Annotated in this window: 52 protein-coding genes, 3 pseudogenes and 1 other annotated feature; of the genes and pseudogenes, 27 read left to right on the plus strand and 28 right to left on the minus strand. The window is 54.7% G+C overall.

Features of this window, described 5'->3' with window-relative positions; genetic code table 11:
• Together KXR87_RS15005 and KXR87_RS15010 are read left to right on the plus strand one after the other, a co-directional pair.
• Nucleotides 1–171: pseudogene (locus KXR87_RS15005) on the plus strand (LysR family transcriptional regulator); the annotation flags it as partial.
• 817 nt (nt 172–988) lie between these two features.
• Entirely contained in the window at nt 989–2,158 is a 1,170-nt protein-coding gene (locus KXR87_RS15010) for a multidrug effflux MFS transporter (RefSeq protein WP_437433036.1), read from the plus strand.
• On the opposite strand, the gene KXR87_RS15015 is transcribed toward KXR87_RS15010, so the two are convergent.
• On the minus strand, nt 2,133–3,041 hold the full coding sequence (locus KXR87_RS15015; protein WP_437433037.1) for a LysR family transcriptional regulator: 909 nt from the start codon (nt 3,039–3,041) through the stop codon (nt 2,133–2,135). The genes KXR87_RS15010 and KXR87_RS15015 overlap by 26 nt on opposite strands.
• 150 nt (nt 3,042–3,191) lie before the next feature.
• Here KXR87_RS15015 and KXR87_RS15020 point away from each other — a divergent pair, with 150 nt between their 5' ends.
• Nucleotides 3,192–3,587 (plus strand): (R)-mandelonitrile lyase, encoded by a 396-nt coding sequence (locus KXR87_RS15020; protein ID WP_437433038.1) that lies wholly within the window; start codon nt 3,192–3,194, stop codon nt 3,585–3,587.
• 42 nt (nt 3,588–3,629) lie between these two features.
• Here the strand turns inward: KXR87_RS15020 and KXR87_RS15025 are convergent, their stop codons facing one another.
• The 8 genes from KXR87_RS15025 to KXR87_RS15060 all read right to left on the minus strand — a co-directional run bounded on the left by KXR87_RS15025 (nt 3,630) and on the right by KXR87_RS15060 (nt 16,067).
• On the minus strand, nt 3,630–4,583 hold the full coding sequence (locus KXR87_RS15025) for an aldo/keto reductase (RefSeq protein ID WP_437433039.1): 954 nt from the start codon (nt 4,581–4,583) through the stop codon (nt 3,630–3,632).
• Between the two features lie 273 nt (nt 4,584–4,856).
• Nucleotides 4,857–5,510: a MalM family protein gene (locus KXR87_RS15030; protein WP_437433040.1), complete on the minus strand. Its 654-nt coding sequence runs from the start codon at nt 5,508–5,510 to the stop codon at nt 4,857–4,859.
• A 26-nt stretch (nt 5,511–5,536) separates the two neighbouring features.
• Nucleotides 5,537–6,787, minus strand: a complete 1,251-nt coding sequence (locus tag KXR87_RS15035; RefSeq protein WP_437433041.1) for a carbohydrate porin — start codon at nt 6,785–6,787, stop codon at nt 5,537–5,539.
• A 72-nt stretch (nt 6,788–6,859) separates the two neighbouring features.
• A complete protein-coding gene (gene melB, locus KXR87_RS15040) occupies nt 6,860–8,206 on the minus strand; it encodes a melibiose:sodium transporter MelB (RefSeq protein WP_437433042.1) in 1,347 nt (448 codons plus the stop codon).
• 42 nt (nt 8,207–8,248) lie between these two features.
• Nucleotides 8,249–10,363, minus strand: a complete 2,115-nt coding sequence (locus tag KXR87_RS15045) for an alpha-galactosidase (RefSeq protein ID WP_437433043.1) — start codon at nt 10,361–10,363, stop codon at nt 8,249–8,251.
• A gap of 275 nt (nt 10,364–10,638) precedes the next feature.
• Entirely contained in the window at nt 10,639–13,710 is a 3,072-nt protein-coding gene (locus tag KXR87_RS15050; RefSeq protein WP_437433044.1) for a beta-galactosidase, read from the minus strand.
• A 145-nt stretch (nt 13,711–13,855) separates the two neighbouring features.
• A complete protein-coding gene (locus tag KXR87_RS15055) occupies nt 13,856–14,932 on the minus strand; it encodes a LacI family DNA-binding transcriptional regulator (protein ID WP_437433045.1) in 1,077 nt (358 codons plus the stop codon).
• A 199-nt stretch (nt 14,933–15,131) separates the two neighbouring features.
• Nucleotides 15,132–16,067, minus strand: a complete 936-nt coding sequence (locus KXR87_RS15060; RefSeq protein ID WP_437433046.1) for a LysR substrate-binding domain-containing protein — start codon at nt 16,065–16,067, stop codon at nt 15,132–15,134.
• Between the two features lie 207 nt (nt 16,068–16,274).
• Here KXR87_RS15060 and nfsB point away from each other — a divergent pair, with 207 nt between their 5' ends.
• The gene (nfsB, locus tag KXR87_RS15065; RefSeq protein ID WP_437433109.1) at nt 16,275–16,928 is read left to right on the plus strand and encodes an oxygen-insensitive NAD(P)H nitroreductase; all 654 of its coding nucleotides are present in this window, start codon (nt 16,275–16,277) and stop codon (nt 16,926–16,928) included.
• A gap of 67 nt (nt 16,929–16,995) precedes the next feature.
• Here nfsB and KXR87_RS15070 read toward each other — a convergent pair whose 3' ends face one another.
• Nucleotides 16,996–17,940, minus strand: a complete 945-nt coding sequence (locus tag KXR87_RS15070) for a LacI family DNA-binding transcriptional regulator (protein WP_437433047.1) — start codon at nt 17,938–17,940, stop codon at nt 16,996–16,998.
• Nucleotides 17,941–18,234: 294 nt separating this feature from the next.
• On the opposite strand from KXR87_RS15070, the gene KXR87_RS15075 reads away from it, so the two are divergent.
• The 6 genes from KXR87_RS15075 to KXR87_RS15100 all read left to right on the plus strand — a co-directional run bounded on the left by KXR87_RS15075 (nt 18,235) and on the right by KXR87_RS15100 (nt 24,518).
• A complete protein-coding gene (locus KXR87_RS15075) occupies nt 18,235–18,549 on the plus strand; it encodes a PTS sugar transporter subunit IIB (protein WP_437433048.1) in 315 nt (104 codons plus the stop codon).
• An 11-nt stretch (nt 18,550–18,560) separates the two neighbouring features.
• Nucleotides 18,561–19,889 (plus strand): PTS sugar transporter subunit IIC, encoded by a 1,329-nt coding sequence (locus KXR87_RS15080; protein WP_437433049.1) that lies wholly within the window; start codon nt 18,561–18,563, stop codon nt 19,887–19,889.
• Between the two features lie 14 nt (nt 19,890–19,903).
• Nucleotides 19,904–21,292 (plus strand): glycoside hydrolase family 1 protein, encoded by a 1,389-nt coding sequence (locus KXR87_RS15085; RefSeq protein ID WP_437433050.1) that lies wholly within the window; start codon nt 19,904–19,906, stop codon nt 21,290–21,292.
• A gap of 6 nt (nt 21,293–21,298) precedes the next feature.
• Nucleotides 21,299–21,601, plus strand: a complete 303-nt coding sequence (locus KXR87_RS15090; protein ID WP_437433110.1) for a PTS lactose/cellobiose transporter subunit IIA — start codon at nt 21,299–21,301, stop codon at nt 21,599–21,601.
• A 148-nt stretch (nt 21,602–21,749) separates the two neighbouring features.
• Entirely contained in the window at nt 21,750–23,129 is a 1,380-nt protein-coding gene (locus KXR87_RS15095; protein WP_437433051.1) for a carbohydrate porin, read from the plus strand.
• A gap of 483 nt (nt 23,130–23,612) precedes the next feature.
• Complete coding sequence (locus KXR87_RS15100) at nt 23,613–24,518, plus strand: EamA family transporter (RefSeq protein WP_437433052.1); 906 nt, start codon at nt 23,613–23,615, stop codon at nt 24,516–24,518.
• Between the two features lie 135 nt (nt 24,519–24,653).
• Here KXR87_RS15100 and nepI read toward each other — a convergent pair whose 3' ends face one another.
• The 5 genes from nepI to ivbL all read right to left on the minus strand — a co-directional run bounded on the left by nepI (nt 24,654) and on the right by ivbL (nt 28,756).
• Nucleotides 24,654–25,835, minus strand: coding sequence for a purine ribonucleoside efflux pump NepI (gene nepI, locus KXR87_RS15105; protein WP_437433053.1), 1,182 nt, complete (start codon nt 25,833–25,835; stop codon nt 24,654–24,656).
• A 109-nt stretch (nt 25,836–25,944) separates the two neighbouring features.
• Nucleotides 25,945–26,397, minus strand: a complete 453-nt coding sequence (locus KXR87_RS15110; RefSeq protein WP_437433054.1) for a DUF1198 domain-containing protein — start codon at nt 26,395–26,397, stop codon at nt 25,945–25,947.
• Nucleotides 26,398–26,573: 176 nt separating this feature from the next.
• Nucleotides 26,574–26,864, minus strand: coding sequence for an acetolactate synthase small subunit (ilvN, locus tag KXR87_RS15115; protein ID WP_437433055.1), 291 nt, complete (start codon nt 26,862–26,864; stop codon nt 26,574–26,576).
• 3 nt (nt 26,865–26,867) lie between these two features.
• Entirely contained in the window at nt 26,868–28,553 is a 1,686-nt protein-coding gene (gene ilvB / locus KXR87_RS15120; protein WP_437433056.1) for an acetolactate synthase large subunit, read from the minus strand.
• 104 nt (nt 28,554–28,657) lie between these two features.
• On the minus strand, nt 28,658–28,756 hold the full coding sequence (ivbL, locus tag KXR87_RS15125) for an ilvB operon leader peptide IvbL (protein WP_103281084.1): 99 nt from the start codon (nt 28,754–28,756) through the stop codon (nt 28,658–28,660).
• 458 nt (nt 28,757–29,214) lie between these two features.
• Between ivbL and KXR87_RS15130 the strand changes: the two are divergent.
• From KXR87_RS15130 to emrD, 4 genes and pseudogenes are all read left to right on the plus strand, one after another.
• Nucleotides 29,215–29,286 (plus strand): annotated as a pseudogene (locus KXR87_RS15130) (hypothetical protein); the annotation flags it as partial.
• Nucleotides 29,283–29,372 (plus strand): type I toxin-antitoxin system toxin TisB, encoded by a 90-nt coding sequence (tisB, locus tag KXR87_RS15135; protein ID WP_437433057.1) that lies wholly within the window; start codon nt 29,283–29,285, stop codon nt 29,370–29,372. The pseudogene KXR87_RS15130 and the gene tisB, both read left to right, overlap by 4 nt.
• A gap of 140 nt (nt 29,373–29,512) precedes the next feature.
• Entirely contained in the window at nt 29,513–30,346 is an 834-nt protein-coding gene (locus tag KXR87_RS15140; RefSeq protein WP_437433058.1) for an EamA family transporter, read from the plus strand.
• 176 nt (nt 30,347–30,522) lie between these two features.
• Complete coding sequence (gene emrD / locus KXR87_RS15145) at nt 30,523–31,707, plus strand: multidrug efflux MFS transporter EmrD (RefSeq protein WP_437433059.1); 1,185 nt, start codon at nt 30,523–30,525, stop codon at nt 31,705–31,707.
• Here the strand turns inward: emrD and KXR87_RS15150 are convergent.
• Entirely contained in the window at nt 31,610–32,698 is a 1,089-nt protein-coding gene (locus KXR87_RS15150; protein ID WP_437433060.1) for a cellulase family glycosylhydrolase, read from the minus strand. The genes emrD and KXR87_RS15150 overlap by 98 nt on opposite strands.
• 193 nt (nt 32,699–32,891) lie before the next feature.
• Here KXR87_RS15150 and dsdA point away from each other — a divergent pair, with 193 nt between their 5' ends.
• Both dsdA and KXR87_RS15160 read left to right on the plus strand, forming a co-directional pair.
• Nucleotides 32,892–34,223 (plus strand): D-serine ammonia-lyase, encoded by a 1,332-nt coding sequence (gene dsdA, locus KXR87_RS15155; RefSeq protein ID WP_437433061.1) that lies wholly within the window; start codon nt 32,892–32,894, stop codon nt 34,221–34,223.
• Between the two features lie 73 nt (nt 34,224–34,296).
• Nucleotides 34,297–34,743 (plus strand): hypothetical protein, encoded by a 447-nt coding sequence (locus KXR87_RS15160; RefSeq protein ID WP_437433111.1) that lies wholly within the window; start codon nt 34,297–34,299, stop codon nt 34,741–34,743.
• Nucleotides 34,744–34,748: 5 nt separating this feature from the next.
• Here the strand turns inward: KXR87_RS15160 and KXR87_RS15165 are convergent, their stop codons facing one another.
• The 3 genes from KXR87_RS15165 to ibpA all read right to left on the minus strand — a co-directional run bounded on the left by KXR87_RS15165 (nt 34,749) and on the right by ibpA (nt 37,479).
• Nucleotides 34,749–36,410: a putative transporter gene (locus tag KXR87_RS15165; protein WP_437433062.1), complete on the minus strand. Its 1,662-nt coding sequence runs from the start codon at nt 36,408–36,410 to the stop codon at nt 34,749–34,751.
• A gap of 125 nt (nt 36,411–36,535) precedes the next feature.
• On the minus strand, nt 36,536–36,964 hold the full coding sequence (gene ibpB / locus KXR87_RS15170; protein WP_437433063.1) for a small heat shock chaperone IbpB: 429 nt from the start codon (nt 36,962–36,964) through the stop codon (nt 36,536–36,538).
• Between the two features lie 101 nt (nt 36,965–37,065).
• Nucleotides 37,066–37,479, minus strand: coding sequence for a small heat shock chaperone IbpA (gene ibpA / locus KXR87_RS15175; RefSeq protein ID WP_437433064.1), 414 nt, complete (start codon nt 37,477–37,479; stop codon nt 37,066–37,068).
• Nucleotides 37,473–37,548, minus strand: a sequence feature (ROSE (Repression Of Heat Shock gene Expression) occurs in the 5'-region of heat shock genes and acts as an RNA thermometer to modulate expression.). (Overlaps the previous gene by 7 nt.)
• A 236-nt stretch (nt 37,549–37,784) precedes the next feature.
• Here ibpA and KXR87_RS15180 point away from each other — a divergent pair.
• Nucleotides 37,785–38,117 carry a YceK/YidQ family lipoprotein gene (locus KXR87_RS15180; protein WP_437433065.1) on the plus strand — a complete coding sequence of 111 codons (333 nt, stop codon included), beginning with the start codon at nt 37,785–37,787 and terminating at the stop codon, nt 38,115–38,117.
• Between the two features lies 1 nt (nt 38,118).
• On the opposite strand, the gene KXR87_RS15185 is transcribed toward KXR87_RS15180, so the two are convergent.
• From KXR87_RS15185 to dnaA, 7 genes and pseudogenes are all read right to left on the minus strand, one after another.
• Nucleotides 38,119–39,345 carry a DUF3748 domain-containing protein gene (locus KXR87_RS15185; RefSeq protein ID WP_437433066.1) on the minus strand — a complete coding sequence of 409 codons (1,227 nt, stop codon included), beginning with the start codon at nt 39,343–39,345 and terminating at the stop codon, nt 38,119–38,121.
• Nucleotides 39,346–39,444: 99 nt separating this feature from the next.
• A pseudogene (locus tag KXR87_RS15190) lies at nt 39,445–39,600 on the minus strand (MFS transporter); the annotation flags it as partial.
• The gene (yidA, locus tag KXR87_RS15195) at nt 39,591–40,412 is read right to left on the minus strand and encodes a sugar-phosphatase (RefSeq protein WP_437433067.1); all 822 of its coding nucleotides are present in this window, start codon (nt 40,410–40,412) and stop codon (nt 39,591–39,593) included. The gene yidA and the pseudogene KXR87_RS15190, both read right to left, overlap by 10 nt.
• A 171-nt stretch (nt 40,413–40,583) precedes the next feature.
• On the minus strand, nt 40,584–42,998 hold the full coding sequence (gene gyrB / locus KXR87_RS15200) for a DNA topoisomerase (ATP-hydrolyzing) subunit B (protein ID WP_437433068.1): 2,415 nt from the start codon (nt 42,996–42,998) through the stop codon (nt 40,584–40,586).
• Nucleotides 42,999–43,026: 28 nt separating this feature from the next.
• The gene (recF, locus tag KXR87_RS15205) at nt 43,027–44,100 is read right to left on the minus strand and encodes a DNA replication/repair protein RecF (protein ID WP_437433069.1); all 1,074 of its coding nucleotides are present in this window, start codon (nt 44,098–44,100) and stop codon (nt 43,027–43,029) included.
• Nucleotides 44,101–44,247: 147 nt separating this feature from the next.
• Complete coding sequence (gene dnaN / locus KXR87_RS15210; RefSeq protein ID WP_437433070.1) at nt 44,248–45,348, minus strand: DNA polymerase III subunit beta; 1,101 nt, start codon at nt 45,346–45,348, stop codon at nt 44,248–44,250.
• 18 nt (nt 45,349–45,366) lie between these two features.
• Nucleotides 45,367–46,767: a chromosomal replication initiator protein DnaA gene (gene dnaA / locus KXR87_RS15215; protein ID WP_437433071.1), complete on the minus strand. Its 1,401-nt coding sequence runs from the start codon at nt 46,765–46,767 to the stop codon at nt 45,367–45,369.
• A gap of 373 nt (nt 46,768–47,140) precedes the next feature.
• On the opposite strand from dnaA, the gene KXR87_RS15220 reads away from it, so the two are divergent.
• From KXR87_RS15220 to KXR87_RS15260, 9 genes are all read left to right on the plus strand, one after another.
• Complete coding sequence (locus KXR87_RS15220; RefSeq protein WP_437433112.1) at nt 47,141–47,206, plus strand: hypothetical protein; 66 nt, start codon at nt 47,141–47,143, stop codon at nt 47,204–47,206.
• Between the two features lie 229 nt (nt 47,207–47,435).
• The gene (gene rpmH / locus KXR87_RS15225) at nt 47,436–47,576 is read left to right on the plus strand and encodes a 50S ribosomal protein L34 (RefSeq protein ID WP_000831330.1); all 141 of its coding nucleotides are present in this window, start codon (nt 47,436–47,438) and stop codon (nt 47,574–47,576) included.
• 17 nt (nt 47,577–47,593) lie between these two features.
• Nucleotides 47,594–47,953: a ribonuclease P protein component gene (rnpA, locus tag KXR87_RS15230; RefSeq protein WP_088221260.1), complete on the plus strand. Its 360-nt coding sequence runs from the start codon at nt 47,594–47,596 to the stop codon at nt 47,951–47,953.
• Entirely contained in the window at nt 47,917–48,174 is a 258-nt protein-coding gene (gene yidD / locus KXR87_RS15235; RefSeq protein ID WP_437433072.1) for a membrane protein insertion efficiency factor YidD, read from the plus strand. The genes rnpA and yidD overlap by 37 nt, the downstream gene beginning before the upstream one ends.
• Before the next feature lie 2 nt (nt 48,175–48,176).
• The gene (gene yidC, locus KXR87_RS15240) at nt 48,177–49,820 is read left to right on the plus strand and encodes a membrane protein insertase YidC (protein WP_437433073.1); all 1,644 of its coding nucleotides are present in this window, start codon (nt 48,177–48,179) and stop codon (nt 49,818–49,820) included.
• 147 nt (nt 49,821–49,967) lie between these two features.
• Nucleotides 49,968–51,332: a tRNA uridine-5-carboxymethylaminomethyl(34) synthesis GTPase MnmE gene (gene mnmE / locus KXR87_RS15245; RefSeq protein WP_437433074.1), complete on the plus strand. Its 1,365-nt coding sequence runs from the start codon at nt 49,968–49,970 to the stop codon at nt 51,330–51,332.
• On the plus strand, nt 51,329–52,009 hold the full coding sequence (locus KXR87_RS15250; protein ID WP_437433075.1) for a hypothetical protein: 681 nt from the start codon (nt 51,329–51,331) through the stop codon (nt 52,007–52,009). The genes mnmE and KXR87_RS15250 overlap by 4 nt, the downstream gene beginning before the upstream one ends.
• 166 nt (nt 52,010–52,175) lie before the next feature.
• Nucleotides 52,176–52,922: a 4'-phosphopantetheinyl transferase family protein gene (locus tag KXR87_RS15255; protein WP_437433076.1), complete on the plus strand. Its 747-nt coding sequence runs from the start codon at nt 52,176–52,178 to the stop codon at nt 52,920–52,922.
• A 21-nt stretch (nt 52,923–52,943) separates the two neighbouring features.
• Complete coding sequence (locus tag KXR87_RS15260) at nt 52,944–53,510, plus strand: NADPH-dependent FMN reductase (RefSeq protein WP_437433077.1); 567 nt, start codon at nt 52,944–52,946, stop codon at nt 53,508–53,510.
• 58 nt (nt 53,511–53,568) lie between these two features.
• Here the strand turns inward: KXR87_RS15260 and KXR87_RS15265 are convergent, their stop codons facing one another.
• A complete protein-coding gene (locus tag KXR87_RS15265) occupies nt 53,569–54,903 on the minus strand; it encodes an NCS2 family permease (RefSeq protein WP_437433078.1) in 1,335 nt (444 codons plus the stop codon).
• Nucleotides 54,904–55,072: 169 nt separating this feature from the next.
• On the opposite strand from KXR87_RS15265, the gene yieH reads away from it, so the two are divergent.
• The gene (yieH, locus tag KXR87_RS15270; protein WP_437433079.1) at nt 55,073–55,738 is read left to right on the plus strand and encodes a 6-phosphogluconate phosphatase; all 666 of its coding nucleotides are present in this window, start codon (nt 55,073–55,075) and stop codon (nt 55,736–55,738) included.
• Nucleotides 55,739–56,070: 332 nt separating this feature from the next.
• Here the strand turns inward: yieH and KXR87_RS15275 are convergent, their stop codons facing one another.
• Complete coding sequence (locus tag KXR87_RS15275) at nt 56,071–57,249, minus strand: esterase (RefSeq protein ID WP_437433080.1); 1,179 nt, start codon at nt 57,247–57,249, stop codon at nt 56,071–56,073.
• Between the last annotated feature and the right edge of the window lie 196 nt (nt 57,250–57,445).

Here is a 57,445-nt window from a genome sequence, read left to right on the forward strand (position 1 = left end):
TACTGCCATCAGGCCCTTGAGAAAGGGGAGCTGGTGCAGATCTTCCCGCAATGGCGCAGCGTGCCGGGGATTGTCCACCTGGTGTTCACCACCCGCAAAGGGCTGCCGCCCGCAGTCAGGGCACTGATTGACAGTCTGGCCACGTCGTTAGCGGCGTTAAAAAGGTTGTGATTCTGCCAACGTCGCCCCTCACCCCTGCCCTCTCCCCAAAGGGGCGAGGGAGAAAACCCATCCCACTTTGCTTCTCTGGAGCGGGAGAAAACCCGTCCCTTTGCCTCTCCGAAGAGGGAGAAAACCCGTCCCTTTGTCTCTTCGGAGTAAGAGAAAACCCGCCCCTTTGTCTCTCAGGAGGGAAAAACCACGTCGCAAAAGGCCGGGAAGGCCGCGTCGTTTGCGGCGTTAAAAAGGTTGTGATTCTGCCAAYGTCGCCCCTCACCCCTGCCCTCTCCCCAAAGGGGCGAGGGAGAAAACCCATCCCACTTTGCTTCTCTGGAGCGGGAGAAAACCCGTCCCTTTGTCTCTTCGGAGTAAGAGAAAAYCCGCCCCTTTGTCTCTCAGGAGGGAAAAAACACGTCGCAAAAGGCCGGAAAGGCCGCGTCGTTTACGGCGTTAAAAAGATTGTGATCCTGCTAACGTCTCCCCTCATCCCTGCCCTCTCCCCAAAGGGGCGAGGGAGAAAACCCATCCCACTTTGCCTCTCCGGAGTGAGAGAAAACCCGCACCTTGCCGCTCTGGAGGGAAAAACCACGTTGCCAGAGTCCGGGAAATAAGCAAAAACCTGTGTGAAAGCCGCAAACCGCGCGGGCGATCCCCTCGCCCCTTTGGGGAGAGGGACAGGGTGAGGGGATTCTATTCATGAACTCACCTCATAACCACAATATGATTTCGCGGGATTATCACCGCACCGAATCTCATTAAACTTATCCTCATCACGCACCGGTGCATTTCTCCCCTGCCGGTACATTCTGACGTAATTAATTGAGATCCTATGACTAAATCCACAAACGGGCCGCTGTTTGTCGCGATCCTGAGCGCGTTAATGGCGTTCACCTCACTGTCGACCGACATCTATCTTCCCGCCATGCCGGTCATGGCCGCTCAGTTGCAGGGCAATGTTGAACTCACCGTCACCGGCTTTCTTATCGGCTTTGCCTTCGCGCAACTGGTCTGGGGCCCCATCAGCGACCATCTCGGTCGTCGGTTGCCACTCTTTATTGGCATGGTGTTGTTCGTGATTGGCTCGCTGGGCTGCGCCCACTCCACCTCCATCAACGAGATTGTCTTCTGGCGCGTCTTTCAGGCGATAGGAGCCTGCACAGGGCCTATGCTGGCACGGGCAATGATTCGCGATCTCTTTAGCCGCACCCACGCCGCCCGGATGCTCTCCACACTGATGATTGTGATGGCGATAGCTCCGATAGCAGGCCCGTTGATGGGCGGGCAGATTATCCGCGTCACCACATGGCATGCCATCTTCTGGCTGCTGGCGGCGATTGGTGTACTGATGTTTCTGTCGCTGTGGCTGTTGCCGGAAACCCTGCCCGCAGAGAAACGCACCCCGGCCTCGCTTCGCGGCGCATTTCGTAATTACGGTGTGCTGCTGAAAAACCGCCTGTTTATGCGTTACGCCCTGTGCCTGACCTTCTTTTACGTCGCAGCCTATGCGTTTATTACCGGTTCGCCACGGGTCTACATCAGCTTCTATGGCATCGATCCGCAGTATTACGGCTGGCTGTTCGCAGTGAATATTATCGGGGTCGTGGGTATGAGCATGGTGAATCGCAGGCTGGTACAGCGGTATTCACTTGATATTTTGCTGAAGGCGGCCGTGTCCGTCGCGGCCTTCGCTGTGGTGATGCTGGTTGTGGCGGTGAAGTGGCACGTCGGTGGCATCGCGGCCGTGGTCGCCTGTGTATTTATCTTTTTCTCGATGAACGGGGTCATTGCCGCCACCTCGACCGCCGCGGCGCTGGATGAGGTGCCCACTATAGCCGGTTCCGCATCGGCATTAGTCGGTTCCCTGCAGTATGGCAGCGGCATTATTTCGTCTTCGCTGCTGGCACTGTTTAACGATGGCACCCCCTGGACGATGGCGTGGATCATGGCGCTCTTTACCCTCGCCAGCGCCGCGATTATCGTTCTGCCACGTCATCCTTAAGGCGCATCGCCTCAATAAACAGTGAAAAGGCGGCCGTGTGCTGGCGTCTGCTGGGGTAATAGAGATAGTAGCCGGGGAAGGGTTCACACCAGGCTTCCAGCACCCGAACCACGTCGCCACGCTCAATTTCTCTGGCAACCGCATCTTCCGGCAGGTAAACCAGCCCCACGCCGGAGACCGCCGCCTCAATGCGATGACGTAAGGCATTGATAGTCAGCTGTCCGTCAACCCGCACTTTCAGCTCCTTACCCTCCTTTGAGAACTCCCAGGGCAGCAGGCCACCGAGCGTCGCCATTCGCATATTAATGCAACGATGATGTTGTAGATCTGCCGGGGTTTGGGGTGGCGGATTGCGACGAAAGTAGTCCGGCGATCCGATAATCGCCATGCGCATCGGCGGGCTGACGGGAATAGCAATCATATCTTTTGCCACCGACTCGCCAAGGCGAATGCCGGCATCAAAGCGCTGGGTGACGATGTCCATCAGCGCATTATCAACGGTCACCTCTACGTTGATGTCCGGCCAGCGGACGAGAAAATCTTTCAGCACCGGCCAGAGCACCGCGTCCACCGCGTGTTCGCCCGCGGTGATGCGGATATTCCCGGCGGGGACGTCACGCATCCCTTTGAGGATGTTGAGTTCGGTTTCGATGTCGCGAAAATGCGGCCCGATGCGTTCCAGCAGGGTTTCTCCGGCCTCGGTGGGCGACACACTGCGCGTGGTGCGCGTCAACAGGCGAATCCCCATCCGCTCTTCCAGCCCGCGCATGGAATGGCTCAGTGCCGACTGCGATACCCCCAGTCTGGCAGCGGCGCGGGTAAAACTGCGCTCCTGAGCAACGACGAGGAAGGCGATAAGATCGTTAAAATTTTCTTTTAGCACGAGGGAGGTCCGGGGGTACGGGAAAGTAAAAAAGTATATATAAAATATTCATGAATTTGCCTCACAGGTCCTTTCTGATTTACCTGCTAACCCATTTTCGCCACGCTGCGTAAGCTTATTATCATGATATTTCGCGTTCCGGAGAAGCAAATGAAGATTACCCGCAGTGCATCCGTGCCCTCAGCCGCTGGCCCGCAAGATTACTTCACAGGTCGCGTACGTATCGACTCCCCTTTCAGTGCGCAACCCCCTGCCCGCGTCGGCGGTGCCATTGTGACCTTTGAGCCCGGTGCGCGCACCGCATGGCACACTCATCCGCTCGGCCAGACGCTGATCATCACCCACGGCAAAGGCTGGATCCAGTGTGAAGGCGAGGAAATTGAGGAGATGAATCAGGGAGATATCGTCTGGATACCGGAGGAGGTGAAACACTGGCACGGCGCAACGCCTGATAATGCCATGACCCATATCGCTATTGCCGAGTCACAAGATGGCAGCCCCGTCTCCTGGCTTGAGCAGGTGACTGACGAACAGTACCGCCGGTAAGCGCGAAAAGCACCTGACGCAACGCCAGGTGCGTTATCCGGTTTACTTGCCTGCGTTGTTCAGCGCTGCCATTTCATCGGCGGAGAGCGTCAGGGAAAGCGCGGTGACGAAGCTGTCCACCTGGGGAATTTTGGTCGCACTGGCAATAGGCGCGGTCACGCCCGGTCGGGCAATCAGCCACGCCAGCGCCACTTCTGCCGGTTTCACATCATGTGCTGCCGCTACCTCGTCGAGCGCATCCAGAATGCGGAAGCCACGGTCATTGAGGTATTTACCGATACCCTCGCCACGCTGGCTCTGGCCCAGATCGTTTTCGCTGCGGTATTTACCGGTGAGGAATCCTGAGGCCAGACTGAAATAGGTCACAACACCAATATTTTCCCGTATCGTCAAATCCTGCAATGCGCCTTCAAAGCTTTCGCGATTGTAGAGATTGTATTCCGGTTGCAGCACCTGGTAGCGCGGCAGGGATTTTTCATCTGCCACCTTCAGGGACGCCTGCAGTTGCTCCGCATTCAGGTTGGAGGCGCCGACCGCACGAATTTTCCCGGCCTGCAGCAGTTTTTCATAGGCGCCCAGAGTCTCTTCATAGGGCGTATCGTCGTCCGGCCAGTGGGAGAAATAGAGATCGATATGGTCGGTTTGCAGACGACGCAGCGAGTCTTCCACGGCCTGCGCAATCCAGCGACCGGAGAGCCCTTTTTTACCCGGTTCGCCAAGATCGGAACCCACTTTGGTAAACAGCGTCACTTTGTCCCGTGCGCCTGGTCGGGCCGCCAGCCATTTACCGATAATGGTTTCGGACTCACCGCCTTTGTTGCCGGGTGCCCAGGCGGAGTAGACGTCAGCGGTATCAATGGCGGTTAAACCTCTTTCCAGCAACGCATCCAGCAAACTGAAACTCTGCTTCTCATCGACGGTCCAGCCAAAAACGTTACCGCCAAAAACCAGCGCGGGGATCTGTAACCCTGTGGTACCAAGCGTTCGTAAAGTCATATATGAGTAACCTCAAGATGAAGGGCGGGCTGACGTGGGCGCTCCATGCCTGTTCAGCCAGGACAACAATGAGCGGTTCATCACTGAACCGGAACCCTGATTTTTGTGTGACTTAAACAATAGTCGCCTATCGTCACACATGGGGTTAGCAAAACGTGGCTTTTAGGGCTTATTAGATGGGTTCATGAGTTTTCGGGGATCTTAAGGGCTGCGAAGTGTCCGATAACGATAAATCCGCCCCAGGGCAAGGATTTATCGTCATCGGGTGGAAGGTTAGTTTCCTGTTACCGCATCAATCAACTCATTTGCCAGTTGGGTGAAGCGACTGACATGCACATGAATCGTTCCTTCTGCGCCTGCGATGGCATATCTGGCCTTCTCAAGCGGCGGTTCGACCTGCGTTTTTTTGGAATAAATTTCTGATTCCGCCACCAGCCTCAGGCGAGCGGGTTCAGGCTGCGCCACGGTGGAGATAACCAGCCAACGTGGAGCCTTCACACCCGGCTGAATCAGCATCCGGGCAAACAGACGATGGCTTTGCAACAGGGCAGGCTGACGATACTCAAAATCCGCGTATCCCAGCTTTTGCAACGGTTTCCAGTCGGCGTCATAAACCACCGCCTGAGCAGCGAGGAAACGATCGTCGTCCAGAGGGGTGGTAAATTCAAGCGTATAGTCGCCGTTGAATGCCGGAAGAGCTACCACCTGCGCGTGCGGGTTGCCATTGCCTTCGACAACGCGCGGGGTATTCGCGTCGAACGTCAGCGTCAGTGAGTATTTGCTGTTAAGGCTCTGTGCCGGAAGCTGGTCTAAGGTGACACAGCAATTGGCCGGGGTCACCACACCGATGTCGGGGTCCGTGGTGACGAGTTGCGCGCAGCCAGTCAGCCACAGCAGGCCTAACGCCATCGGGATAATCTTTTTCATAGTTCGCTCCTGAATTCTGTTTTCCATTACCACCAAAGCTCAAAGTTAAACCCAAAGGTCACTTCTTCTACGCTTCCCCGGTCGCTCTTCACCGGTGCGGCATATTTATCGTGGTCACCGTAGCGATTGAGGCGCTCCCACTGGGTATCGGAGTCTGACCAGGTAGCAAACAGACGCAACGCCGGACGTGCCCACACGCCTTTCCCTGCCTGAATCATCTGTGCAAGTGTCACTTTATACAGGTGGTTAACGCCTGCATTATTCTGCGCGTCAACACGCTCGTAGCCGAACTCCAGGGCGGTAGACAGGTAGTCGTTCCAGCTATACTGCGGACGCAAACCGGCACTGAACCAGGTCATCCCGGTATTGTTATCAAGGTTAATATCCTGCCAGGCTACCGAGTACATGCTCTGGATATTGTCGGTGAAGTTAATCTCGCCGTAGTTAAAGACACGCCAGCTGTCGCCCCCATGATCGACACCGGTATTGTATTTCATGGCACTGGCACCTTCTGCGCTCATCAGGCCACCCGCCAGCGCATCGCGCCCGTACTGTAAGGCGAGGGTGTTACTGCCCATCGACCAGGCCTGGCGATAGACAACCGACAGCATGGAGCCGTTGGTGGTGATGTTGCTCTCGTCGTAGCTGTCGTTCTGGGCGAAAACGTAGTTCAGACCCGTCGTAACGTCCGCATTATCGTTGATTTTCATCTCGCTCAGACGAAGGTCGATATTGTGCAGCGCACGCTGATCGGCACTGGACTCCGGCGCCAGCCAGGCCACGTGGCCTTTCGCAAAACCTAAATCAACGTTCTCGAGGCCAATACCGTTGTCGGAGACATCCCAGTATTTAATGTCGATCATATGCACTTCATGGCGCTGGTAAAAACGCTTACCGACCCAGATTTTGGCATCCGGTTGTCCCGGCAAAATATTGTAGACCGAGGCCCAGGTCTGCAACGTGCCCACGTCGCCCCAGGACTCTCCGCTGCCGATATACCAGGTAAAATCAAAAATGGCGTCAGTGCTGGTGGTGATGTCGGTTTTAAATCCGCCTTCCCACCAGTTCATTTCATTACCTAAACGATAATTACCAAAACCTTCTGAGGCGCGAATAACATCATTCAGTTTTCCTTTGCCCTCATTTCTGTCTTTGTTGTCAGTGTAGATATTCCCCCATTTTACATAGCCCATTGGGGTGAAGTTCTCGAGAGCGGCAGAGGCAGAAAAAGGCAAAGCTAACGCGAGCAGAGGTAAAAAACCACGGCGTATAATCATAGTAATTTCCATATTTTTTAATATTTGATTTTATTTGCCAGCAGTTCAGCGACTGCTGACAGGTATTACCGGTCAGGCACGTTTTTGCACTAATGCTTCCATGACCTCGTCATGATATTGACCGTTGAGTTTGTAATAGCGGCGATAAATAAAGAAGCTAGCGGCAACCAGAATAAAAGGAATACCGATCATTAACACCCGCATCCCAAATATGGTGCCCGGATCCTGCACCTCATTCGGCACGTAACCGATGACCGTCAGCCCGATACCAATCAGGAAGCCCGCGAAGGCTGAAGCAGCTTTGACAAGCATAGTCTGTACCGAGAAAATCACGCTTTCACTGCGCATACCGGTTTTATACTCGCCGTAGTCAACCACGTCGGCCAGCATCACGGTCGCCATTGCCAGCGAGAAGCCAGAGCCCAGTTTGAGCAGCGCACCAGACAGACCAACCAGGATGTGGTTTTCCGGCATAAACATCCCAGATAATAGCAAGATAGCGCAGCTTAACACCGGGAACAGGCAGGCGAGACGCCATACCGTTGGCCGGGAAACACTGGCCACCACTTTCGGGAAAAGCACCAGACCGGCAATTTCCGCCGCGCCCGCCAGCATCATAAATACCGGGAATAGATCCTTATTACCGATAGCATAGGCGAAGTAGTAAATAGCAAAACCACCCGCCAGCTGCATCGCCATGTTGAAGGTCAACACTATGCCAATCAGGGCCTTCAGCTGGTCATTTTTCGTGATGATATTGACCATATCTTTCAGGCGGATTTTGGGTTTGCTGATCTTCACGTCGACCACGTCTTTGACGTTCACCACGGTGATGATGGCACTGAAAATAAAGAAGATAGCAATTGCGATGCTGACGCGAACGAAACCGACAGCACTGTCACCCTCGCCCAGCAATTCAATCGCTTTCAGGCCGAAGGCACCCATCAGCAGCCAGGCAATACTAGCGAACAGACGCGGGATTACGACAATTCTTTCGCGCTCTTTCTTTTCTTTGGTTAATGACGGAATCATCGACCAGTAAGGAATATCCATCATCGTGTAGGTCATGCCCCATAATACATAGGAGATCGAGGCGTAAATATAGAGCCAGATGCCTTCAAATTCATGGGAAATAAATACGCCAACCATCACCACGGAATTGACAATAGTGCCAATTAAAATCCACGGGCGGAATTTACCCCAACGGGTTTGGGTGTTGTCGACAATGAGACCCATGATCGGGTCGGTTATCGCATCCCAGATCCTGGCGAATAAAAATAGCGAACCCACAAAGGCGGCAGAAAGGCCCACCACGTCGGTATAATAAAACATCAGATATAAATAAATAATTGAGCAGGCAAGATCTTTGCCCAGCGCTCCAATGCCATAGGAGAGCTTACTGGTATTGCTAATACTCATACAGGTCCCTTATTTTTTTATGGTAACAGGTCAGTGGTAATATTAAGGCCGCGCGTTAAGCAGCAGCAGCACGGCAGATTCGGGATCCAGTACCGGCATGGCCAGCCCGGCATGTTGCAGCCATTCGCCTGACAGCGTCACACCCTCCTCAACCCAGGTCGGTTGGGTGCTGACGATGCCGTCACGGAAGTTTTCGGCAGCGTCAATAACGCGCGCATCATATTCGCACTGCGGATCTAGCCCCTGAAGGCGCAGCGTTCCGCTCATGGCCCAGGTCGGCATGGCAATCTGGGCAATGGCAACCAGCGCCTGACGGCGGTCGGGCGAGACGATTGAGGTCAGCATCTGCGCCTGCGGATCGTCACTGTCGAGACGGTAAAGTGTGCCTGTATGAATGAGAGAACGGTATTGCTTATACAATTCGATATAGCGGCTGAAGCCGGCTTTATCTTCGTCCGAAGCCTTTAACGGATCCAGTTCGATCCCCAGATGGCCGAAGAGGGCGGTAATACCGCGGAAATGGATATCCGAAACCCGGCGGGTCGAGTGGCTCTTTTTCGCCCCGATGTGCGCGCCCATCACTTCCGGTGGGAAGAAGTAGCTGAAGCCGCGTTGAATGGTCTGGCGTTCGAGTGCATCGTTATTGTCCGATGGCCAGAAACGCTGCACATGGCGCAGGATCTCGTAGTCAATACGCCCCCCACCAGCCGCGCAGGACTCAATATCCACAGTCGGATGCTTCGCGCGAAGTTCTGCCATCAGCGCATACAGCCGTTCAACCTGGCGGGTCTGCGCCGGGCGTGCCTGATGCCCAGGCTGAACCACTTCACGGTTCATATCCCATTTCAGGTACGAAATAGCGTAACGGCTGAGCAGGGTATCAAGACGCTCTAACAGATAGTCAAAGACCGCATCGTTGCTCAGGTCCAACACATACTGGTTACGACCGATGGGCTGCTGATAGTCACTAAGTTGCAGTAACCAGTCCGGGTGGTGGCGATAGAGGTCGGAATTTTTGCTGATCATCTCTGGCTCAACCCACAAGCCGAAGCTCATGCCCTGTTTCAGGACGTGATCGATCACCGGCCCCAGCCCTTGCGGGTACTTTTTCGCATCAACAAACCAGTCGCCCAGGGCGGCTTTGTCGTCGTTGCGACCGGTAAACCAACCGTCGTCAATGATGAAGCGTTCCACGCCCATCTTCGCGGCTTCTGTTGCCATGTCCATGATGTACTGCGGCTGGTGGTCGAAATAGATTCCTTCCCAGGTATTGAGGTGAACCTGTCGCGGCTGCGCCGGGCTGAAGCTCAGCAGCTGATGGCGAAGGTGAGCGTGGAACTGCTGGCTCATACCGTTCAGACCCCGATCGCTCCAGGTGGCATAAAGCCACGGTGTCGCGATGCTTTCCCCGCTTTGCAACACCACTTCGCCCGGGACATACAGGGCTTCCGCCTGCAATACGCGACGACCATCGGCCTTAACGTCAATACGCATACGGTGGTTACCGCTCCAGGCGAAATGCGCGCCCCACACCTCACCGTGGTTTTCACTAAAACCTTCGGTACCGGCGATCAGCGCAGGATAGTGCTGGTGCGACGTGCGCCCGCGACGGTTTTCCTGCTGATAGCCGCCGTGCAGCAGGCTATGGCGGTGCTGCTGAAATTCATAGACCCAGCGGCCATAGAACGAGAGACATTCATTAGCGCGCTCTGGCAGGGGCAGGGTGATCGCGAGACGCGAGAGTTCATAAGGGCCGTTACCGGTATTGGTTAAGGTGTGGTTGATTTTGATGACGTCACTGTCGCAGTCAAACTGCAGTTGGGTATCAACCCGTAAACCGGCGGCGCGATCTTCGCTGTGGATCTGTAAACCTTCACAGCTCTCTTCGAAGCTGACGATGCTAAACACCGGCGACCAATGCTTCCCGCTCCGATGTCCTTCGATGCCAGGGCTGCCGAACAGGCCGCGACCATTTTCAGCCATCAGCGATACTGGCGTATCCACATCCAGCCTGCCGTAGGGGACGGCGCGAGCAAGGGCTGTTTTAACGGCATTAGACGGGGCTAACTTGCGACCCCAATAGAGGATCTCGCCCCCAGAGGCGGTATCGACGCACAGCGTAGAGGTATTTCCTGAAAGAAAGCGTGTTTGTTCCATCACATTGTCCTGTCACTATTCCTTATGATCGCGAAGACAGTAACACTCATTACAAAATGTAATTGTGACCGCTCACCCATTTGCTGTTATGCCATATATTTTTAAGAAAATATCAAGGCATTAAGGTAATGTTAACCTTCAATAAAAAATAATATGCCTTTGATATTAATGGATTATTTATAATTTGTGAGCGAAGAACAATTTATTGTAGTGTTGATGTGGGTCAGCGGGGCGATGGCGGCACAAGGGCCGCCATCGACTGACGAAGGGTGAGATTAACGACGCGTCCAGCACAGGCTGTAGTGGTAGTGCGGCTGTTGCAGCAAATACTCTTCAGACACGCTCGGGCTCCAGGAGTCGTCCCCGCCGATGCCCATATGGAAACCATCAATGTTCAGCCAGCTGCCCGGCTCTTCTTCCAGCAGGTGGCGGTGCGAGGTGTCACGCAACTGGGCCTGGCTGTAACGGCTGAGGTTGAACTGAAAATCGCCGGACCAGCAGTTTTCAGCGTATTCGAGGCGCGTCGTGCCGCAGCGCAGGCCGTTTTCGCTCGGGAAAACGTACGGGGTATACATTTCCGCTAACGGGCGCTGCCAGAGATCGTAGCGCGCTGAGTGACGGCGATCCGGGTAGTTTTCATGCGGACCCAGGCCCAGCCAGCTAACCTGTGACGCCACGTCCGCCAGCTGGCATGTCAGTCCGATACGCGCCGGAGGAGGCGTCCCCTGTGCAACGTCAACCTCCACATTGATCCGCAGCTCGCCCTGGCTATCAATTTCGTACGTTTTACGGCTAATAAATAGCAGCTTTCCGTGCCCCAGCCAGTGATGCACCGAACGCAGTTGCACTGAATGGGCCAGCGCGTCGGCATGCAGGCTCACCAGATGAGAGGTCATCGCATAATGACCGGCGGCTTTCCAGCGTTCTACCCAGGCGTTCGGGTCGATACGAGTGACTTCGCTGACGCCAATGTCGTTATCAAGTGGCGCACGTGTGAACTGATCCTGAAGCGGAGCCAACAGCAGGTTATGCCCGCGGCTGATCCATTGGGTCAGCAGGCCGCTGGCCCTGTCAAACTGCCAGCGCTCGTCGCCATGCTGAACCTCATAGCCTGTATCATTGCTCCTTAACAACGGCGCGCTGCCTTCGATGGACTCAGGCTCACCGGACAGTATGCCAGGCAATTGCCACTGCTCGCTGGCACAGAGATGGTTCGCATCGCTCCAGGCCGTGGCGGCAACCTGGCGCACCTCCACATTCAGCCAAAGCTGACCGCTACGGGTGACGGTCGGCAGATCCAGAGTGAACGTCTGCTGACCCTGCGGCGGGATAGCGAGGGCCATATCACCGCTGGCGAGGGATTCGCCATCCAGCTTAAGCGACCAGAACAGCTGTTCGTTATCGGTGGAACGGAACAGATACTCGCTGGTGACCTCCAGCTGGTTACCCGCCAGCCAGCGGAACTGGAAAAACTGCTGCGCGTGACGTGCTTCATACAGCGAAGGGTGCGGCGTGCGATCGGCGAACACCAGGCCATCCATGCAGAACTGGCGATCGTTCGGCGTGTCACCAAAGTCGCCGCCGTAGGCCGAGAAGACAGTGCCATTCTCATCACGTTTGTTCAGTGACTGGTCTACCCAGTCCCAGACGAATCCGCCCTGCAGTCGCGGATACTGGCGGAAGGCCTGCCAGTACTTATGGTACCCCCCGAGGCTATTGCCCATGGCATGGGCATACTCGCAGAGGATCAGCGGGCGGGTCTCTTCGGGCATGCCAACCCACTTTTTAATTGACCATTTTGGTACCTGAGGGAAGGGCTGGTCCTGGTCGACACGAGCATACATCGGGCAAATGATGTCAGTGGCCGGGCTGTTGGCACCGCCGCCTTCGTACTGCACCGGGCGCGTCGGATCGTTGGATTTGATCCAGCGATAGAGCGCGTCATGATTGTCACCGTGACCCGACTCGTTGCCCAGCGACCAGATAATAATCGACGGATGGTTACGATCGCGCAGCACCATGCGGGTAACGCGTTCGATCATGGCCGGGAGCCAGCGCGGATCGTTGCTCAGGCGGTTCATCGGCACCATGCCGTGGGTTTCAATATTGGCTTCATCCACCACATACAAACCATATTCATCGCACAGCCGGTACCACTGCGGGTGGTTCGGGTAGTGGGAGCAGCGGACGGCGTTAAAGTTGTTCTGCTTCATCAGCAGGATATCCTGGCGCATCGTCCCGATATCCATCACTTGGCCGTTGTCCGGGTGATGCTCATGACGGTTCACGCCGCGAACCAGGATCGGCTGGCCGTTAACCTTCAGCAAACCGCCGCTGATTTCCACCTTTCTGAAGCCGGTATCGTAGGCTTCCGCCTCAATAAGCGCGCCCGCCTGCTTCAGCAGCACCACGGTGCGGTAAAGGGTGGGGACTTCCGCACTCCAGAGCGCCGGTTTTTCTACCGCCATGCACAGGGTGGTGCGATCCTCATAGCGGCCGCGTTCGTCAATAATCTCACTCTTAAGAGGCTGCTCTGCTTCGGTCACCAGCTCATCGCCGCGCCACAGCTGCACCGCCACGTGCGTGTCATCGCTAATCTCACCTTCGACCACAACCTGCGTTTCAAGGGTGGCTCGAGTGAAATCGTCGTTAAGGTGCGTGGCGATCTGTACATTCGCCAGACGCGTGTCAGGTTTATGCAACAGGGTAACGTCGCGGAAAATACCGCTCATGCGCCACATGTCCTGGTCTTCCAGGTAGGTACCATCACTCCAGCGCAGCACCATCACCGCCAGACGGTTCTCCCCGGCGACCAGCACCTGGCTAAGATCAAACTCCGAGGGCAGGCGGCTGTCCTGAGCGTAGCCAATCCACTGTCCGTTACACCACAGATGGAACGCCGAATTTACGCCATCGAGGATAATGCGGGTTTGCCCCTTCTCAAGCCAGGCAGGGTTGACATTAAATGTGAGCGAGTAACAACCGGTCGGATTTTCCTTTGGAACAAAAGGAGGATTAACCGGGATTGGGTAGGTTACGTTGGTATAAATTGGCGCGTCGTAGCCTGCCATCTGCCAGTTAGACGGGACTTCAATGCTCTGTGCGTCGGGCAGATCCTGCTCCAGCCAGCTTTCCGGTACCGCTTCAGGCTGCGTAAAATAGCTAAATTGCCAGCGTCCGTTAAGGATTTGTCTGGCGGGCGACAGGTTATTCAGGCGGCTATCCTCAGCCGTGCGCCAGCTGGAAAATGGCGGATGAGCAGCCAGGATATTAAGCTGGGTGACGGCGGGGTTTTCCCAGTCGCGGCGGGCAAGCACAGCGGCTAAAGATAGCGGATTCTGACACATAGTCTGGGTTCCTTGTTTAATTTTGTTATTCGCTCACAATTTAAATTACTATGCGAAGATACCCGAAGTTTGTAAAGCCCCATCACAGGATAAGGTGATGGGATTCACAATTAAAATGCCCCGGCGGTGGGGCTGTAAGGAGGGGTTATTTCAGGCGAGCGACCTGGCGGGCCAGACGTGCTAACTCTTCGGAAAGATGCTGCGGCGAGATGGCTTCCGATTGCGGTTTGCTCGTGGTTTTACGCTCAATCAGGCTCACCGGCAGCAGCTCCGAGGCGGTCTCTTTCCCTTCAATTAAGGCCAGCAGACGCTCGGTGCTCACCTTACCCAGCGTTTTAAAGTCCTGCTTAATGGTGGTGAGTGGTGGCGTAAAGCAGGCGCTGTCTTCAGTGTCATCGTAACCGACAACCGACACCGCACTCGGCACCGCCAGGCCAAACTCCGAAAGTGCGCGCAACGTCCCAAGGGCCATCTGATCGTTGGCCACCAGAATGGCGGTCGGGATGATCCCTTCATTCAGGAGACGGGTCACGTGCTGATAGCCAGAAAGCGAACTCCAGTCGCCGTGCATCACCGCCACGGGTTCGAGTTGATGAGCAGCCAGATATTGCAGCCAGCCTTCGTAGCGCAGGCGCGCAGAGATTGAGCTTTGCGGCCCGGCCAGCAGGGCAATCTGCTGATGCCCGAGCGCCACCAGATGCTCCACACCAAGCCTCGCCCCCATCAGCGGGTCGAAGACAATATGGTGCATCTCGCTAGAGGGAGAGGCATCGAGAAACAGCACTGGAATGGCGCCGCACAGTCGCATAATTTCCTGGGTGTGCTCGTCTTCCATAGGAATGTTGACCAGGATGCCGTCCACACGCTGAGACAGCAGCTGGTTGACGGCTGTTTTAGTGGCTTCCAGCCCCGGCTTCTCGGTCATGGATATCACCACATTGAAGTGTAACTCACTGGCACGCGATTTCACCGCTGCCACAATCTGCGACGGTGCATGCAGGGCCAAATTGCTAGTGGCAAAACCGAGCGTATGGCTCAGTTTGCCAGCAAGTTGCTGCGCCATACGGTTAGGAATGTAGTTCAGCGCATCCATCGCTGCTTCAACCTTAAGGCGTGTCTTCTGTGAGACATGGGCGGCACGGTTGATGACCCGGGAGACGGTCTGGTAAGAAACGTTGGCATTTTCGGCCACGTCGTAGAGGGTTACAGACTTCGGTTTCATGCCGGGAATCCTTGCCATTCATCGTTATGAAGATGTCCGCCTGGCGGCGAAAATAACACGGAATATCATAACATCAGTCGGCTAAGGGCAGTAGATTGACAACGTGACGCGTACCTAATTCTGGCCTGAAAATAGCGCCTGTTGTCCACAGGCAATCATCCGTTTACGCCATATCGATTCGGATATGCTGATGCGATAATTAGCGCGGTGAGCGAAAGAGAGACAGCGTTTTAAGCTGCGCGGTTATCGCACGCAGCGGCTCGCGTAGCGTGCTGTGCAGCTGACGAATCGCCAAGGAGAACTGCTTACGGTGCGGGCAAATCAGGTTCAGCGGTGCCGCCTCACCAGGCTGCTCCGGCAGGAGCACCTCAAGACGGCCAGCCTGCACATCCTCACTGATATCAATCCAGGATTTATAAACTATCCCCATGCCATCGATGGCCCACCGGCGGGCAACGTCGGCGTCATCGCACAGCATCCGGCTTTTTACAATCAGCTGGCGACGCATCCCGTCCTGCGGAAAACTCCATTTGTCATAGACGTGGCTGTTCATGGTGAACAGCAGGCAGTGATGGTTAACGATATCGTCGAGGGTCTGCGGCCTGCCATGTTTCGCCAGGTAAGCGGGGGAGGCCGCCAGTACCCGGCGGTTATCTTCCGCCAGCGGCAGTGCCACGTAGCTGCTGTTATCCAGCACGCCATAACGAATGGCGATATCCACCGGATCGCGAAAGACATCGCTGATCTGGTCCGAGAGCGATAAGCGCAGCGAAATTTTTGGATGCTGTTCGCAAAAACGGGTAATGAGCGGTAACAGCACGTTGCGGCCAATATCTGAAGGTACCGCCACGCGCAATTCCCCCTGGAGGTCATCTTCACTGCTGTGCAGGCTTTCCGCACCTGCCTGCACCACGGCGAGCATCTCCTGTGCGAAAGGCAGGTACTTTTCCCCTTCTGACGTCAGACGCAGGCTGCGGGTGGAGCGCACAAACAGGCGTTTGTCGAGCGTGCGCTCCAGCCGATGGACGGCAGCACTGACCTGCCCCGGCAGCAGGCCTGCTTCCCGCGCCGCACTGGAAAAACTGCCCAGCGCGGCAGAACGAACGAATAAGGTGACATCTTCCAGGCGGATCATGACGGCTCCCTCGCCGGATCATAAGAAGCCTCTTTTGTGCCAGAAAACGTCCGCGCCGCACAGAGGGAACGGCGTTATTTTCACTGCGGGTGTGAAAGTGCTGCTTAATCAGGGCAATTTATCTCACCGTCGTTTGCGTTTATTCTCGGCACACCAGACGGGGCGGTACGCCCCTCGATTTTTCATTTTTGCGCCAGGAGAGAGATGATGACTTTAGATGATGCAGTGGTTGCCCGTCATACCGTGAAGGCTTTTGAACCCGGGAAAACGCTACCCCAGGATCTGATTGATACCCTGCTGAACGTGCTGCATAACAGCCCTTCCTCGGTGAACTCCCAGCCGTGGCATTTTGTGGTTGCCTCCACCGTAGAAGGCCGCGCCGCCATCGCGAAATCCACCGCCGGCGCCTTTATTTATAACGAACCTAAAGTGCTGAATGCGTCCCATGTGATTGCGCTCTGCATGCGTACCGACATCACTGAGGAGCATCTGCAAAACGTGCTCGCTCAGGAGAGTGAGGATGGCCGTTTCGTGGCGGACGGTGCGCAGGCCGGTCAGGACAAGAGCCGTCGCTCCTATGTGGATATGCACCGCTATGAATCACGTGATGTGCCGCAGTGGATGGAAAAGCAGGTTTATCTGGCCCTTGGGGGCCTGCTGCTGGGTGCCGCCATGCTGGGTATTGACGCCACACCGATGGAGGGGTTTGATCAGCGCGAGCTTGACCTGTCTCTTGGCCTGCGTGAAAAAGGGCTGACCAGCGTAGTGCTGGTATCCCTGGGATATCGCAGCGAGAAAGATTTCAACGCAGCACTGCCAAAGTCCCGCCTGCCGCGTGAAGCGGTGTTTACCTTTATTTAAAGACTGTTTGTCGGGGGGCATTCTGCCCAGCAAAACAAAAGCCTCCTGATGGAGGCTTTTTTCAGGGTTAGCGCTCAGGAATAATCAGATCCCCGCGCACCACGCAGGCACCCAGCACGCTTTTGGTTTTTTCATTCAGCCATGCCACGATGCGCGCTGCCATAGCATCCATGGAGTACTCAATCGCCGGAATTTTCGGAATACCCGGCAGATGCAGCGAACCAGCCAGACTAAAGACCATGATGTCGCCCGGAACCGATTTATTAAATGCCTGCAACTGCGGGATCACGCGCTGGGCCTCTTGTTCATCGGCCACCAGCAACGCATTGAAATTCAATGTTGTCGCGTTATTGAGCAGCACCTGGAGCGCCACCGATGACGAGGTGTCATCCATAAACACGAGGTTTCGGTTAAACGGCAGGAAATTGTTTTCCAGCGCGTGCTTATAACCGAGCAGCACCTGGTCGGCAGAACCACGGGCATCGGGGTGGATCAGCGCGATTTGCCGACGTCCCTGACTAATCAGGAAATTACAGGCCGTCTCGGCGGCGAAGGCGTGATCAAACTGGATACTGTTTGGCGTGTCAGCTTCGGCACAATCCACCAGAATGACGTTTTCCTCGTTAATATCGAGCGGGAAACGCGCACCAATGATCAGGATGTCATCGCACAAACCGCAGGTGAGCTCGTCCAGGGCATTCATCACGCCCGCTTTGGTATTTGCAAAGCGCAGCAGCAGGTGTTTTTGGCTCTGACTGAGGTGTTTTTCCAGCGCGTAGAGATAGCCGGTTGTCTGGTTAATGTTTTCCTGAGCGCAAATAACGCCGATGCAGCCTGTTGACTGGCTGAGTAAGGACTGGGCAATCACATTGGGCCGGTAATTCAACTCATCAACCGCTTTCAGTACGGCGAGGCGACTGGCTTCCTTAACCCCGCGCGAACCACTCAACACCCGTGAGACTGTGGCTTTCGACACCCCAGCTAAACGTGATACATCGTTGATTGTAGACATCTTTCTCCCCTGGCAGGCGACATGCTCGCGCCTGCAAAAACCAAGTACCACAACGGCTCATAATATAACCATTCGCAGTATATCCTTTTCTTTTTTTCATGGAAACCGATTTTCCGTTTTGCCGCTTTGCTATCAAAAAGCCGCCCAATTCCGTGAGCTGAATCCAGAAAAAAGAGCTTATATGATCGAGACTTTGATGACTATCACACTTCCTTTGCGATCAAATGGAAACCGGTTTCCATATGTTATCCAATCATCTCCGCAATAACTTTTTACATTCGAGGATGGTCAACGATGTTCAGGATTATGTTGTGTTGCTCCGCAGGGATGTCCACCAGCCTGCTGGTGAGAAAAATGTTGGATGAGGCGAAGGAGCGGAATTTACCGGTCGAGATCGACGCCTTTGGCGTTGCCGAGTTTGATATGCAATTCCCGCGATACCAGGTTGTGCTTCTCGGACCGCAAGTGAAATATATGTTAAACACGCTGTCAGAAAAGGCCGCTGCCGCCGGCATCCCCGTGCAGCCCATCAATCCGATGGACTACGGAATGCAGCGTGGCGATAAAGTTCTGGACTATGCCCTGTCGCTTATTGAAGCGGCGCACTAAAAGGTGAACCCATGAGTTCGTTATATCAGTCTATGATTGGCGTTATTGAGCAGTCCATTACTCCGCTGGCGGGCAAGCTGGGACAGCAGAAATACGTTATCGCCATTCGCGACGGCTTCACGGCCGCGCTGCCGTTCATGATCATCGGCTCGTTTATGCTGGTCTTTATTTTCCCGCCGTTCTCGCCGGATACCACCAATGGTTTTGCCCGTGCCTGGCTGGATTTTTCCACGCAGTACCGTGAACAACTGATGTTGCCGTTTAACCTCAGCATGGGCGTGATGACATTCTTTATCTCGGTGGGGATTGGCGCCAGTCTGGGTCGTCAGTTCAGTCTGGATCCGGTGATGACCGGTTTGCTGGCGTTTATGGCATTTCTGCTGGTGGCTGCGCCCTATCATGAAGGGCAGATTTCAACGCAATATCTCTCCGGTCAGGGCATCTTTACTGCACTACTGACGGCAATTTACTCCGCTCGCGTTTACGCCTGGCTCAAGCAGCACAACATCACCATCAAGCTGCCAAAAGAGGTGCCAACCGGCGTTGCCCGCTCGTTTGAAATTCTTATCCCGGTGCTGGTGATTATCGGTACGCTGCACCCGCTGAACCTGTTCATTGAAGCCCAGACCGGCATGATCCTGCCGCAGGCAATTATGCACCTGCTGGAACCTCTGGTTTCTGCCTCTGACTCCCTGCCAGCGATCCTGCTCTCAGTGCTGTTGTGTCAGATTTTCTGGTTTGCTGGTATCCACGGCTCGCTGATTGTCACCGGCATCATGAACCCTTTCTGGATGGCGAACCTCTCTGCTAACCAGGCGGCCCTGGCCGCAGGTGCGGCACTCCCGCACGTCTATCTGCAGGGTTTCTGGGATCACTACCTGCTGATTGGCGGCGTAGGCTCCACGCTGCCACTGGCCTTCCTGCTGCTGCGCAGTCGCGTGCTGCACCTGCGTACTATCGGCAAGATGGGCGTAGTACCAAGCTTCTTTAACATCAACGAACCGATTCTGTTCGGCGCGCCGATCATCATGAACCCGATGCTGTTCCTGCCGTTCGTCTGCGTCCCGCTGGTGAATGCCGTTCTTGCCTACGGTGCGACCCGTATGGGCTGGCTGGCGCAGGTGGTTTCGCTGACGCCGTGGACGACACCTGCACCTATCGGCGCTTCCTGGGCGGCCAACTGGGCGTTGAGTCCGGTCGTCATGTGCCTGATTTGTATGGTGATGTCTGCCCTGATGTACCTGCCGTTCCTGCGTGCTTATGAGCGCACGCTGATGAAAACGGAAGAACAAAAAGCGCAGACCAGCGCACCGATGGCGGAAACCGTCGGCAGTAACTGAACAAGGAGAGAAGCATGAAATACGCATTTCCTGAACACTTCTGGTGGGGCAGCGCCTGTTCTGCACTCCAGACGGAAGGGGAAAGTTCGCAGGGCGGGAAAAGCGCGACAACCTGGGACGCCTGGTATGCCAGCCAGCCCTGGCGCTTCCACGGTCAGATTGGGCCGCAGGAGACCTCGACCTTCTGCCAGCACTGGCGTCAGGATATCGCTTTGTTAAAACAGCTCAACCACAACAGCTTTCGTACCTCGTTGAGCTGGGCGCGGCTGATTCCCGATGGCACGGGTGAGGTAAACCCACAGGCGGTGGCCTTTTATAACGACGTCATCAATGAGCTGCTGGCGCAGGGGATCACGCCATTTATTACCCTGTTCCACTTCGATATGCCGATGGTAATGCAGGAGAAAGGAGGCTGGGAGAGCCGTGAAGTGGTAGATGCCTTCAGCCGTTACGCGCAGATTTGCTTTGAGCTTTTCGGTGATCGGGTTAATCACTGGTTCACCTTTAACGAGCCGATTGTGCCGGTGGAAGGCGGCTATCTGTATGATTTCCATTACCCGAACGTGGTGGACTTCAAACGGGCTGCTACCGTCGCGTACAACACCGTTCTGGCACATGCCAGCGCTGTTCGGGCATTTCGCGCCGGCCACCACGGCGGTGAAATTGGCATCGTACTGAACCTGACGCCCTCCTATCCGCGCTCGCAGCATCCGGCAGATGTGAAGGCCTCGCACTATGCCGATCTGCTGTTTAACCGCAGCTTTCTCGACCCGGTTTTGCGTGGCGAGTATCCCGCGGATCTGGTGGCGCTGCTCAAAGCATACGACCAGCTTCCCGCCTGTCGGCCAGAAGATGTGGCGCTGATTGCGGAAGGGAAAATCGATCTGTTAGGCATTAACTACTATCAGCCGCGCCGCGTGAAGTGCCGGGAAAATGCGGTTAATCCGGACTCCCCGTTTATGCCCGAATGGCTGTTTGATTATTACGAAATGCCGGGGCGCAAAATGAACCCGTATCGTGGCTGGGAAATATACGAACCCGGTATTTACGATATTCTGGTTAACCTTCGTGATAATTATGGCAACCCGCGCTGCTTTATTTCTGAAAATGGCATGGGCGTCGAAAACGAACAACGCTTTATTGAAAATGGTCAAATAAACGATCAATACCGTATTGCGTTTATTTCCGATCATCTCAAATGGCTACATAAAGGGATCAGTGAGGGATGTAATTGCCTTGGTTACCATATGTGGACATTTATTGATAACTGGTCCTGGTGTAATGCATATAAAAACCGCTACGGTTTTGTGCAATTAGATCTGAAAACCCAACAACGTACCATTAAGAAAAGCGGCGAATGGTTTACTGCCACCGCAGGCAATAATGGTTTTGATGAAGAGTAAATGAAAATGGTCGCATTAGAAGAAGCGGTAATGGAAATTATCGTTAACGCCGGTCAGTCACGCAGCCTGTGCTTTGAAGCCCTGCGTGAGGCCCGTCTGGGTAACTTTACCGAAGCGAATAACTTGCTACGTGAAGCCGACGGTTATTCACGCCAGGCGCATCAGATGCAAACCAAATTGATTGAACAGGATGCCGGGGAAGGCCGGCAGCCTATGACATTAATTATGGTACATGCGCAGGATCATTTAATGACGTCATTACTGGCGCGCGAATTATCGGAGGAGATTATTCATCTTTATCAGCGTTAAGCGTGGAGAAGTGATTACGGTAAATTAGTTTAATCTGTACCCAAATTAAAAATAACAAAATCAGCTTGTTTTGATAAAGGCATGTTGTTCTGTCTCATCAGGACGGGATGGTTATTGTCTGAAAATAACAAACTATACTGAGATAATCATGAAATTAAATAAAACACTTCCAGTGGCGCTGGCGGTTGCGGCTGCACTTTGCTCTGGTTCGGTGATAGCACAAGAATTTACTCAGGAACAAATTGACGCCATCGTCGCGAAAGCGGTGGATAAGGCCCTGGCGGAACGGCAGGCCAAAATGGACGCCGCAATTAACAAAAAAGCGGATGTCATAACGGAACCAGAAACAACGGCACAAACGCCGGATCTGGCCATTCCCTACGGCGTGAAATTCAGCGGCTATGCCCGCTATGGCGCGCATTATCAGACCGGCGATCAGAAATACGTGGGGGTCGACGGCTCTTATAACGGCTCCTCCGCCATTGGTCGTCTGGGCAACGAAGGCAACGGCGGCGAATTCCAGCTGTCCAAAGCCTTCAGGAGTTCGCACGGTGCCATCTGGGACGTCAACGTCATGTTTGACCACTGGGGCGATGAAGTGAACCTGAAAAAAGCCTATGCGGGCGTCACCAACCTGCTGGAATCCAACCCTAATGCCTATTTCTGGGCAGGTCGTGACTTCCACCAGCGTCCGCAGCAGGGCATCAACGACTACTTCTGGATGAACCACGACGGCCAGGGCGCCGGGGTAAAAAACTTCGACATCGGCGGTGTTCAGTTTGACGTCGCTACCGTCGCCTCCGTCGAGTCCTGTAATCCTGAAATGATCGATGAAGGGGATAACCCGTCACGTATCTCCTGTACCGGTGGCTCCGGCACGGGCGATAAAGGTAACTATGCCGTTACCTCAAAAGTGCATGGTATGAAGGTTGGTCCACTGGATCTGGAAATCTACGCCAACTATGGCTTCGACTCCAAAGCTATCGATCGCGATGAGCGTCTCAGAGCCTGGCAGGGCGGCGTGGTCCTGAGCCACACTAACGACAGCGGCGTGAACAAGGTGATTGCCCGTTATTCTGATAACTCAGATAACAGCGTTTACAACAAAACCGACGATTTAACCGCTATTTACGCCAGCTTTGAGGGGTTGCATAAGTTCAGTCGTCAGATGCAGGTGGAGTATCTGCTCGCCTTCCACGACTACGACAACAGCGCGATTAAGACCGACAACCGTAAGAACTATAACGCCATCGTGCGCCCGATGTACTGGTGGAACGATGTTCACTCCACCTGGCTCGAACTGGGCTGGCAGAAAGTCTCTTATGACAATGGCGGCGATAACAATGGCTGGAAAGCGACCCTGTCGCAGAATATCTCTATCGATATGGGGCCGGAATTCCGTCCGATGCTGCGCTTCTACGTAACCGGTGGTGAGGTAGACAATAAGCGCACCGCGCGCGTGAACGGAACAGACGACACCACGCTGGATTCGCTCAACATCGGCGCAATGTGGGAAGCCTGGTTCTGATTGCCTGGCTTCTTTCAGCAGCGCCAGCATTGTGTCATGAAATAAATCTGTGACAGCGATGACTGGGTCCGGCTGAAAATCGACGACGCGTATCCGTAAGGCCGGGGCGCCGCGCAGGGATGCGCGGCGAGGGCGGCTTTACAGGGACGTTTCCTCCGCCCGTCCCCGATAAGCCTGGAGGATTAAGCGTTGTGGACCGCGCAGCGGCGATTTTCGTGGCCGGGAGCCCGGGTCGCCAGGGTGGTGGCGGTGAACCACCCTGGCACGTTCACGGGTTCTGGTGTGACAGAGAAGCAAAGAACATAAGGTGAACGGAATGACCATCATAGCCGCATATTCCCCTCACCCTGACCCTCTCCCCAAAGGGGCGAGGGAATTGTCCCTGCTCGCATTGTAAGCCAGCACAGATGCAACCCCGATCACAATCTGCTTATGCTATGATGCGCGGCTTAATAATAAGCAATCAGCATGGCAGGACTGAAAATGGGTTCCACAAAAAAAGGGATGCTTTACGTACTGGTAGCCGCCGTTTTATGGGGTAGTTCAGGCGTATGTGCGCAGTACATCATGGAGAGAAGTCATATTGATGCCCCCTGGCTGACGATGGTACGTCTGCTCTCTGGCGGCATGGTGCTGCTTATCCTTTCGTTCTTTAACGGCGATAAAATCTTCTCGATTGTTAAAAACCGCAAAGACACCCTGAGCCTGCTCTTTTTCTCGCTGTTTGGCGCGCTGATCGTACAGCTGACCTTCCTGGTCACTATCGAAAAATCTAACGCCGCCACCGCGACCGTGCTGCAATTTCTTTCCCCGACTATCATCGTGATGTGGTTTGCGCTGGTGCGTAAAACCCGGCCCAGCCTGCTGGTTACGGCGGCCATTGGCACCTCGCTGCTGGGTACGTTTTTACTGGTCACGCATGGTAATCCGACTACGCTTGCCGTCTCCACGCAGGCCCTTATCTGGGGTATTGCTTCGGCTTTTTCAGCCGCACTTTATACTACCTACCCCTCAGCGCTGATTGCCCGCTACGGTACGCTGCCGATTGTGGGTTGGAGTATGTTTCTGGCGGGGATGATGATGACGCCGTTCTATGCCGGACGTGGCAATGACTTTGTCATTGATGGCAATCTGGTGATGGCCTTCTTCTACCTGGTGATGATCGGCACTGCCCTGACCTTTAGCCTGTATCTGAAGGGGGCGCAGATGATAGGCGGCTCACGCGCCAGCATTCTGAGCTGTGCCGAACCGCTCAGTAGCGCCCTGCTGTCGGTGGTCCTGCTGGGTATCGCGTTCACCCTGCCGGACTGGCTGGGCACCTTGCTGATTGTTTCGTCCGTGCTGCTGATTTCACTCGATTCGAGAAAGCGCGTTCAGGTTTCTGCCTGAGTTAATCAGAGCGGCATTTTCCCCTCCCCCTGGCCCTCTCCCCAAAGGGGCGAGGGGACTTTCCGTACTCGTATTATTTTTTGGGGTTTCCTCAGCTCTCAGGGTGAGGGCGTCGTCCGTGCTCGCAGCAGAATCTCACTTCACCTTCACTTTGCTCGCCACCAGTAGCGCAGTGAGCAGCATCAGCGAACCTGCCAGCACCAGCGGTGACAGTAACCCCAGGTTATCCAGCGCATACCCACCCACAGCGGCACCACAGGTATTGGCCAGCTGAATCACCGCCACCTGAATTGACCCGGCTTTTTCAGCCTGGTCTGCGAGCGAGCGGGTGATCCACGTCGACCAGCCAACCGGAATCAGCGCAAACGCCAGCCCCCAGACAATGGCTATGCCGGATGCGACAACCTTATCGCTCCCCCACAGAATCAGCACCAGGGCGCTTATCGCCAGAACCAGAGGGGCGCAGGCCAGCGCCAGCTTCACCGAGCGCTTCAGTATATGTGACGAAAACGAGGTGCCCACAAAACTGGCGATACCAAAGCTAAGCAGCACCAGCGTCAGGCCGTCGACGTCGAAGCCAGCCATGTTCATATAAACCGGGCGAATATAGGTAAAGAAGGAGAACTGCCCGGCGAAGGCCATAAAGATGGCGATCATGCCGGCAAACACCCCAGGGCGTTTAAGCAGGCCGAACATATTCTGATGATGTTCCGTCTGCCCCGGCATCGACGGCAACGCCTTCCATACCCAGGCAATGCACAACACCCCCATCAGGGCAGCGCCATTGAACACATGACGCCAGCCGATAATGCCGCCAAGAAAGCTGCCGAGCGGCGCGGCAATCACCAGCGCTATCGATACGGCGCCAAAAATCACCGACAACGCTTTCGGGATGGTGCGCGCAGGCACCAGCCTTAACGTCAGCGAGGCGGACATCGCCCAGAAGCCCCCCAGAGCCAGCCCCAGCAGAGCACGTCCTGTCAGCATCAATGAAAAGTTACTGGCGAACGAGACCAGCAGGCAGGAGAGGGTCAGCAGAATGGAAAAGGCAATCACCACGTAGCGCCTGTCTGTTTTGCCAATAATGTTGGTGATAAACAGACTGGCAAACATAGCGACAAACGCCGTAACGCTTACCGACTGTCCGGCCACCCCTTCAGAAACCCCCAAATCCTGGGCCATTGGCGTGAGCAGGCTGACCGGAAGAAACTCCACGGTAATCAGGCAGGCGACGCAAAACGCTACGGCAAAAACCGCCGACCAGTTGGGGCGGGTGACGCCATTGCTTATGGGCTGCGTAGCGGATGTCTCAATCATTTTTTTGTTACCTGCCGTGGTTTTTGCGTGAAAGTCGCGCAGTGTAACAAACAAAGATGTGATTCATTTAACAGTTTGGCAACTTTTTTGCCGCTTTGCGCAAAAGAGATCAGTGCAGCCAGTGAACCCCTTCTTCGGTGACAAACAGGGTGTTATAGCGCATCTGAAAAGCGTTGAGCTCTGATGTATCAGGATCAAGTTCACGCAGAAAACCCAGCGCAAGTCGGATTTGCGCATCCGTAATCGGGGCGGCCAGGCGGGCTTTTTGCAATAAACGATGCCAGTACTGAAGGTGGCGTTCGCTGCCATCGACGATAAATACCTCCCAGATGAAGAGTACCTGAGCGGCATTTTGCAGATGGGCTTCGTCCGGGCGCGCCAGGTAACGAATGAACTCGCTGCCTGGCGTTTTGCCCATCTGGTCGATCATGGTTTCTACCGGCACGGGCGTGATGGAAAGCCGTTCACTCAGGCGGCGGATTGCCCTGCGCGGCTCAGAGGTTAACACTCTGAATCCAATAATAAAAACAACAATCAGGGTCGCAAGCGTCAACCAAATCATGAAAACTCCTGTGAACTTTTACGGGACATCATAAAAGTAAATCAGGCAAAAAGGACAGCCTTAACCGCAGGTCAGGGATTTTATCGTTGAATGAAAATCGGGCAGAGGAGTGAGGTGAACGGGTGCGCTCATAAAAAGGCCCGGTCAGACCGGGCCAGGGAGGTGAAGTCGGTACTTTATTCGAAGAAGACCGCCAGTTTATTGAACATGCCCGGCGAAGACTGATTGCGTACCACCTGAACCACATCTTCCAGCTTTTCAATCTGACTGATCATCTGCTGTAAGCGCTGGTCGTCATTCACCAGCAGCCAGATTCGGCTCTGTTCACTCTCTTTAATCGGTAAACAGAGAATACCTTCGACGTTGAAAGCGCGACGGGCAAACAGGCCGCACACGTGGGTCATGACACCCGGATGGTTACGCACGGTGAGTTCAAGAATGACGTTGTCAGAATTTGTCTGTTGCATGGCTTATTCCCCCACCATTTCAGTATTTGCCGCACCCGGCGGCACCATCGGATACACTTTTTCATGCGCGTCGATGCGCACATGGATGAGCGCCGGGCCGGGGCGCGAAATGATAGCCTGCAACGCCGCATGCGGGTCGGCCTCGGCGTTCAGATCACAGCTGTGCAGGCCAAAACCGGCGGCAATCTGCATAAAGTTGATCATCCCCGGATAGGTCGCCGCAAAGACGCCCTGCTTATAGAACAGACTCTGCTGCTGATGCACCAGCCCCAGCGCTTCGTTGTTCATCAGGATGATTTTCACATCCAGATTGTTCTCGGCGGCGGTCGCCATCTCCTGAATGTTCATCATCAGGCTGCCGTCCCCGGAGAAGCAGATCACTTTACGGTCCGGGTTAGCCAGCGCCGCGCCAATAGCCGCGGGCAGACCAAAGCCCATGGTGCCCAGGCCGCCGGAGGTCAGCCACTGGCGTGGGCGGTTCAGCGGATAGGCCTGCGCGGTCCACATCTGGTGCTGACCGACGTCGGTAGAAATAATGGCGCTGTCGTCAACACAGGCGGCAACAGCGTTGATCAGCCCATAGTGGCTGAGCGGATCGCCCGCCTGCGGAATGGCAGACGGGAACTCCTGCTGCAACTGGCTGACGGTATTGCGCCAGTCGTCACGCGGCTGGGCTTCAATCTGCGGCAGTAACTGCGCAACCACTTCACCGACATCCCCCTGAATGGCGATATGCGGCTGTTTGATTTTGCCGAACTCGGCGCGGTCGATGTCCACGTGAATGATTTTGGCGTTAGGGCAGAACTGTTCGGTTTTGCCAATCGCCCGGTCATCAAAACGTGCGCCCATAACAATCAGCAAATCAGACTCTTGCAGAATAAAGTTGGTACTACGTGCGCCGTGCATCCCCAGCATCCCCAGCGACAGCGAGTGTGCTTTTGGCAGCACGCCCAGCGCCATTAAGGTCATGGTGGTCGGCAGATTCGCTTTTTCTGCAAGGGCCCGCACCGCTTCGGGTGAATTGATGACGCCCCCACCCAGGTAGAGCACCGGGCGTTTTGCCGCGTTGATCATCGCCGCCGCCTCTTGTACGCGCTGCGGTTCGAATTCCGGGGCGGGTGCTTTCTCGCCAGGTTCAGGCAGCTCGCTCAGTTCGATAGTGGCAGTCTGAACATCTTTAGGAATATCTATCCACACCGGGCCAGGACGGCCGGACTGTGCGATACGGAAAGCATCGCTTACCACCTGCGGCAGCTCGCTGATGTCGCGGACCAGGTAGTTGTGTTTTGTGATGGGGATAGAGATACCGTAAGTGTCGACTTCCTGGAATGCATCGGTGCCAATCATCGAGGCCGGCACCTGGCCTGTAATGCAAATCAGGGGGATGGAGTCCAGGCGCGCATCAGCAATGGCGGTTACCAGGTTGGTGGCACCCGGTCCGCTACAGGCGATACAGACGCCCGGTTTGCCCTGAGTACGGGCCATGCCCTGCGCGATAAACCCGGCGCCTTGCTCATGACGCGCCAGAACGTGGCGGATTTGCGTGCTCTGGCTTAACGCATCGTATAAAGGGAGAACCGTGCCGCCGGGAATGCCGGTGACCGTAGTGATCCCCTGACGTTCCAGTAAATGAACGATCAGCTGCGCGCCGGTAAAGCGTGTTGTAGAAGTTGTGCCCGAACTTGCCATGCTCCAGTCCTTTTCTTCTGGGCCGACTTTCCGGGCTGGTTAAAACAGAAAACCCCGCCCGGTTTGCGCCGGCGGGGTTTTGGAATCGTGTGTTGTTCCAGTCCCTACGGCGCGTTGCCGACGACCACCACCACACGCACGACGACCACCGCGGCGTTGTGCGCGGTTTTTAGTAGGTTCATCGTCATAGTGGAAGCGTTCATTTAGGAACTCGTGTCTGAATGATTAACAGGATTTATACAACCACAGGAAACCCTTTTGAACAACCGGTTTTTATGGCCCGCAAAGAAAGTGGGCTACCGGTCACATTTCATCTGTCAGTTCATGAAAACAAAAAACCCCGCCGGAGCGAGGTTTTTAGCCAGGTTTTCGCGGGTGGTAACCGCAAAGCACACTGTGTTACGTCAACAGTGAAACTATACGATTAATTCATCTTGTACGCAATTTCAGCGCGCAATTCAGGCAGTCTGAGTATGTGACAGGATAGAAATTTCGTCCAGAAATAACTGTAAATATATACAGTGATTATTTATACTGATATTGCTTTTCACAGTGTGAATAAGGGGCCGCGTTGATACCGGCGCATATCAAGTCCTGGCTGAAACGGGTGGTGCCGTCAGTGCCTTAACCCCTTGAGAGCACACTGTGTTACGCCAACAAAACGGCTGGTAACAGGCAGCGGAAAGGTACGTCAGCCGGTCGTGCTCCTTTTGCCAAAAGGAGAAGCGTATGAGCAACATGGATATGACTGTTCTTATCCTGAAACTCATTGTTGCGTTGTTGCAACTGCTTGATGCCGTCCTGAAGTTCCTGCAGTAATTCAGGTTCAAGTCGCACCGAAGGGGGGCAGGAAACTGCCCCCCTTTAATAACCTCCCCTGTCGGTGGTGTTACAGGAAAGCCTGGCGGTCAGAGACATTCGTGTTACATTTTTATGACGTTCAACGCGAATCTTTCCCTATGACCCTCACGGTTTTTTGCATCTTACTGTTCGCTGCACTGCTTCACGCCAGCTGGAATGCCATCGTTAAAGCGGGCAGTGATAAGCTCTACGCCGCCATCAGCGTGAGCGGCTCCGCCGCCGTAATAGCGCTCGTGATGCTCCCTTTCGCCCCCCAGCCGGCGTTCGCCAGCGTACCCTACCTGGCAGTGTCCTGCGTGTTACAGGTGGTGTACACAGTACTCGTCGCCCGGACTTATCAGGTCTCTGACATGAGCCAGACCTATCCGCTCATGCGCGGTACAGCACCGCTGCTGGTGGCGATGGTGAGTGTGATTTTTCTCGGCGACTCCCTTTCGCTTCAGGCCTGGTCGGGCATTGCGGTCATCTGCCTCTCAATTCTCGGTATGGCCTGCAACGGTCGTCATCGATCGCGGCAGGGCATCTGGCTGGCACTGCTCAATGCCTGCTTTATTGCCGGGTATACGCTGGTCGACGGCACCGGGTTCCGCCTCTCGGGTACTGCGCTGGGCTATACCCTCTGGACGTTTTTCCTGAACGGATTTTGTCTGCTGCTCTGGGCAATGACAACGCGCCGCCAGGCGGTATCACGCTACCTGTTGACGCACTGGAAGATGGGCGTGCCGGGGGGTATTGGTACAATGGGCTCCTACGGGCTGGCATTGTGGGCAATGACTCAGGCTCCGCTGGCGGTGGTGGCTGCGCTGCGCGAAACCTCAATCCTGTTTGGGGCATTCATTGCCTTCGTGCTGCTTAAAGAGAAGGTCTCCGCCCTGCGAATAGTTGCAGCCTGCGGCATTGCGCTGGGTGCGATACTGCTGCGTCTGTCCTGATAGCAGACTGGCAATAAATCTTGCCGAAAATCGTTTACAAAACCTGCCTGTTTCGTATGCCGCTTTATTGCCGCCCGTCTTGTCTTGTCACATTACCGTGGTAGATTCCTCTCGAATTTCACGGTTATGGCAGCAGTCTCTCCTTTAACATCTACTTTTTACCATGTAATCGACGAATGAAAAGAGAACGTAATGTCAGTTTGCTTCTGATGCTGGTACTGCTGGTGGCAGTCGGGCAGATGACGCAAACCATTTATATCCCGGCCATTGCTGGCATGGCGCAGGATCTGAACGTGCGTGAAGGCGCGATGCAAAGCGTAATGGCCGCCTATCTGCTCACCTACGGCGTGTCACAACTGTTTTATGGCCCGCTGGCCGATCGCGCGGGACGCCGTCCGGCCATTCTGTTTGGCATGAGCATTTTTATGCTGGCTACGCTCGTGGCCCTCTTCACCCAAAGCCTGACGGTGCTCATCATCGCCAGCGCCTTTCAGGGAATGGGCACCGGCGTGGGTGGTGTCATGGCACGTACACTGCCACGCGACCTCTATTCCGGCACTGAGCTACGCCACGCCAACAGCCTGTTAAATATGGGGATTCTGGTCAGTCCGCTGCTGGCTCCGCTGATCGGCGGCCTGCTGACTACGGTGTGGAACTGGCGTGCCTGTTACCTCTTTTTACTCCTTCTCTGCGCGGGTATTACCTGGAGCATGGCGCGCTGGATGCCGGAAACCCGCCCTACTGGCACCCTGAACATGAGCATCATAGCGCGCTATAAAACCTTGCTCGGCAACGGCATGTTCAGCGGTTATCTGCTGATGCTGATTGGTGGCCTGGCAGGTATTGCAGTGTTTGAAGCCTGCTCCGGGGTGTTGATGGGCTCGGTGCTGGGGCTGTCCAGTATGGCTGTCAGTGTGTTGTTTATTCTGCCCATTCCCGCTGCCTTTTTTGGCGCCTGGTTTGCTGGTCGGCAAAACAAGCGCTTCTCAACGCTGATGTGGCAGGCCGTCGGCAGTTGCCTGCTGGCAGGCGTGATGATGTGGATACCCGGCTGGCTGGGGATAATGAACCTCTGGACATTATTGCTGCCCGCCGCACTCTTTTTCTTTGGCGCGGGCATGCTTTTCCCCCTTGCTACCAGCGGCGCAATGGAGCCTTTCCCGTTCCTCGCAGGCACCGCTGGTGCGCTGGTCGGCGGGCTGCAAAATATGGGCTCCGGCGGGCTGGCATGGCTCTCGGCAAAATTGCCGCAGACCAGCCAGTTTAGTCTCGGGATGCTGATGACGCTCGCGGGGCTGCTGATTCTGCTGAGCTGGCTGCCGCTGGCGATGCGCCAGGGGCAGCATGAGCAGACAGTTTAGTGTTGCGATGGCCCGGCTTAACGTCGGGCGCTTCACACGTCGGGGCGATCATCAGCTTTAATAACGGCTCCGTAGTAGGGCGCCAGTCCCCCTCTTCACCGTCATAAAACTGGGTATCAGCGTTGATTGCATAGGGAATATGCGCTCTGTTGAGTTCACAGGCCATAAAGGTTGCGAAGGCGATTTGCGATTCAGCGGGGGCATTTTTAATGGTCTCACCCACCGACCAGCCGCCCACCCAGCTGGCATGCCCCGTTTTTTGCTGCCAGCGAACCGCGGTATTAATACGCTGGCGGATAGCCGCTTTCTCTGCCGCTGTGCCCGAGGTCCACGGGTATTTTCCGTTATTCTTCTGCGGCCCCCAGGGAAAAATATGCCATTCAGCCAACAGATAGTTCTGGCTGTGCGGCGGCAGTTTCAGGGTATTAAGCTCCTCCGGTGCGGCACGCAGGCGTGGGGCAATAAAAATCATCCGCTGCGGGTTTATCTCATGCACGGTTCTGATGATGTTTTCATACGCCCGGCCGAGGACCGCCTGATCACGGTTAAGTTTATCCGCCGGGTCATAAATCAGGTCAAACCCCAACTGTGGATGTTCGTTACCAAACCAGGTAGCAACCGTCTTCCACCATGCCACCAGCTGGGCTTCGTTTTTTACACTGGGGTCCGCTTTGAAAGCGTCCGCCTGATAGGAAATGATGGGGATCAGGCCATTTTGCTCACAGGCTTCAACCAGCTTACGTAAATGGATTAATCGTGCTTCGGTCAGGGTATCCGCGACGCGAATGCGGACATGACGGATCCCTTCTGCATAGAAGTCACGGGCCACCAGCGGGTCGAACTCCCGAATGCCGCGATCGGTCCGCGCCCAGTCCACATCCAGGCCCACCCCCAACTCACGGGCATAACGCGCCGCCGCAGGCAGCGTATCGGCAGCAAACGCAGAAAGCCCGGACAGGAGCAGAGCAACAGTTAACAGAGGTTTAAACACGATTGACCTTGCCAAAATCAGTGGTGATGAGATGTATTTAACATGCTTTTAAGCCAGAGGTGCAGCATGAAAGCGTAAAAATTCACTGCCCGATGGTCATCGGTGAGGATATCAGTCACCCCCTGTTGTTAACAGTGGCATTCCGGGTAAAAATCGCCGAAGGTAGGGTTTTCACTTTCGCCTGGCAGACACCATGAATCACGACGATATTGAACGCCTCATCGCCCGTTTCCCGCTGGTTTCCTCTTTGCAACGATTACAGGAAATCCTCTGGTTTAATCCTGGCACCACCTCTCTTGCACAGGGCCTGCCTTACGTAGGGCTGACGGAGCAGGACGTTAACGCGGCCCACGCCAGACTGGACCGTTTCGCCCCTTATCTGGCGAAGGCGTTCCCGGAAACGGCGGCCACCGGTGGGATTATTGAATCCGAGGTAATCGCCATTCCACGAATGCAGAAGCGGCTGGAAAAGGAGTACGGGAAACCTGTCAGCGGGGAGATGCTGCTGAAAAAAGACAGCCACCTGCCCATTTCCGGCTCGATTAAAGCGCGTGGTGGCATTTATGAGGTACTGGCTCACGCAGAAAAGCTGGCGCTTGAAGCAGGACTGCTCAGCACAGAAGCGGACTACAGCGTGCTGCTCTCTCCTGAATTCAAACGGTTCTTTAGTCAGTACAGCATTGCCGTTGGTTCAACCGGCAACCTGGGGCTGTCGATTGGCATCATGAGCGCCTGTATTGGCTTTAAGGTGACGGTGCACATGTCCGCTGACGCCCGCGCATGGAAAAAGGCCAAACTACGCAGCCACGGCGTGACGGTGGTGGAGTACGAAGAGGATTACGGCGTAGCGGTTGAGCAGGGACGTAAAGCGGCGGAGTCCGACCCCAACTGCTTTTTCATTGATGATGAGAATTCCCGCACCCTGTTTCTCGGTTATGCCGTTGCCGGGCAGCGTCTGAAAGCGCAATTTGAACAGCAGGGCCGCATGGTGGATGCGTCTCATCCGCTGTTTGTTTACCTGCCGTGCGGGGTCGGTGGTGGCCCCGGCGGCGTCGCCTTTGGCCTGAAACTGGCCTTTGGCGACCATGTACATTGCTTCTTCGCCGAACCGACTCATTCGCCCTGTATGCTGCTCGGGATTTACACCGGTCTGCACGATAACATCGCTGTTCAGGATATTGGTATTGATAACCTTACCGCAGCGGACGGCCTCGCGGTTGGTCGGGCATCGGGCTTTGTTGGCCGTGCAATGGAGCGGCTGCTGGACGGCATTTATACGCTCGATGATCAGACGATGTACAATCTGCTCGCGTTACTGGCGCAGGAAGAGGGAATTCTGCTTGAGCCGTCGGCGCTTGCCGGAATGCCGGGGCCGCTGCATGTAAGTGCCAGCGATGAATATCATCAATTGCAAGGCTTAACGACAGAACAGATGGCGAAGGCCACACACCTGGTCTGGGCGACCGGTGGCGGCATGGTGCCGCAGGCAGAGATGGCGCAGTACCTGGCCAAAGGTGAGGGATAACGGTTTTGCCGCACTTGCTCTTCCTGGTGCTACTATCAGAACAGAAACAAACAGCGACATGGAGTTTTGCGTAATGGTCATACAGAATAAGTTTGGTTCACTTGGCCTGTTTTTGGGTGTCATTGCATTATTGATGGGCCTTATCCACTCTTCGATGGGTCCTTTTTCCAGCCCCGTCCCCACCGTAGAAAAAGTCATTGCTGAAAAAATCACAGCCGTGAAAAAAGGGATTGTTGCCGGGTTAAAAGGCGAAGAGCCGCAGACCTACACCGTCGTGAATAAGCCTGCGGATATTGACAAGATAGTAGATAATACGGGTCTCGTTATGGCCGTTATGGCGCTGCTTTGCGCGTTTATTGCAGGCATTCGCAAAGAGAATCGCTGGGGGATCTATGGCGCCCTCTGTTTCGGCGGCGGCACCCTTGCGTTTCATGCCCTGTTGTTCGGCATCGGTGTGGTTTTTACGATTCTCCTCATCCTCGCCATCATCGCCTTTTTCACAGGAACTTCTCCCTTCTGATGTAGCTAACCCATTCCCCAGAACAGTACCGCCAGCAGTTGCGGCGTGATAATGCGCAGAAACATGACCAGCGGGTAGACGGTAGCGTAGGAGAGTGCGGCAGCGCCGCTGGTGGCATGTAAGCCGTTCGCGAATGCCAGAGCTGGCGGATCGGTCATCGATCCGGCCAGCATGCCGCACAGCGTGAGATAGTTCATTTTACCCAGCAGGCGCGCCAGTATACCGACGGTTAATAGCGGGATGGCGGTGATAAAGATGCCATAGCACATCCAGTTCACGCCGTCGCCGTGAGTGAGCGTGGCGATAAAACCACCGCCTGACTTCAGCCCCACGACCGCCAGAAAGAGCACAATACCGAGCTCCCGTAGCGCGAGGTTTGCGCTCGGCGGCATAAACCAGTAAAGCTTGCCGATGCTGCCAATACGCCCAAGGATCAGCGCCATGATAAGCGGCCCCCCCGCCAGGCCGAGCTTCAGCGCCACCGGGAACCCCGGGACAAAGAGCGGAATCGACCCCAGCAAAACGCCAAGGCCAATGCCGATAAATACGGGTAGCATTTGTACCTGCTGAAGCTTGTGCTGCGCGTTGCCGAGCTCGGACGCAACCGCGTCGATGGCCGCCTGCCGTCCCACCAGATTGAGAATATCGCCAAACTGCAGACTGGCGTCACTGCTCGCCACCAGCTCTACCCCGGCGCGGTTAAGGCGGGAGATCACCACATCGTAACGCTCTTTAACGTGCAGATCGCGAATGCGTTTGCCGAGCACCTTTTCATTAGTGACCACAATGCGTTCGACGCGCAAATCCGTACCGCGTGTTGAAAGTGAGGTTTCCACTTCCTGGCCCATCACCAGCTGCGCGCTGTGCAGGTCTTTCGGTAATCCCACCAGATGCAACAAGTCACCTAACTGAATGAGCGTGCCGGGAGAAGGCACCATCAGCGTTTCATTCCGTTTCAGGCGCGAACAGATAATCTTGTCGCTGTTGAGCATGGGCACGTCCTGAATCGCCATGTTATTCAGATTCGGGTTTTCGACGCGAATGTTGATGGTTTTGATCAGGGCGTTACCGTTGCTGGTGCCAGCATCGTGCTGTTCGGCTTCGCGCTCTACGTTGACCCGAAAGCCCACGCGCAATAGCCACATGGTGAGTAAAATCCCACAAATACCAAAGGGGTAGGCCATCGCGTAGCTCATCCCCATCTGATCGAGGATAGTGGTCGGCGTCCCGAGGTCGTGAAGGATTTGCTGCCCGGCACCCAGCGCCGGCGTATTGGTCACGGCACCGGAGAAGATGCCGAGGATCACCGGTAGCGGGATGTTAAAGAGTTTATGCAGGATGGCGGTTACCAGCCCACCGAGGATAACAATCAGGATGGCGAACAGGTTCAGGCGCAGCCCCGAGACGCGCAGCGAAGCAAAAAAGCCCGGCCCCACCTGAATACCAATGGTGTAGACAAAGAGGATGAGGCCGAACTCCTGAATGAAGTGCAGCATCGGACTACTGAGCGTCACGCCCGCCTGGTCAACAAAGTGGCCGACGATAATCCCGCCAAACAGGACACCGCCTATCCCGAACCCCACGCCACGAATTTTGATATTGCCTATCCATAATCCCACTACCGCGACCAGAGCCAGTACGCTTACAGTTAACGCTATATCACTCATAAGAATTCCCTGTGAATAACATTGTAAACACAAGGGATTCTCTCAGAGCTGCCGCGGGATGTATGGGCTATGGCGCACAAAAAAGCCCCGCGAGGCGGGGCTTAAGAGGATAAGTTCTGCTATGACTAGCTATTTAACGCAGGACGCTCACTGATGGCGATACGCTGCGGGGCAATGGCTTCCGGTACGTTACGGGTCAGGTCGATATGTAGCAAGCCGTTGTTAAAGGTCGCCCCGGAAACTTCCATATGTTCGGCCAACGTAAAGCTCAGGGTGAAAGGCTGAATCACCAGCCCCTGATGCAACCATTTTGGCTCGTTCGCCGGTTTTTCGGGCGTCCCTTTAATCACCAGACGCGTACCTTCAAGCTGGATATCCAGATCCTGCTGGCTAAAGCCGGCCAGCGCCAGGGTAATGCGATAGTGATTATCATCGCCTTTTTCAATGTTGTAAGGCGGGAATGATTGTTGCTCAGCGGTGTTTTGCAGGGCGTTCGCCAGTTTGTCAAAGCCGATCCACTGACGCAGTAATGGGGATAAATCATAGTTACGCATAGTCTGTTTCTCCTTCTGAGAAGCGAGTAAGGTCCTGCAAGCCTTGCGGCTCGCATCTGCTCCCTGACGGCGAGCAAAGTAATTTACGAAGATTCTGTCGCTTAGTTGATTTCGATACGGCGCGGTTTGTTCGCTTCAGGAATAACCCGCTCAAGATCTACATACAGCAGGCCATTGACCAGGTTCGCGCCTTTTACATGGATGTTTTCGGCGAGCTGGAATTTGCGCTCAAAGTTGCGCTCGGCAATGCCCTGGTACAGATAAGTGCGCTCTTTCTGCTCGGCGGCATGTGCGCCTTTAACGATAAGCAGATTGTCCTGAGCAGTGATTTCCAGTTCGCTTTCTGCGAAACCGGCAACCGCAATCGCGATGCGATAGTTGTTTTCGTCAACCAGTTCAACGTTGTACGGGGGGTAGCCGCCGTTACTTTGGCTCTGATTATTTTCCAGCAGATTGAACAGACGGTCGAAACCAATAGCAGAACGATAAAGCGGGGAAAGGTCGAAGTTACGCATAAATAAAAGCTCCTGAAATCAGCGAGATAATCAATTGCCTTCCATAATGGACAGGCTGCTGTAGCGCAACACCCTTGCGGCGTGTCTCCGGCTACACTCTTAAAGTAGGGTTGAGGATCGATTTTTCAAGGGTCAAATTCTGACTTTTTTTTGCAGTTTCGCACGCTTTGCATAGACTGGAATCACAGCACAAAATGCCAAATTGCGATGGCCGCCACAGAGCGAGCCCCGAAGTCTGTTTTTCTCTGCAGGGTAGCTACAATGCCTGAAGCAGTCCTCATACTGCACATAACTATGATTAACTTATGATGAAAAAAATTCTGATAGTTTCAACGTTACTTAGCGGATTGGTGAGTGTCAGCGGATGCTCCAGTGTCATGTCGCACACCGGTGGTAAAGAGGGTGTTTACCCTGGAATGAAAGCAAGTTCGACGATGCTCTCAGATGATGACACCCATATCGGCATGAAATCCCTGGTGGTTCTGGATATGCCCTTCACGGCGGTAATGGATACCCTTCTGCTGCCGTGGGACATGTACCGCACCGACAGCTCCATAAAATCACGCGTTGAAAAAAGCGAGCATGACAGCCTGGCGACGAATAACGTCATTCCGCCAGCACCAATGCCCGCGCCCTGATTTACAGACCCGTTTCCGTTACCCAGAGTTGACGGAAACCCTCCACCTCTTCCATCCAGGCGATGCGTTTCCCGTCAGGCGAGAACACGACCGCGTCGGCGGAGGGGGGATTTGCGTGATCGGAAGTCAAAAAGGTGATTTCACCACTCTGGGCATCGCAGAGCGCAATACGGTTTTCAACAATAAAACCCAGCGCCTTACCTGTTGGATGCCAATTGAACGCGGACTGAATGCCAGTGGTTAATTGGGTCAGCTGTTGTGGCTCACCGCCCTCGGCGGATATCAGCCAGAGTTGCACAACGCCCGCGTCGTCTCGCATCAGAAAAGCAATGTGTGTCGCCTGCGGATTGCTGCGCACCCAGTGTCGCGGAACGTTAACCAGCCCAGGCCATGTGCGCCGATGGGTGAACGTCAGTCGCTGCTGAATAACGCCTTTCGGCGGCGCTGGCAGGGTGGTTGCCGTCCCCTCCAGTGGTGCATCGTCCGCCTGTTTCCAGCCGGACGCACTCTCAGGCAACGTCACAATAAACAGCTCCGGCACTTTCTCGCCTTTTTCTGACAGGGTATCGCCAATAAACGCAATCCTGCCGTTACCCACCCATCCCTCTTCGTAAGCCCGGTTAATCTCATCGCTGCCCGGCATGGGGTTAACGGTTGTACGACTGACCAGCACGCACCAGTGGCTGCCTGCATATTCACGCGGATGCATACCACCAGGCACCACCGGGCCATACGGCACCGCCACCCCCACATTGCGCAGGTCGCAGCGGGCATCCCATTCATGCATCACATGATCGTTATAGGTAAAGCTGACCTTTTCACCGTTGGGGCTAAACACATGCACATGGCTGCCGCCGCGCAATGCCCCTGGAGTATAGGGGGCGGTGATATCCATCGCATCCAGATTCGCGGTGTTGCCTTGGGTGGTAATGACGCCCCGGCGGTGGTGAAAGTCATAGTGCCAGTCGGCATCCGGGTTTTCCGGGCCGTGGATAAACACATATTTCTCGTCATGGGGATGAACGGTCACCACGCCGACATGCGCGCCTTCAGGTGCCTGATAGATAACCTCAAGCTCGCCAGTATGAATATTGACGCGCTCAATGGTTTTTCCGGTAAAGGAGGCGCCGGACGGACGCACATCAAACACCAGCCACTGGCTGTCCGGTGTCCAGGTATGAATGTTGGTAAGTTGATGATGACGGGGAGCTGTGGTGATCTGTTTCATGTGTTGGATAACCCTGATGCCATGTTTTGCATCAGGGTATCGCAAGGCAGAGGGATTAACCTACCCGTTTTACATCCCCGGCCAACAGGATAGAGGAGAGAGCCCCACCAGCTTGCGGTGGAAAATCCGCTTCCAGTCCGCTCGGGTTAACGGCTGGCGCGCCTCTTTTTTCACCGGCGCATCACCGTCAATCAGACCACCGCCTTCGCGGATGTACTCAAGTTCTGCCGGCGTCAAGCTTTTAGTCAGACGGGGGAGTTCAGTACAAACTTCTCAATGACGTAAGCCACGCCATCTTCCAGATTAGATTTGGTGACAAAGTCAGCCACCTCTTTGACAGACGGAATAGCGTTATCCATCGCAACACCCATGCCAGCGTATTCGATCATAGCGATGTCGTTTTCCTGGTCGCCAATGGTCATGACCTCTTCCGGCTTGATACCCAGCACATCGGCCAGTGATTTCACGCCGGTGCCTTTATTCACGCGCTTATCGAGTATTTCGAGGAAATAGGGCGCGCTTTTCAGCACGGTATATTTCTCTTTCACTTCCGCCGGAATACGGGCAATGGCTTTATCCAGAATCTCTGGTTCGTCAATCATCATCACTTTCAGGAACTGGGTGTTCGGGTCCATATTTTCCGGCTCGCAGAACACCAGCGGGATGGTCGCGACAAAGGATTCATGCACCGTGTAGAAGCTGATGTCGCGGTTAGCGGTGTAGAGCGTGTTGCGGTCAAGCGCATGAAAGTGAGAACCGACCTCGCGGGACAGTTTTTCCAGATACAGATAGTCGTCATAACTCAGCGCAGTTTGCGTCACCGTGCTACCGTCACTGGCATTTTGTACCAGCGCGCCGTTGTAGGTGATGCAATAATCCCCGTCACGCTCCATATGCAGCTGTTTGACGTAAGCATGCACACCGGCGTAAGGACGCCCGGTGGTCAGGACAACTTTGACGCCACGTTCACGTGCGGCCGCAATAGCATTTTTAACAGCAGGAGAGATGGTATGGTCCGGTAACAACAATGTTCCGTCCATATCAATTGCGATAAGTTTGATAGCCATGAGATCCCCGGAGTAAATGATTCCAGACTCATGCTAACGCGATTTAGCTCAAAAAACAGCAAAAGAGTCGGGGGAAAAGGGGCCGGGATCGTAGCGAAAGATTCCTCTTTTGCGGGCAAAAAAAAGCCCGGAGGCAGGATGCCACCAGGCTTTAATGCAGACGATGACCGATTAAATATCGATATTCGCCGCTTTCAGGGCGTTCTCTTCGATAAAGGCACGACGTGGTTCGACGGCATCGCCCATCAGGGTGGTAAACAGCTGGTCTGCCGCAATTGCATCTTTAACCGTGACGCGCAGCATACGGCGGCTGTCCGGATCCATAGTGGTTTCCCACAGCTGATCCGGGTTCATCTCACCCAGGCCTTTATAACGCTGAATCGAGAGGCCACGACGGGACTCTTTCACCAGCCAGTCCAGCGCCTGCTCGAAGCTGGCAACCGGTTGTTTGCGCTCGCCACGCTCAATGTACGCATCTTCCTCGATCAGACCACGCAGCTTCTCGCCCAGCGTACAGAGACGACGATACTCCGCACCGGTCACAAACTCATGATCCAGCGGGTAATCAGTGTCCACACCGTGGGTACGGACACGGATAATCGGCTCAAACTGCTGCTGTTCAGCGTTTTCACGGATGTCGAATTTCCACAGGCTACCGTGCTGCTCACTCTCATTAAGCTCAGTGACCAGCGCATTGACCCAGCGTGTTACGGTCTGTTCATTACCCAGATCGCTCTCACTCAGCGTCGGCTGGTAGACCAGCTCTTTCAGCAGGCTACGCGGGAAGCGACGTTCCATACGACCAATCATCTTCTGCGCGGCGTTGTATTCGGAAACCAGACGCTCCAGCGGCTCACCGGCGAGAGCCGGCGCACTGGCGTTGGCGTGCAGAGTCGCACCGTCCAGCGCAATGGAAATCTGGTACTGGTCCATCGCTTCATCATCTTTGATGTACTGCTCCTGCTTGCCTTTCTTCACTTTGTACAGCGGCGGCTGAGCAATATAAACATGGCCACGCTCAACGATTTCCGGCATCTGACGATAGAAGAAGGTCAGCAGCAGCGTACGGATGTGCGAACCATCGACGTCCGCATCGGTCATGATGATGATGCTGTGGTAACGCAGTTTGTCCGGGTTGTACTCATCGCGGCCGATGCCACAGCCTAAAGCGGTGATAAGCGTAGCGACTTCCTGCGAGGCGAGCATTTTGTCAAAGCGCGCCTTTTCAACGTTCAGGATTTTACCTTTCAGCGGCAGAATGGCCTGGTTTTTACGGTTACGCCCCTGTTTTGCAGAGCCGCCCGCAGAGTCCCCTTCCACCAGGTAGAGTTCAGAGTGTGCCGGGTCACGCTCCTGGCAATCCGCCAGTTTGCCCGGCAGGCCTGCCAGGTCCAGCGCGCCTTTACGGCGGGTCATTTCACGGGCGCGACGTGCCGCTTCACGGGCGCGCGCTGCGTCGATAATTTTACCCACCACGATTTTGGCGTCAGAGGGGTTTTCCAGCAGGTATTCGTTCAGCAGTTCGTTCATCTGCTGTTCAACCGCCGATTTCACCTCAGAGGAGACCAGCTTATCTTTGGTCTGGGAGGAGAATTTCGGGTCCGGCACTTTAACCGAGACAACGGCAATCAGGCCTTCACGGGCATCGTCACCGGTGGCGCTGACTTTGGCTTTTTTGCTGTAGCCTTCTTTATCCATGTAGGCGTTCAGGGTACGGGTCATCGCTGCGCGGAAGCCCGCCAGGTGCGTACCGCCGTCACGCTGAGGAATGTTGTTGGTAAAGCAGTAGATGTTTTCCTGGAAACCGTCGTTCCACTGCAACGCCACTTCGACGCCGATACCGTCTTTTTCGGTAGAGAAATAGAAGATATTCGGGTGGATCGGGGTTTTATTTTTGTTGAGATATTCAACAAATGCCTTGATGCCGCCTTCATAGTGGAAGTGATCTTCTTTGCCGTCGCGTTTGTCACGCAGGCGAATAGATACGCCGGAGTTCAGGAAGGAGAGCTCACGCAGGCGTTTTGCCAGAATCTCGTATTCGAATTCAATAACGTTGGTAAAGGTTTCGTAGCTCGGCCAGAAACGCACCATAGTACCGGTTTTTTCGGTTTCACCGGTGACTGCCAGCGGCGCTTCCGGAACGCCGTGCGCGTAAATCTGGCGATGCACTTTATTATCGCGCTGGATAACCAGCTCCAGTTTCTGCGACAGGGCGTTAACCACTGAAACGCCGACGCCGTGCAGACCACCAGAAACTTTATAGGAGTTGTCATCGAATTTACCGCCCGCGTGCAGTACGGTCATGATGACTTCCGCGGCAGAGACACCCTCTTCCGGGTGAATACCGGTCGGGATCCCACGACCATCATCCTGTACAGAAACCGAGTTATCGCTATGGATAGTGACAACGATGTCTTTACAGTAACCTGCGAGCGCTTCGTCGATAGCGTTATCCACAACCTCAAATACCATGTGGTGCAGACCGGTGCCGTCATCCGTATCGCCGATATACATGCCCGGGCGCTTACGTACCGCATCCAGCCCTTTCAGGACTTTGATACTGGAGGAGTCATAAGAATTCGACATCAACGTTTCTCGCTCATTTTATCTTGGGTTAATCCGTTATTTTACCCTTTTCCACGGTGAACATCTTCGAATTTTTGTCCGACATGTCCATAACGTGTTCAGCGCTTATGGCACTGACAAAAACCTGTGATTGCGAAGCTTTTAAGCGGCTGGCAAGCAGTCCGCGCTTCTCATCATCAAGTTCGGAGGCAAAATCATCTATCAGGTATAAGCACCGTCTTCCGCTTTCACGGGTTAAAAACTCGCCCTGCGCCAGTCGCAGAGCACACATCAGCAGTTTTAACTGCCCACGGGAAAGCGTATCTTCTACCGGCGCACCGTCTGCACGAATGCGGAAATCCGCTTTATGCGGGCCGTGTGCGGTATAAGTCAGCATACGATCGCGCTCAAAGCCCCTTTCGAGCACTTCGGCGTAATCGGTCTCCTTTTCCCAGCCGCGCTGAAAAGAGAAGGTCAGGTTGAATTCCGGTAAAAATTGTTTGCAGGTGTCCGCCATATCAGCCGCGATGGCGGCACTGTACAGGGCACGCCAGCTACTGATTTGCTCGGCCAGCGGGATGAGTTCTTTGTCCCAGGGGCGCAATTGCCCGTAATGCCCCACCTGACGCAGCGCGGCATTACGCTGTTTGAGCAACCTTTTGAGATTGCTCCACGCGGTAAAGAATCCGGGCTCGTTGTGAAAGCAGCCCCAGTCAAGGAAGGCTCTCCGGTATTTAGGGCCACCGTTAAGTAACGTAAAGCCCTCGGGCGTGATGAGCTGCATCGGCATCAACAGCGCCAGCTCTGCCACCTTGTGACCGTCGGTGCCATCAATGCGCACCGTGCTGTCACCAAGCTTATCTTTAGTGAGACCAATGGCGGTTTCTCGCTCTTCACCCAGCAATCGCCCGTGCAATACGAAGGATTCCTGTTCGTGGCGGATCACACGACCAATCTGCAAGCTGCGAAATGCCCGGCCATGACCGAGCGTGTAGATGGCTTCCAGCACGCTGGTTTTGCCGCTGCCGTTGGCACCTACCAGGAAATTAAAGCCAGGAGACAAGGCGAGATCCGCATTTTCGATATTGCGGAAGTCTTTGATGAGTAATCGGGTAAGCGACATATTTCAGAGCATCGTCCAGGGGGCGTGAGTGTCGCAGCCAGTTCGTCTACCGCCAGCGCGCCGAAAGCGGAGCGTACACGAAGTACGTGAGCATTTCGAGCACTGCCGGGAGGCGAAATGGCAAGTAAACCAGCCCCGTTTCAGATACTACAGTCTCATGGGCATGACAACATAGGCCGCGCTTTGCGATGCCGCATCTTCAATCTGCACGCTCGACACCGAATCCGTCAGCAGAATGCGCACATTCTCGCATTTCAACGCATTAAGCACATCAAGCACGTAGCTGACGTTAAAACCAATTTCCATCTCACTGCCCGCGTAAGTGACATCAAGGATCTCTTCTGCCTCTTCCTGCTCAGGGTTATTCGCCGTGATTTTTAATTGATTTTCACTGACATAAAGGCGCACACCGCGGAACTTCTCGTTAGAGAGAATCGCCGCGCGGGCGAAAGCCTGCTTGAGAATATCGCAGCCGGCATCAAGATGTTTATCCGGGTTCTTCGGCAATACGCGGCGATAATCGGGGAAACGACCGTCAACGAGCTTCGAGGTAAAGATAAAATCACCGACGTGCGCGCGGATGTTGTTGCTGCCAATCTGCACCCGGAGCGGATTCTCCCCGCCGTCGAGCATTCGCATCAGTTCGATGACGCCTTTACGCGGCACAATCACTGAATGGTTGGGCAGGCTGACGCCAATTGGCATAGAACAGACCGCCAGACGGTGACCGTCGGTCGCGACGGTGCGCAGCTCTTCACCTTCAGTTTCGAACAGCATACCGTTTAAGTAGTAACGCACATCCTGATGGGCCATCGAGAACTGCGTCGCTTCGATCAGACGCTTCATCGTGGCCTGAGGGAGGGTGAATTCCACTTCGCTCTGCCAGTCATCCAGATTCGGAAAGTCAGCGGCTGGCAGGGTGGAAAGCGAGAAACGGCTGCGTCCGGAACGGACCAGCATACGTTCACCCTCAAGCTGCACGGCGATTTCCGCCCCTTCCGGCAGACCACGGCAGATGTCAAAAAACTTACGTGCCGGTACGGTTGTCGCACCAGGCTCATGCGCCGCCTGTAGGCTGACGCGGGCAACCATTTCCATTTCGAGATCGGTGCCGGTCAACGACAGGATACCGTCTGCCACCTGCAACAGCAGATTACCGAGGATAGGCAGCGTCGGACGGCCGCCCAGCGGGCCACTGACCTGTTGCAGCGGCTTTAAAAGATGTTCACGTTCAACGGTAAATTTCATAGCGTCACTTTCATCGCATCAGGAAGACAATGTTCTGATTAAGTTGGAAAAATCTTCTTTGATATCGTGGCTCTCTTCACGCAACTGCTCAATTTTACGGCAGGCATGGAGCACGGTAGTGTGGTCCCGACCGCCAAACGCATCGCCAATCTCCGGCAGGCTGTGATTGGTCAGTTCCTTCGCCAGCGCCATCGCCATCTGACGCGGGCGAGCCACCGAACGGGAGCGGCGTTTAGACAGCAGGTCCGCCACTTTAATTTTGTAATACTCCGCCACCGTCTTTTGAATATTGTCGATGGTGACCAGCTTTTCTTGTAATGCCAGCAGATCGCGCAGCGCCTCGCGCACGAAATCTATCGTTATTGCGCGTCCTGTAAAGTTGGCATTAGCAATCACACGGTTCAGCGCACCTTCGAGTTCACGCACGTTAGAGCGTAGACGCTTGGCAATAAAGAACGCCACCTCGCCTGGCAGACGGATGTCATTCTCGTCCGCTTTTTTCATCAGGATCGCCACGCGGGTTTCCAGTTCAGGCGGCTCGATCGCTACCGTCAGTCCCCAACCAAAACGGGATTTCAGACGATCTTCAACCCCGTTGATCTCTTTGGGATAACGATCCGACGTCAGTATGATCTGCTGATTGCCCTCAAGCAGAGCGTTAAAGGTGTGAAAAAACTCTTCCTGCGAGCGCTCTTTATTAGCAAAGAACTGAATATCATCGATAAGCAGCGCATCCACTGAGCGATAATAGCGTTTAAACTCTTCGATCGCGTTGTTTTGTAAGGCTTTAACCATATCCTGTACAAAACGTTCAGAGTGCATATAAACCACTTTGGCATTGGGCTTACGCGCCATAATGCCATTACCTACCGCATGTAAAAGGTGGGTTTTACCTAAGCCCGTTCCCCCATAGAGGAAAAGCGGGTTATACGCGCCGCCCGGGTTGTCTGCCACCTGACGGGCCGCCGCACGCGCCAGCTGGTTAGATTTACCTTCGACGAAGTTATCAAAAGTATGTTTGAGGTTAACGTTAGAACGGTAGGTGGGCTCCGCTGGTGCCGGCACATTATCCCAACCAGAACGCGCTGCCGGGGCAACACGCTGCGGTTGTTGCACGTGAGGCGTTTGTACCGGAGCGGCTACATGAGCAGGCTCCCGGTGCAGTTGCGTAACGGGTTTTGTCCCGACTTCAAAACGCAGTTGCGGCACATCCGTGCCGCAGAAATCGTTCAGCAGCCCGTTAATATTATTGAGGTATTTGTCTCTGACCCAATCGAGTACAAAACGGTTTGGCGCATACAAAGCCAGCGTGTTATCGCTCAGTTCCGCCTGCAAAGGGCGGATCCACATGCTGAATTCTGTGGCTGGTAACTCATCCTGCAATCGGGCAAGACACTGCTGCCAAAGCGAAAGTGACACGGCGGACTCCACTCGAACAAAATCGATAAATAAAAGACAGAAACATTAATGATTGTTGACACACGTCGATAAGACCCAGCAGGGGTGACGTGCGAACCGCTATCTGCGGTTTTACACTTCATCCTTCCGGCTGCCATGTTGCAGGCGGCTCTTTGCGCGACGAAGAAGGATAGTGTAATGCCCGGCGCTGATCCCTGGATCGCGATCGGGACCGCGGATCATAGCCTAAACTGCTTCAGAGATCTTGTGTTTCTCACAGATTCTTCACGATTTATCCACAGGGCAATCGGGAATCGGCTAAGTGTAAACGATCCCGGATAGGGTGCGGGACGATTTACACCGCATATTGGAAAATTTAATGAGTAATCCCGAAATGGGGCTTAATCGATCTAACGAAGATCCTGGACGATCCTTGCGATTTCCTGTTTGGGTCGTATAATCCTCCCCCCGGCGCGTTAAGCTCATTTTCAACCGTCGGACGCTGACTGTTTTTCACCCTAAAATGTGCAAAAATAGACGCGTTATAAGGAAAGAGAATTGACTCCGGAGTGTACAATTATTACAATCCGGCCTCTTAAATCACCCACACTGAAGCGTTAGTCGTTCGCTTAGCCTTACGGGCATACGCAAAAGTCAGTGAATTCATTCAAGTTTAGGTAGAAATCGCCATGAAACGCACTTTTCAACCGTCCGTACTGAAGCGCAACCGTTCTCACGGCTTCCGTGCTCGTATGGCTACTAAAAATGGTCGCCAGGTTCTGGCTCGTCGTCGCGCTAAAGGCCGCGCACGTCTGACCGTTTCCAAGTAATAAAAGCTAACCCCTGAGTGGTTAAGCTCGCTTTTCCCAGGGAGTTACGTTTGTTAACTCCCAATCATTTCACCTTCGTCTTCCAGCAGCCACAACGGGCTGGCACGCCGCAAATCACCATCCTCGGCCGCCTGAATTCGCTGGGGCATCCCCGTATCGGTCTTACCGTCGCTAAAAAAAATGTTAAACGAGCTCACGAGCGCAATCGGATTAAACGTCTGACGCGTGAAAGTTTTCGTTTGCGTCAGCACGAGCTTCCAGCAATGGATTTCGTGGTGGTAGCGAAAAAGGGGGTTGCCGATCTCGATAACCGTGCTCTCTCGGAAGCGTTGGAAAAATTATGGCGCCGCCATTGTCGCCTGGCTCACGGCTCCTGATAGGCCTTATCCGGGTCTATCAAATCCTGATTAGTCCGCTACTCGGGCCGCGTTGCCGTTTCACCCCAACCTGTTCTCACTATGGAATTGAGGCATTGCGCAGGTTTGGAGTGATAAAAGGCAGTTGGTTGACAGTGAAACGCGTATTAAAATGCCACCCTTTACATCCGGGTGGAGACGATCCCGTCCCGCCAGGACCCTTTAATACCAGAGAACACTAACGATGGATTCGCAACGCAATCTTTTTGTCATCGCTTTGTTGTTCGTGTCTTTCATGATCTGGCAAGCCTGGGAGCAGGATAAAAATCCTCAACCTCAGCAGCAGATCACGCAGACTACGACCACCGCAGCGGGTAGCGCAGCCGACCAGGGCGTACCAGCCAGTGGCCAGGGGAAACTGATTACGGTTAAAACTGACGTGCTTTCCCTCACCATCAACACCCGTGGTGGTGATGTTGAGCAGGCACTGCTTCTGGGTTATCCGAAAGAACTGGGTTCTAACGAGCCTTTCCAGTTACTGGAAACCACCCCGGAGTTTATCTATCAGGCGCAGAGCGGTCTGACCGGTCGTGACGGCCCGGATAATCCGGCGAATGGACCACGTCCGCTGTACAACATTGATAAAGATGCGTTCGAACTGGCGGATGGCCAGAACGAACTGGCGATTCCGTTGACCTATACAGATGCAGCGGGTAACACCTTCACCAAAACCTTCACCCTGAAACGTGGTGAATATGCGGTGAACGTGGGCTACAACGTGCAGAACGCCAGCGAAAAACCGCTGGAAGTCTCTTCCTTTGGTCAGCTGAAGCAATCCATCAATCTGCCATCGCACCGCGATACCGGCAGCAGCAACTTCGCCCTGCATACTTTCCGTGGCGCGGCCTACTCCACGCCGGATGCGAAGTATGAGAAATACAAATTCGATACCATTGCTGATAACGAAAACCTGAACATCAGTGCCAACAACGGCTGGGTAGCCATGCTGCAACAGTACTTTGCTACCGCATGGATCCCGCGTGTTGATGGCGCGAATAACTTCTATACCAGCAACCTGGGTAACGGCGTTGCCGCTATCGGCTACAAATCCCAGCCGGTTCTGGTACAACCAGGCCAGACCGCCGCGCTGAACAGCACCCTGTGGGTGGGCCCGGAGATTCAGGACAAAATGGCTGCCGCTGCACCACACCTGGATTTGACCGTGGATTATGGCTGGTTGTGGTTCATCTCTCAGCCGCTGTTTAAACTGCTGAAATGGATCCATAGCTTCCTCGGCAACTGGGGCTTCTCCATCATCGTTATTACCTTTATCGTTCGTGGCATCATGTACCCGCTGACTAAAGCGCAGTACACCTCCATGGCGAAAATGCGTATTCTGCAACCTAAGATCCAGGCAATGCGTGAGCGTCTGGGTGATGATAAACAGCGTCAAAGTCAGGAGATGATGGCGCTGTACAAAGCGGAGAAAGTGAACCCGCTGGGCGGTTGTTTCCCACTGCTGATTCAGATGCCAATCTTCCTGGCGCTGTATTACATGCTGATGGGCTCTGTAGAGCTGCGCCACGCGCCTTTCGCTCTGTGGATCCATGACCTGTCTGCACAGGACCCGTACTACATCCTGCCGATTCTGATGGGCGTGACGATGTTCTTCATCCAGAAGATGTCGCCGACCACCGTAACCGACCCGATGCAGCAGAAGATCATGACCTTCATGCCGGTCATCTTCACCGTGTTCTTCCTGTGGTTCCCGTCAGGTCTGGTGCTGTACTACATCGTCAGCAACCTGGTAACCATCCTTCAGCAGCAGCTGATTTACCGTGGTCTGGAGAAGCGTGGCCTGCATAGCCGCGAGAAGAAAAGCTCCTGATACGCTTTATTTTTCAAGCCGCAGCGGCGTTAGCTGCATGCACTTACCGCCTTGCTGCAGCTTGAATGATTTTGAGTATTCACGGTAAAGTTAATGCCAGAGAAGGCGGTCATTAGACCGCCTTTTTTACATTTAAAGAGAACTATCATGAGCCATAACGACACCATTATCGCCCAGGCAACCCCACCCGGCCGCGGCGGCGTCGGTATCCTGCGTATCTCTGGCCTGAAAGCCCGTGAAGTAGCCCAGACCGTTCTGGGCAAGCTGCCAAAGCCTCGTTACGCCGATTATCTGCCGTTCAATGACGTTGACGGCAAGGCGCTGGATCAGGGGATCGCCCTGTGGTTTCCGGGCCCGAATTCGTTTACGGGCGAAGATGTGCTGGAGTTACAGGGACACGGCGGCCCGGTCATTCTGGATTTACTGTTGAAGCGTATTTTGACGATCCCGGGCGTGCGCATCGCCAATCCGGGCGAGTTCTCCGAGCGCGCTTTCCTTAATGACAAGCTGGATTTAGCCCAGGCGGAAGCCATTGCTGACCTCATTGATGCCAGCTCTGAGCAGGCGGCACGTTCCGCGCTGAACTCGTTGCAGGGTGCATTCTCTGCCCGCGTAAACCACTTAGTGGAAGCACTCACTCACCTGCGGATCTACGTTGAAGCGGCTATCGACTTCCCGGATGAAGAAATAGATTTTCTTTCCGATGGCAAAATTGAAGCCCAGCTCAATACGGTCATTGTCGATCTGGACGCTGTACGCGCTGAAGCGCGTCAGGGTAGCCTGCTGCGTGAAGGGATGAAAGTAGTGATTGCAGGTCGCCCCAATGCCGGTAAATCAAGCTTGCTGAACGCGCTGGCGGGCCGTGAAGCGGCGATCGTGACGGACATTGCCGGCACTACACGCGACGTACTCCGTGAGCACATCCATATTGACGGCATGCCGCTACATATTATCGACACCGCCGGCCTTCGTGATGCCAGTGATGAAGTTGAACGCATCGGTATCGAACGCGCCTGGCAGGAGATCGAGCAAGCCGACCGCGTGCTGTTTATGGTGGATGGCACCACGACCGATGCGCAGGATCCCGCTGAAATCTGGCCTGACTTCATTGCCCGTCTGCCGCAAAAATTGCCGATTACCGTTGTGCGTAACAAAGCCGATGTCACAGGCGAGACGCTGGGTATCAGCGATGTGAATGGTCACTCACTTATTCGTCTTTCCGCACGGACCGGCGAGGGTGTAGAGGCGTTACGAAACCATCTTAAGCAAAGTATGGGGTTCGACACCAACATGGAAGGCGGCTTCCTTGCTCGCCGTCGTCACCTTCAGGCGCTGGAAGAGGCGGCAAATCACCTGCAACAAGGCAAAGCACAGCTGCTGGGCGCCTGGGCTGGCGAGTTACTGGCCGAGGAGCTACGCCTTGCACAGCAGTCGTTAAGCGAGATTACCGGCGATTTCACCTCCGACGATCTGCTGGGGCGTATTTTCTCCAGCTTCTGTATCGGGAAATGACCACGACCGCGGAGTTGCTTAGCGCCCTCTACGAGGCGACCAGTGAAAAAACGCTGGCCGCCTGGCTGACGGCGCCTGATTGCGGCGCGCCCATGCATCAGCCCTATTACGATCCACATAAACTGGCGCTGGCAACGGGATTTCAGCCCGCAATGCCGGAGGGGATTTCCGCGTTGCGCCATGCCCTGGCCTCGCTGACGCAGGGTGACGAGCGGGCAGATGTGCTCCCCCCGGACGGTTTCCATTTTACTTTTTTGCCCGTCACCCTCCCGCTCTATGAGCAGTATGGTCAGCCTGAGGATATCGCGCCGTTGCTTACCCTCTGGCAGACCTGGCGTCAGCAACAGGTTCAGATCCGTGATCTGCGGCTGGTCGCGCTGCCCGGTCAGCTTTTACTGGCAGGAATACCTGATGAGGAAAGCCTGCGTTCACGTCAGGCATTCTGCGAGGCGCTGCTGGCTTCTCCCTGGCGCGATCGCCTGATCGCCCGTCATGCACATACCCCATTGCCACCGCCATTCTGGCACACCACACTGTTACGATATCGTGCACAATTCCTTCCCCTGCCAGTTCGGCACTTTTTTATGCAGCATCGGCATCAGCGCTTTGGCAGCGTAGCGGGAGGCGTGATCCTGGCTCAGGTGAACTACAACTGGACGCAGGTATATCCCTGCTAATCCAATTGTGAAGGAAATATGTAGATGAGTACCTATTGACTAAATTAATTGTAAAAGTCGCCCCCAGGGGCTTTTCAGATAGGTTTTTCCACATTAAAACCTAAGCGATATACGCGATAATGCGAATTATCGTTTTCAGTACCAGACCATTATCATGGAGCGAAAAATGGCCATGCATTTTGCAAGAGGGATCCTCTCAGAACGATGTGTAGATTCAGCCCGACTGTCACAACTCTGTCGTGACAGTGCAAGGCAACTTCCCGATCACCAGCAGTCGCGTTTCCTGGCCTCAAGAGCCTTGCTCGCCGAGCTCATGTTTATGCTATATGGCGTCAGTGAATTGCCGGACATCATGACGGAGTCCTCAGGACGCCCCAAATTTGCCGATCCCGATCTACCCCACTTTTCGCTGGCTTATGCCGGGAACATGGTGGGTGTTGCCATCACGACCGAAGGTGAATGCGGCCTGGATATGGAACTCCAGCGTGCAACACGTAGCTTTCATAGCCCACATGCCCGGCAGGGCAAGCATTTTTCCAGCAATGAACTGCTCTGGATTAACAACCAGAACGATCCGAACGAAGCCCAGGCGCAGCTCTCCACCCTCCGGCAAAGCGTACTGAAGCTCATCAGCCAGATACAGGATGGGCCTGACATGCTGCAGCTATTGCCCGGTGCCGGGCGCCTGCGCGTTCAGCAGCTGGCCCAGGTAGAAGTGCTGTGCGATGCCGAAGATGTCCTTATCTGGTCGGTCGCTGCGACGCCCGCAATAGAGAGCCTGAAAATCTGGGAATATGACAGTAAAAATGGCTGGCGTTATCTCGCTGATGTACAGACCCGGGCTAACGATCCTGCCTCCCGTTTAATGCGTTTTACCAGCTTGCCTGCGGAAAAAGTTCTCCACTCTCACTGATTTTATCGCAAGGAACAGATAATGACGGCACCCCTGAAAGTTGTGACATTACTGGGAAGTCTGCGCAAAGGATCATTCAATGCAATGGTTGCCCGCACGCTGCCTGGGCTCGCCCCGGCGGAAATGACGATCTCCCCCTTACCCTCGATCGGTACTTTTCCGCTTTATGACGCCGATCTTCAGCAAGATGAGGGTTTTCCGGCAAGCGTGGAAGAGATGGCGCAGCAGATTCGTGAAGCCGATGGGGTGGTGATCGTAACCCCGGAATATAACTATTCGGTACCGGGTGGATTAAAGAATGCTATCGACTGGCTCTCCCGCCTGCCTGTCCAGCCTTTTGCGGGTAAGCCAGTGCTGATTCAGACCAGCTCTATGGGCACCATTGGCGGCGCGCGCTGTCAGTACCATTTGCGCCAGATTCTGGTGTTCCTGGATGCGATGGTGATGAACAAACCGGAGTTTATGGGCGGTGCCATTCAGAACAAGGTCGACCCGCAGAGGGGAGTCGTCGTAGACAAAAGTATCCTTGATCACCTGACCAAGCAGCTCGCGGCGTTTAGCGATTATATTCAGCGCGTTAAAATCTGATAAAAAAAGCCCGGTCGCATCATCGCGTACCGGGCCTGTTTCACTGCCGTGGCTGAGATTAATGGTCGATAAAGACGATTTTCAGCAGGAACAGTAGCGCAACGACAATCACACACAGGCTCAGGTCGCGCAGACGGCCAGTGAAAATCTTCATCACGCAGTAGGAGATGAAGCCCAGCGCGATACCTTCAGTGATTGAGAAGCTGAACGGCATCATCACCGCAGTAATAAACGCAGGAACCGCTTCTGTCAGGTCATCCCATTTTACGCGAGAGAGGCTGGAGGTCATCAGCACACCCACGTAAATCAGCGCGCCTGCGGCAGCGTAACCCGGCACCATACCCGCCAGCGGCGAAAGGAAGATAACCAACAGGAACAGGATGCCAACGACAACGGCTGTCAGACCCGTGCGGCCACCCACCGAGACACCGGAAGAGGACTCAATATAGGCCGTCACGGAAGAGGTGCCGATAAAGGAGCCGGCAACGGACGAAATACTGTCGACATACAGCGCCTGCTTCATACGCGGGAATTTACCCTTTTCGTCCACCAGCCCTGCTTTATCGGTCACACCGATAAGCGTACCGGAGGAGTCGAACAGGTTCACCAGCATGAAGGAGAAAATCACCCCGGCGAGGCCAATGTTAAAAGAACCGGCCAGATCAACATTACCCACCACGCTTGTAATGCTCGGCGGAGCCGAGACAATCCCGTGATACTGCACATCGCCCAGCAACCAGCCCAGCAGGGTGGTCACAACGATGGAAACCAGCACCGCAGCATGGATGTTACGGGAAGCCAGAATCGCGATGATAAAGAAGCCCAGCACGCCCAGCAGGACGCTATGTGAGGTCAGGTTACCGATCGACACCAGCGTGTCTTTGTTCGCCACGATAACGCCCGCGTTTTTCAGCCCCATCATGCCGATGAAAAGACCGATGCCGCTGGTAATACCCACACGCAGGCTGACCGGAATATTGGCAATCATCCAGTAACGCACACGGAAGATGGTGAGCAGCAGCAGGCCAACGGCGCCCCAGAAAATCGCGCCCATGCCAATCTGCCAGGAGAGGCCCATCGCCCCGACAACCACAAACGCAAAAAACGCATTCAGACCCATCGCAGGTGCCAGTGCCACCGGCAGGTTAGCAACCAGGCCCATCAGAATGCTTCCGAACGCCGCAATCAGGCAGGTGGTAACGAATACCGCGCTGGTATCCATGCCAGCGACACCCAAAATCTGCGGGTTTACAAAAACGATGTACACCATCGTCAGAAAGGTGGTGAAACCGGCGATCACTTCGGTGCGTGCCGATGTGCCGTGTTCGCGCAGTTTAAACACGCGTTCAAGCAACCCCTGGCCCGACGCCTGGGTAGTCTGTTGTTGGCTCATTATCAATTTCCGAACAAGGGAGGGAAAATTCGTCGCTATCCTATACCAAAATGAGACACTATTGACCGTTATCGCCCACTTTTTTTCATTGAATTTGCTTATACGGCAACGATTGCGTGGGGTAATCAGGCTTAAGTAAACGTTAAACTTGCAAGTAACAGGAAAAGGCATGTCTCAAATAGCAGCTGTATTTTTTGACTGTGACGGCACCCTGGTCGACAGTGAAGTCATTTGTTCGCGCGCGTATGTGCATATGTTTAAAGAATTTGGCATCGATCTCGACCTGGAGGAGGTGTTCAAACGTTTCAAAGGTATGAAGCTTTACGAAATCATTGAGGTGATTGGCGAAGAGCATGGCGTGGCGCTTGAGAAAACCGCTCTGGAGCCGGTGTTCCGCAGCGAAGTTGCTCGTCTGTTTGATGCTGAACTGGAAATCATTCCCGGTGCGCAGGAGCTACTGGATGCCATTACCGTGCCCGTCTGCGTGGTTTCCAATGGCCCGGTCAGCAAAATGCAGCATTCATTAGGAAAAACCGGCATTTTGCACCATTTCCCGGATTTGCTGTTCAGTGGTTACGATATTCAGCGCTGGAAGCCGGACCCGGCACTGATGCATCACGCGGCGAAAGCGCTGGGGGTAGACACGAAGCACTGCCTGCTGATCGATGATTCCGTCGCCGGCGTTCAGTCCGGTATTGCGGCGGGGATGGAGGTGTTCTACTTCTGCGCCGATCCGCATAACAAGCCTGTTACGCACCCGCAGGTCACGACCTTTACGGCGCTTTCACAACTGCCGGAACTCTGGCGCGCCCGCGGCTGGAATATCACCCGCTAAACTTATTAATTCCATTAATACAACGCATTACAGCGATAACACCGTGCAATGGAAAAAAGTAGCGGCGATGACAGGGTCCGGCTGAAAATCGACGACGCGTATCTGTAAGGCCGGGGCGACGCTCAGGAATGCAGGGCGAGGGCGGTTCACCGCCCTCGCACGTTCACGGGTTCTGGCGTGACAGAAAAGCAAGGAACATAAGGTGAAGGACATGACCCTCAGAGCTGCATGTTCCCCTCACCCTGACTCTCTCCCCAGAGAGGAGAGGGAACCTTCCGTGCTCGTATTTTCTGTGGGGATCCCTCAACCTGCGAAAAGAGAGGCGTAACACCTTACTTAAATAACTTCTGAACAAACTCAGCATAGGCCGGACGCCAGACATCCATTTCATGCCCCAGGCCGGGGTACATTTTATAGTCAAACCTGATGCCCTGCTTTTCCAGTTCGGTCTTGAGCCCGGCAATATCTTTTCCGGTCACCGGGTCTTTTTCGCCCACCACGACGGTAAAATTGTGAAGCTGATTATTGATGGCCTGCGGTTGATTAAGCTGTGCCGTAACCCCTGCATCCGGCACCGTTGTGGTGGTCACGCCGCTGAAGGTGGCCAGCCAGCCGAAGCTCTCCAGGTGGTTCATGCCTGAAACCAGCGCCTGGTACCCTCCCTGCGACAATCCGGCCAGCGCGCGGCCCTCCGCGTCCTTACGCACATTAAAGCGTCCGTCGACCAGCGGAATGATGTCATGCATTAATTCGCGATCGGCCGCCTTCGCATTGAGTGGATAGAAGGTTTTGCGACGCTCCTGCGGCGGATAGTTTTCAGGAATCGCCTGCACGATGTCGGTTTCGGTATCCGGCACGACCACCAGCATCGGCCTGATTTTGCCTTCTGCCAGCAGGTTATCCATGATTTGCGGCAAACGCCCCTGATCGATAGCTGAAAGGCCGGTATCACCGAATCCATGATAGAAATAGAGCACCGGCAGTGGCTCGCCTTTACCGTCATAGCCCGGCGGCGTCCAGATATAGACGCGGCGTTCAGCGCTCAGCGCTGTTGAGTGATAGGTGACCGTCAGCAGATCGCCGTGCAAAACCGCGCGATCGTCCAGAATACTTCCCGGAACCAGAATCAGACTGGTATTCACCTGACGCTGGGGTTTCTGGAAACGGCTTCCCGTATCCACCGATCGAAACCCGTCCACATCAAAATAGTATTCATAGAGATTTGGCTTCAGGCTCTCGCTCTTCCATGACCAGACACCGTTTTCGTCTTTGGTCATATCATGGGAAGCGAAACTGTCCGGCGTGGCACCCGTAATCACGGATACGCGTTTCGCCCCCGGCGCGAACAGGCGATAGGTAATGCTCTTGTCTTCGTTAACCTGAGTAACGTACTGACTTACCGGTATAGACTGTTCTGGCGTGACCGGGAACGGCGCGGCAACGCCGGGCCCCGCCATAGCGCCGGAGAGGGCAGCCAGGGCAACGGCAAGGCAGCTAAGTTGTCTTTTCATATCGTCTCCTTTGTCGTGTGGTTCAGTTAGCGCGCATCCTGTGCGTGAGCCAGAAACAAAAAAACCTGGCATCCCGGTGAACGAGATGTCAGGTTTAGCCCGCAACGCGGTAGCAATCCGCCTTAAAGCATAGTGGACGGACGTCGCTGAACAACACGCAATCCGTTGAAGTGTGACGGGAAGCTAAAAAGGTTGA

It is taken from the genome of Yokenella regensburgei (assembly GCF_051486985.1).
Lineage (GTDB): Bacteria > Pseudomonadota > Gammaproteobacteria > Enterobacterales > Enterobacteriaceae > CBFFRJ01.

What these genes read in the sequence shown, in the direction of transcription:
- KXR87_RS15010 (WP_437433036.1), top strand. Translation starts at nt 989, where the DNA reads ATGACTAAATCCACAAACGGGCCGCTGTTTGTCGCGATCCTGAGCGCG.
- KXR87_RS15020 (WP_437433038.1), top strand. Translation starts at nt 3,192, where the DNA reads ATGAAGATTACCCGCAGTGCATCCGTGCCCTCAGCCGCTGGCCCGCAA.
- KXR87_RS15025 (WP_437433039.1), bottom strand. Translation starts at nt 4,583, where the DNA reads ATGACTTTACGAACGCTTGGTACCACAGGGTTACAGATCCCCGCGCTG.
- KXR87_RS15030 (WP_437433040.1), bottom strand. Translation starts at nt 5,510, where the DNA reads ATGAAAAAGATTATCCCGATGGCGTTAGGCCTGCTGTGGCTGACTGGC.
- KXR87_RS15035 (WP_437433041.1), bottom strand. Translation starts at nt 6,787, where the DNA reads ATGATTATACGCCGTGGTTTTTTACCTCTGCTCGCGTTAGCTTTGCCT.
- melB (WP_437433042.1), bottom strand. Translation starts at nt 8,206, where the DNA reads ATGAGTATTAGCAATACCAGTAAGCTCTCCTATGGCATTGGAGCGCTG.
- KXR87_RS15045 (WP_437433043.1), bottom strand. Translation starts at nt 10,363, where the DNA reads ATGGAACAAACACGCTTTCTTTCAGGAAATACCTCTACGCTGTGCGTC.
- KXR87_RS15050 (WP_437433044.1), bottom strand. Translation starts at nt 13,710, where the DNA reads ATGTGTCAGAATCCGCTATCTTTAGCCGCTGTGCTTGCCCGCCGCGAC.
- KXR87_RS15055 (WP_437433045.1), bottom strand. Translation starts at nt 14,932, where the DNA reads ATGAAACCGAAGTCTGTAACCCTCTACGACGTGGCCGAAAATGCCAAC.
- KXR87_RS15060 (WP_437433046.1), bottom strand. Translation starts at nt 16,067, where the DNA reads ATGATCCGCCTGGAAGATGTCACCTTATTCGTTCGTTCTGCCGCGCTG.
- nfsB (WP_437433109.1), top strand. Translation starts at nt 16,275, where the DNA reads ATGACTTTAGATGATGCAGTGGTTGCCCGTCATACCGTGAAGGCTTTT.
- KXR87_RS15070 (WP_437433047.1), bottom strand. Translation starts at nt 17,940, where the DNA reads ATGTCTACAATCAACGATGTATCACGTTTAGCTGGGGTGTCGAAAGCC.
- KXR87_RS15075 (WP_437433048.1), top strand. Translation starts at nt 18,235, where the DNA reads ATGTTCAGGATTATGTTGTGTTGCTCCGCAGGGATGTCCACCAGCCTG.
- KXR87_RS15080 (WP_437433049.1), top strand. Translation starts at nt 18,561, where the DNA reads ATGAGTTCGTTATATCAGTCTATGATTGGCGTTATTGAGCAGTCCATT.
- KXR87_RS15085 (WP_437433050.1), top strand. Translation starts at nt 19,904, where the DNA reads ATGAAATACGCATTTCCTGAACACTTCTGGTGGGGCAGCGCCTGTTCT.
- KXR87_RS15090 (WP_437433110.1), top strand. Translation starts at nt 21,299, where the DNA reads ATGGTCGCATTAGAAGAAGCGGTAATGGAAATTATCGTTAACGCCGGT.
- KXR87_RS15095 (WP_437433051.1), top strand. Translation starts at nt 21,750, where the DNA reads ATGAAATTAAATAAAACACTTCCAGTGGCGCTGGCGGTTGCGGCTGCA.
- KXR87_RS15100 (WP_437433052.1), top strand. Translation starts at nt 23,613, where the DNA reads ATGGGTTCCACAAAAAAAGGGATGCTTTACGTACTGGTAGCCGCCGTT.
- nepI (WP_437433053.1), bottom strand. Translation starts at nt 25,835, where the DNA reads ATGATTGAGACATCCGCTACGCAGCCCATAAGCAATGGCGTCACCCGC.
- KXR87_RS15110 (WP_437433054.1), bottom strand. Translation starts at nt 26,397, where the DNA reads ATGATTTGGTTGACGCTTGCGACCCTGATTGTTGTTTTTATTATTGGA.
- ilvN (WP_437433055.1), bottom strand. Translation starts at nt 26,864, where the DNA reads ATGCAACAGACAAATTCTGACAACGTCATTCTTGAACTCACCGTGCGT.
- ilvB (WP_437433056.1), bottom strand. Translation starts at nt 28,553, where the DNA reads ATGGCAAGTTCGGGCACAACTTCTACAACACGCTTTACCGGCGCGCAG.
- ivbL (WP_103281084.1), bottom strand. Translation starts at nt 28,756, where the DNA reads ATGAACGCTTCCACTATGACGATGAACCTACTAAAAACCGCGCACAAC.
- tisB (WP_437433057.1), top strand. Translation starts at nt 29,283, where the DNA reads ATGAGCAACATGGATATGACTGTTCTTATCCTGAAACTCATTGTTGCG.
- KXR87_RS15140 (WP_437433058.1), top strand. Translation starts at nt 29,513, where the DNA reads ATGACCCTCACGGTTTTTTGCATCTTACTGTTCGCTGCACTGCTTCAC.
- emrD (WP_437433059.1), top strand. Translation starts at nt 30,523, where the DNA reads ATGAAAAGAGAACGTAATGTCAGTTTGCTTCTGATGCTGGTACTGCTG.
- dsdA (WP_437433061.1), top strand. Translation starts at nt 32,892, where the DNA reads ATGAATCACGACGATATTGAACGCCTCATCGCCCGTTTCCCGCTGGTT.
- KXR87_RS15160 (WP_437433111.1), top strand. Translation starts at nt 34,297, where the DNA reads ATGGTCATACAGAATAAGTTTGGTTCACTTGGCCTGTTTTTGGGTGTC.
- KXR87_RS15165 (WP_437433062.1), bottom strand. Translation starts at nt 36,410, where the DNA reads ATGAGTGATATAGCGTTAACTGTAAGCGTACTGGCTCTGGTCGCGGTA.
- ibpB (WP_437433063.1), bottom strand. Translation starts at nt 36,964, where the DNA reads ATGCGTAACTATGATTTATCCCCATTACTGCGTCAGTGGATCGGCTTT.
- ibpA (WP_437433064.1), bottom strand. Translation starts at nt 37,479, where the DNA reads ATGCGTAACTTCGACCTTTCCCCGCTTTATCGTTCTGCTATTGGTTTC.
- KXR87_RS15180 (WP_437433065.1), top strand. Translation starts at nt 37,785, where the DNA reads ATGATGAAAAAAATTCTGATAGTTTCAACGTTACTTAGCGGATTGGTG.
- KXR87_RS15185 (WP_437433066.1), bottom strand. Translation starts at nt 39,345, where the DNA reads ATGAAACAGATCACCACAGCTCCCCGTCATCATCAACTTACCAACATT.
- yidA (WP_437433067.1), bottom strand. Translation starts at nt 40,412, where the DNA reads ATGGCTATCAAACTTATCGCAATTGATATGGACGGAACATTGTTGTTA.
- gyrB (WP_437433068.1), bottom strand. Translation starts at nt 42,998, where the DNA reads ATGTCGAATTCTTATGACTCCTCCAGTATCAAAGTCCTGAAAGGGCTG.
- recF (WP_437433069.1), bottom strand. Translation starts at nt 44,100, where the DNA reads ATGTCGCTTACCCGATTACTCATCAAAGACTTCCGCAATATCGAAAAT.
- dnaN (WP_437433070.1), bottom strand. Translation starts at nt 45,348, where the DNA reads ATGAAATTTACCGTTGAACGTGAACATCTTTTAAAGCCGCTGCAACAG.
- rpmH (WP_000831330.1), top strand. Translation starts at nt 47,436, where the DNA reads ATGAAACGCACTTTTCAACCGTCCGTACTGAAGCGCAACCGTTCTCAC.
- yidD (WP_437433072.1), top strand. Translation starts at nt 47,917, where the DNA reads ATGGCGCCGCCATTGTCGCCTGGCTCACGGCTCCTGATAGGCCTTATC.
- yidC (WP_437433073.1), top strand. Translation starts at nt 48,177, where the DNA reads ATGGATTCGCAACGCAATCTTTTTGTCATCGCTTTGTTGTTCGTGTCT.
- mnmE (WP_437433074.1), top strand. Translation starts at nt 49,968, where the DNA reads ATGAGCCATAACGACACCATTATCGCCCAGGCAACCCCACCCGGCCGC.
- KXR87_RS15250 (WP_437433075.1), top strand. Translation starts at nt 51,329, where the DNA reads ATGACCACGACCGCGGAGTTGCTTAGCGCCCTCTACGAGGCGACCAGT.
- KXR87_RS15255 (WP_437433076.1), top strand. Translation starts at nt 52,176, where the DNA reads ATGGCCATGCATTTTGCAAGAGGGATCCTCTCAGAACGATGTGTAGAT.
- KXR87_RS15260 (WP_437433077.1), top strand. Translation starts at nt 52,944, where the DNA reads ATGACGGCACCCCTGAAAGTTGTGACATTACTGGGAAGTCTGCGCAAA.
- KXR87_RS15265 (WP_437433078.1), bottom strand. Translation starts at nt 54,903, where the DNA reads ATGAGCCAACAACAGACTACCCAGGCGTCGGGCCAGGGGTTGCTTGAA.
- yieH (WP_437433079.1), top strand. Translation starts at nt 55,073, where the DNA reads ATGTCTCAAATAGCAGCTGTATTTTTTGACTGTGACGGCACCCTGGTC.
- KXR87_RS15275 (WP_437433080.1), bottom strand. Translation starts at nt 57,249, where the DNA reads ATGAAAAGACAACTTAGCTGCCTTGCCGTTGCCCTGGCTGCCCTCTCC.